The organism is Methylobacterium nodulans ORS 2060, from assembly GCF_000022085.1.
GTDB lineage: Bacteria > Pseudomonadota > Alphaproteobacteria > Rhizobiales > Beijerinckiaceae > Methylobacterium > Methylobacterium nodulans.
The window spans coordinates 2,197,501-2,253,564 of the sequence record NC_011894.1 but is presented as its reverse complement, the minus strand read 5'-3'; the positions used below and the strand labels follow the sequence as shown (position 1 = coordinate 2,253,564).

The 56,064-nt window shown below is 69.1% G+C and carries 50 protein-coding genes, 1 tRNA gene and 2 pseudogenes (2 of these 53 cut by a window edge); 29 read left to right on the top strand and 24 right to left on the bottom strand.

The genetic code is table 11. The features are described from left to right. A protein-coding gene (gene cobU / locus MNOD_RS10345; RefSeq protein ID WP_015928813.1) for a bifunctional adenosylcobinamide kinase/adenosylcobinamide-phosphate guanylyltransferase crosses the window boundary here: on the top strand, nt 1–36 show its 3' end. 498 nt of this gene lie to the left of the window's left edge; only the last 36 of its 534 coding nucleotides appear in the window; the start codon falls outside the window, past its left edge; its stop codon occupies nt 34–36. 2 nt (nt 37–38) lie between these two features. Then, entirely contained in the window at nt 39–647 is a 609-nt protein-coding gene (cobO, locus tag MNOD_RS10340) for a cob(I)yrinic acid a,c-diamide adenosyltransferase (RefSeq protein WP_015928812.1), read from the top strand. A 160-nt stretch (nt 648–807) separates the two neighbouring features. Here cobO and MNOD_RS10335 read toward each other — a convergent pair whose 3' ends face one another. Further along, nucleotides 808–1,662: an outer membrane protein gene (locus MNOD_RS10335; protein WP_015928811.1), complete on the bottom strand. Its 855-nt coding sequence runs from the start codon at nt 1,660–1,662 to the stop codon at nt 808–810. A gap of 292 nt (nt 1,663–1,954) precedes the next feature. On the opposite strand from MNOD_RS10335, the gene MNOD_RS10330 reads away from it, so the two are divergent. The 5 genes from MNOD_RS10330 (at nt 1,955) to MNOD_RS10310 (ending at nt 9,545) form a co-directional block, all read left to right on the top strand. Beyond that, on the top strand, nt 1,955–3,406 hold the full coding sequence (locus MNOD_RS10330) for a cobyric acid synthase (protein ID WP_043750819.1): 1,452 nt from the start codon (nt 1,955–1,957) through the stop codon (nt 3,404–3,406). Between the two features lie 538 nt (nt 3,407–3,944). Then, nucleotides 3,945–4,322 (top strand): hypothetical protein, encoded by a 378-nt coding sequence (locus MNOD_RS10325; RefSeq protein WP_015928809.1) that lies wholly within the window; start codon nt 3,945–3,947, stop codon nt 4,320–4,322. A gap of 155 nt (nt 4,323–4,477) precedes the next feature. Beyond that, complete coding sequence (locus MNOD_RS10320) at nt 4,478–5,851, top strand: efflux RND transporter periplasmic adaptor subunit (RefSeq protein WP_015928808.1); 1,374 nt, start codon at nt 4,478–4,480, stop codon at nt 5,849–5,851. A gap of 11 nt (nt 5,852–5,862) precedes the next feature. Continuing rightward, nucleotides 5,863–9,108 carry an efflux RND transporter permease subunit gene (locus MNOD_RS10315; protein ID WP_015928807.1) on the top strand — a complete coding sequence of 1,082 codons (3,246 nt, stop codon included), beginning with the start codon at nt 5,863–5,865 and terminating at the stop codon, nt 9,106–9,108. Nucleotides 9,109–9,179: 71 nt separating this feature from the next. Continuing rightward, entirely contained in the window at nt 9,180–9,545 is a 366-nt protein-coding gene (locus tag MNOD_RS10310; RefSeq protein WP_244424699.1) for a hypothetical protein, read from the top strand. Between the two features lie 274 nt (nt 9,546–9,819). On the opposite strand, the pseudogene MNOD_RS10305 reads toward MNOD_RS10310, so the two are convergent. After that, nucleotides 9,820–10,801, bottom strand: a pseudogene (locus MNOD_RS10305) (IS110-like element ISMno29 family transposase). 231 nt (nt 10,802–11,032) lie between these two features. Continuing rightward, nucleotides 11,033–11,494 carry an Rrf2 family transcriptional regulator gene (locus MNOD_RS10300; RefSeq protein WP_015928805.1) on the bottom strand — a complete coding sequence of 154 codons (462 nt, stop codon included), beginning with the start codon at nt 11,492–11,494 and terminating at the stop codon, nt 11,033–11,035. Between the two features lie 96 nt (nt 11,495–11,590). Here MNOD_RS10300 and hmpA point away from each other — a divergent pair, with 96 nt between their 5' ends. Together hmpA and MNOD_RS10290 are read left to right on the top strand one after the other, a co-directional pair. After that, nucleotides 11,591–12,835 (top strand): NO-inducible flavohemoprotein, encoded by a 1,245-nt coding sequence (hmpA, locus tag MNOD_RS10295; protein WP_015928804.1) that lies wholly within the window; start codon nt 11,591–11,593, stop codon nt 12,833–12,835. Between the two features lie 49 nt (nt 12,836–12,884). Continuing rightward, nucleotides 12,885–13,310: a PAS domain-containing protein gene (locus MNOD_RS10290; protein ID WP_015928803.1), complete on the top strand. Its 426-nt coding sequence runs from the start codon at nt 12,885–12,887 to the stop codon at nt 13,308–13,310. A 78-nt stretch (nt 13,311–13,388) separates the two neighbouring features. On the opposite strand, the gene MNOD_RS10285 is transcribed toward MNOD_RS10290, so the two are convergent. Beyond that, on the bottom strand, nt 13,389–14,270 hold the full coding sequence (locus MNOD_RS10285) for a helix-turn-helix domain-containing protein (protein WP_015928802.1): 882 nt from the start codon (nt 14,268–14,270) through the stop codon (nt 13,389–13,391). Nucleotides 14,271–14,742: 472 nt separating this feature from the next. Here MNOD_RS10285 and MNOD_RS10280 point away from each other — a divergent pair. Further along, a pseudogene (locus MNOD_RS10280) lies at nt 14,743–16,107 on the top strand (MFS transporter); the annotation flags it as partial. 87 nt (nt 16,108–16,194) lie between these two features. Next, nucleotides 16,195–17,280, top strand: a complete 1,086-nt coding sequence (locus tag MNOD_RS10275; RefSeq protein WP_244424698.1) for an MFS transporter — start codon at nt 16,195–16,197, stop codon at nt 17,278–17,280. Here the strand turns inward: MNOD_RS10275 and MNOD_RS10270 are convergent. Further along, nucleotides 17,211–18,068 (bottom strand): IS5-like element ISMno12 family transposase, encoded by an 858-nt coding sequence (locus MNOD_RS10270; RefSeq protein ID WP_015927380.1) that lies wholly within the window; start codon nt 18,066–18,068, stop codon nt 17,211–17,213. The two genes, MNOD_RS10275 and MNOD_RS10270, sit on opposite strands and share 70 nt — an antisense overlap. Before the next feature lie 52 nt (nt 18,069–18,120). Here MNOD_RS10270 and MNOD_RS10265 point away from each other — a divergent pair, with 52 nt between their 5' ends. The 9 genes from MNOD_RS10265 to mog all read left to right on the top strand — a co-directional run bounded on the left by MNOD_RS10265 (nt 18,121) and on the right by mog (nt 28,676). Then, entirely contained in the window at nt 18,121–18,489 is a 369-nt protein-coding gene (locus MNOD_RS10265) for a hypothetical protein (protein WP_043748458.1), read from the top strand. 256 nt (nt 18,490–18,745) lie between these two features. Beyond that, nucleotides 18,746–22,498 (top strand): nitrate reductase subunit alpha, encoded by a 3,753-nt coding sequence (locus MNOD_RS10260; protein ID WP_015928800.1) that lies wholly within the window; start codon nt 18,746–18,748, stop codon nt 22,496–22,498. 143 nt (nt 22,499–22,641) lie between these two features. Then, nucleotides 22,642–24,171, top strand: a complete 1,530-nt coding sequence (gene narH / locus MNOD_RS10255; RefSeq protein WP_015928799.1) for a nitrate reductase subunit beta — start codon at nt 22,642–22,644, stop codon at nt 24,169–24,171. Nucleotides 24,172–24,189: 18 nt separating this feature from the next. Beyond that, entirely contained in the window at nt 24,190–24,936 is a 747-nt protein-coding gene (gene narJ, locus MNOD_RS10250) for a nitrate reductase molybdenum cofactor assembly chaperone (protein WP_015928798.1), read from the top strand. Between the two features lie 11 nt (nt 24,937–24,947). Continuing rightward, nucleotides 24,948–25,712: a respiratory nitrate reductase subunit gamma gene (gene narI / locus MNOD_RS10245; RefSeq protein WP_015928797.1), complete on the top strand. Its 765-nt coding sequence runs from the start codon at nt 24,948–24,950 to the stop codon at nt 25,710–25,712. Between the two features lie 54 nt (nt 25,713–25,766). Continuing rightward, nucleotides 25,767–26,600: a peptidylprolyl isomerase gene (locus MNOD_RS10240; RefSeq protein ID WP_015928796.1), complete on the top strand. Its 834-nt coding sequence runs from the start codon at nt 25,767–25,769 to the stop codon at nt 26,598–26,600. Nucleotides 26,601–26,611: 11 nt separating this feature from the next. Further along, on the top strand, nt 26,612–26,920 hold the full coding sequence (locus MNOD_RS10235; protein ID WP_015928795.1) for a hypothetical protein: 309 nt from the start codon (nt 26,612–26,614) through the stop codon (nt 26,918–26,920). Between the two features lie 203 nt (nt 26,921–27,123). After that, nucleotides 27,124–28,146: a GTP 3',8-cyclase MoaA gene (moaA, locus tag MNOD_RS10230; RefSeq protein ID WP_015928794.1), complete on the top strand. Its 1,023-nt coding sequence runs from the start codon at nt 27,124–27,126 to the stop codon at nt 28,144–28,146. Between the two features lie 2 nt (nt 28,147–28,148). Next, entirely contained in the window at nt 28,149–28,676 is a 528-nt protein-coding gene (gene mog / locus MNOD_RS10225) for a molybdopterin adenylyltransferase (protein WP_015928793.1), read from the top strand. 250 nt (nt 28,677–28,926) lie between these two features. Here mog and MNOD_RS10220 read toward each other — a convergent pair whose 3' ends face one another. The 9 genes from MNOD_RS10220 to ccoN all read right to left on the bottom strand — a co-directional run bounded on the left by MNOD_RS10220 (nt 28,927) and on the right by ccoN (nt 37,399). After that, nucleotides 28,927–30,186, bottom strand: coding sequence for a molybdopterin molybdotransferase MoeA (locus MNOD_RS10220; protein ID WP_015928791.1), 1,260 nt, complete (start codon nt 30,184–30,186; stop codon nt 28,927–28,929). 59 nt (nt 30,187–30,245) lie between these two features. Beyond that, nucleotides 30,246–30,623, bottom strand: a complete 378-nt coding sequence (locus MNOD_RS10215) for a response regulator (RefSeq protein ID WP_015928790.1) — start codon at nt 30,621–30,623, stop codon at nt 30,246–30,248. Nucleotides 30,624–30,727: 104 nt separating this feature from the next. Beyond that, nucleotides 30,728–31,345 (bottom strand): response regulator FixJ, encoded by a 618-nt coding sequence (fixJ, locus tag MNOD_RS10210; protein WP_015928789.1) that lies wholly within the window; start codon nt 31,343–31,345, stop codon nt 30,728–30,730. Then, entirely contained in the window at nt 31,335–32,909 is a 1,575-nt protein-coding gene (locus MNOD_RS10205; protein WP_015928788.1) for a PAS domain-containing sensor histidine kinase, read from the bottom strand. Before MNOD_RS10205 ends, fixJ begins: the two co-directional genes overlap by 11 nt. 150 nt (nt 32,910–33,059) lie before the next feature. Then, nucleotides 33,060–33,506 carry a CBS domain-containing protein gene (locus tag MNOD_RS10200; protein WP_015928787.1) on the bottom strand — a complete coding sequence of 149 codons (447 nt, stop codon included), beginning with the start codon at nt 33,504–33,506 and terminating at the stop codon, nt 33,060–33,062. Between the two features lie 428 nt (nt 33,507–33,934). Continuing rightward, nucleotides 33,935–34,816 (bottom strand): cytochrome-c oxidase, cbb3-type subunit III, encoded by an 882-nt coding sequence (gene ccoP, locus MNOD_RS10195; RefSeq protein WP_015928786.1) that lies wholly within the window; start codon nt 34,814–34,816, stop codon nt 33,935–33,937. A gap of 5 nt (nt 34,817–34,821) precedes the next feature. Next, nucleotides 34,822–34,971, bottom strand: coding sequence for a cbb3-type cytochrome c oxidase subunit 3 (locus MNOD_RS10190; RefSeq protein WP_015928785.1), 150 nt, complete (start codon nt 34,969–34,971; stop codon nt 34,822–34,824). 4 nt (nt 34,972–34,975) lie between these two features. Beyond that, nucleotides 34,976–35,719: a cytochrome-c oxidase, cbb3-type subunit II gene (ccoO, locus tag MNOD_RS10185; RefSeq protein WP_015928784.1), complete on the bottom strand. Its 744-nt coding sequence runs from the start codon at nt 35,717–35,719 to the stop codon at nt 34,976–34,978. A 27-nt stretch (nt 35,720–35,746) separates the two neighbouring features. After that, nucleotides 35,747–37,399, bottom strand: coding sequence for a cytochrome-c oxidase, cbb3-type subunit I (ccoN, locus tag MNOD_RS10180; RefSeq protein ID WP_015928783.1), 1,653 nt, complete (start codon nt 37,397–37,399; stop codon nt 35,747–35,749). Nucleotides 37,400–37,592: 193 nt separating this feature from the next. On the opposite strand from ccoN, the gene hemN reads away from it, so the two are divergent. Beyond that, nucleotides 37,593–38,963, top strand: a complete 1,371-nt coding sequence (gene hemN, locus MNOD_RS10175; protein ID WP_015928782.1) for an oxygen-independent coproporphyrinogen III oxidase — start codon at nt 37,593–37,595, stop codon at nt 38,961–38,963. Nucleotides 38,964–39,413: 450 nt separating this feature from the next. On the opposite strand, the gene MNOD_RS10170 is transcribed toward hemN, so the two are convergent. The 4 genes from MNOD_RS10170 to MNOD_RS10155 all read right to left on the bottom strand — a co-directional run bounded on the left by MNOD_RS10170 (nt 39,414) and on the right by MNOD_RS10155 (nt 43,126). Then, on the bottom strand, nt 39,414–40,106 hold the full coding sequence (locus tag MNOD_RS10170; RefSeq protein WP_015928781.1) for an NnrU family protein: 693 nt from the start codon (nt 40,104–40,106) through the stop codon (nt 39,414–39,416). Beyond that, nucleotides 40,103–41,236 (bottom strand): hypothetical protein, encoded by a 1,134-nt coding sequence (locus MNOD_RS10165; protein WP_015928780.1) that lies wholly within the window; start codon nt 41,234–41,236, stop codon nt 40,103–40,105. Before MNOD_RS10165 ends, MNOD_RS10170 begins: the two co-directional genes overlap by 4 nt. Beyond that, on the bottom strand, nt 41,236–42,537 hold the full coding sequence (gene hemA / locus MNOD_RS10160; protein WP_015928779.1) for a 5-aminolevulinate synthase: 1,302 nt from the start codon (nt 42,535–42,537) through the stop codon (nt 41,236–41,238). The genes MNOD_RS10165 and hemA overlap by 1 nt, the downstream gene beginning before the upstream one ends. Before the next feature lie 196 nt (nt 42,538–42,733). Then, entirely contained in the window at nt 42,734–43,126 is a 393-nt protein-coding gene (locus MNOD_RS10155) for a metal-sulfur cluster assembly factor (protein WP_244424697.1), read from the bottom strand. Nucleotides 43,127–43,301: 175 nt separating this feature from the next. Here MNOD_RS10155 and MNOD_RS10150 point away from each other — a divergent pair, with 175 nt between their 5' ends. After that, nucleotides 43,302–44,480: an NnrS family protein gene (locus MNOD_RS10150; RefSeq protein WP_015928777.1), complete on the top strand. Its 1,179-nt coding sequence runs from the start codon at nt 43,302–43,304 to the stop codon at nt 44,478–44,480. A gap of 602 nt (nt 44,481–45,082) precedes the next feature. Here the strand turns inward: MNOD_RS10150 and pyk are convergent. Then, nucleotides 45,083–46,495: a pyruvate kinase gene (gene pyk / locus MNOD_RS10145; protein WP_015928776.1), complete on the bottom strand. Its 1,413-nt coding sequence runs from the start codon at nt 46,493–46,495 to the stop codon at nt 45,083–45,085. 437 nt (nt 46,496–46,932) lie between these two features. Between pyk and MNOD_RS10140 the strand changes: the two genes are divergently transcribed. Further along, nucleotides 46,933–47,009: transfer RNA gene (locus MNOD_RS10140), tRNA-Arg, on the top strand. 553 nt (nt 47,010–47,562) lie between these two features. Here MNOD_RS10140 and MNOD_RS10130 read toward each other — a convergent pair. The 3 genes from MNOD_RS10130 to MNOD_RS47965 all read right to left on the bottom strand — a co-directional run bounded on the left by MNOD_RS10130 (nt 47,563) and on the right by MNOD_RS47965 (nt 49,432). Next, the gene (locus MNOD_RS10130; RefSeq protein WP_015928775.1) at nt 47,563–47,895 is read right to left on the bottom strand and encodes a hypothetical protein; all 333 of its coding nucleotides are present in this window, start codon (nt 47,893–47,895) and stop codon (nt 47,563–47,565) included. A 330-nt stretch (nt 47,896–48,225) separates the two neighbouring features. Beyond that, the gene (locus MNOD_RS50295; RefSeq protein ID WP_341874485.1) at nt 48,226–48,792 is read right to left on the bottom strand and encodes a lytic transglycosylase domain-containing protein; all 567 of its coding nucleotides are present in this window, start codon (nt 48,790–48,792) and stop codon (nt 48,226–48,228) included. A gap of 487 nt (nt 48,793–49,279) precedes the next feature. Next, complete coding sequence (locus tag MNOD_RS47965) at nt 49,280–49,432, bottom strand: hypothetical protein (protein ID WP_015928773.1); 153 nt, start codon at nt 49,430–49,432, stop codon at nt 49,280–49,282. A 613-nt stretch (nt 49,433–50,045) separates the two neighbouring features. On the opposite strand from MNOD_RS47965, the gene MNOD_RS10120 reads away from it, so the two are divergent. Then, nucleotides 50,046–50,546, top strand: a complete 501-nt coding sequence (locus tag MNOD_RS10120) for a Ros/MucR family transcriptional regulator (RefSeq protein WP_015928772.1) — start codon at nt 50,046–50,048, stop codon at nt 50,544–50,546. A gap of 213 nt (nt 50,547–50,759) precedes the next feature. Here MNOD_RS10120 and MNOD_RS10115 read toward each other — a convergent pair whose 3' ends face one another. Next, complete coding sequence (locus tag MNOD_RS10115) at nt 50,760–51,038, bottom strand: hypothetical protein (RefSeq protein WP_015928771.1); 279 nt, start codon at nt 51,036–51,038, stop codon at nt 50,760–50,762. Between the two features lie 274 nt (nt 51,039–51,312). Between MNOD_RS10115 and MNOD_RS10110 the strand changes: the two genes are divergently transcribed. The 3 genes from MNOD_RS10110 (at nt 51,313) to MNOD_RS42865 (ending at nt 53,255) form a co-directional block, all read left to right on the top strand. Then, nucleotides 51,313–51,573, top strand: a complete 261-nt coding sequence (locus MNOD_RS10110) for a hypothetical protein (protein ID WP_015928770.1) — start codon at nt 51,313–51,315, stop codon at nt 51,571–51,573. Nucleotides 51,574–52,069: 496 nt separating this feature from the next. Continuing rightward, complete coding sequence (locus tag MNOD_RS46295; protein WP_157091418.1) at nt 52,070–52,471, top strand: hypothetical protein; 402 nt, start codon at nt 52,070–52,072, stop codon at nt 52,469–52,471. 475 nt (nt 52,472–52,946) lie between these two features. After that, on the top strand, nt 52,947–53,255 hold the full coding sequence (locus tag MNOD_RS42865; RefSeq protein WP_015928767.1) for a hypothetical protein: 309 nt from the start codon (nt 52,947–52,949) through the stop codon (nt 53,253–53,255). Between the two features lie 80 nt (nt 53,256–53,335). On the opposite strand, the gene MNOD_RS10105 is transcribed toward MNOD_RS42865, so the two are convergent. Next, a complete protein-coding gene (locus tag MNOD_RS10105) occupies nt 53,336–55,147 on the bottom strand; it encodes a chloride channel protein (RefSeq protein ID WP_015928766.1) in 1,812 nt (603 codons plus the stop codon). Nucleotides 55,148–55,224: 77 nt separating this feature from the next. Here MNOD_RS10105 and MNOD_RS10100 point away from each other — a divergent pair, with 77 nt between their 5' ends. Both MNOD_RS10100 and MNOD_RS10095 read left to right on the top strand, forming a co-directional pair. Continuing rightward, a complete protein-coding gene (locus MNOD_RS10100) occupies nt 55,225–55,671 on the top strand; it encodes a MarR family winged helix-turn-helix transcriptional regulator (RefSeq protein ID WP_015928765.1) in 447 nt (148 codons plus the stop codon). Nucleotides 55,672–55,810: 139 nt separating this feature from the next. After that, a protein-coding gene (locus MNOD_RS10095; RefSeq protein WP_015928764.1) for a pirin family protein crosses the window boundary here: on the top strand, nt 55,811–56,064 show its 5' portion. The gene runs 682 nt beyond the window's last position; 254 of the gene's 936 nt are visible here — the first part of the coding sequence; its start codon is at nt 55,811–55,813; its stop codon lies beyond the right edge, outside the window.

Below are 56,064 nucleotides of genomic sequence, written 5' to 3'. Positions count from 1 at the left end.
GTGGCGGGCCTGCCGCTCGTGGTTAAGGGAGAATGAGGATGGACAGCGACGACGAGGCCGCCCGACACCGCGCCAAGATGATCAAGCGCAAGGCGGTTCAGGACGCGGAGGTGGCGGGCAAGACCATCGAGAAGGGCCTGCTCATCGTCCATACCGGGCCGGGCAAGGGGAAGTCCACGGCGGCCTTCGGGCTGATGCTGCGGGCGCTCGGCCGCGGCTGGCGCGTCGGCGTGGTGCAGTTCATCAAGGGCGCCTGGGAGACCGGCGAGCGCCTCGCCCTCGACCGGTTCGGCGATCAGGTGGCGTGGCACACGATGGGCGAGGGCTTCACCTGGGAGACCCAGGACCGGGCGCGGGACGTGGCGGCCGCCGAGGCCGCCTGGGCCCAGGCCCAGCGACTGATGCAGGACGGCAGCATCCGCCTGCTCATCCTCGACGAGCTCAACATCGCGCTTCGCTACGAGTACCTGCCCCTCGACGAGGTGGTGGCGGTGCTGCGCGAGCGGCGGCCCGACCTCCACGTGGTCGTCACGGGCCGCAATGCCAAGCCCGATCTCGTCGCGGCCGCCGATCTCGTAACCGAGATGGGCCAGGTCAAGCACCACTTCGCCGCGGGGGTGAAGGCGCAGGAGGGGATCGAGTTCTGATCCCCTCCCGGTGACGGCTCATACCACCGGTCATTTTCTTGTGACCGGTGGTTCCGTTCTCGAATTTTCGCCAAGCCGCAGGCTTGGTGTCGACAATTCGAGATGGCTCAACGGCCCGCTGCGTCAGCATCTGCTGCGTCAGCAGCCCGGGCCGTTGGTATCAAAGTCCGCTGAACTTGTAGTTGAACCCGGCCCGCACCAGGTTGCCCTCGGTGCGGAAGCGCGACGTGAAGGAGCCGGGCGAACCGGCGAGGCCGGTGTTGTTGATCAGCACGTTGCGGCTGCCGAGGTCGTAGTGGAGGTACTCGGCCTTGATCGTCACGGCGGCCGACTGGACGCCGATGAGGCTCAGGACGTTGAGCCTCGCGAGGAAGCTGTCGTCGGGGATCGCGTACTCGATGCCGCCGCCATAGGCGAAGCCGGTCCTGAAGTCGGTGATCTGGCCCGTATAGGCGACCACGCCGCCGGGGTTGAAGAAGGTGGCGCCGGTCGTCACGTCGCCATACGCAAGACCACCGAGGCCGTAGACGAAGAAGCGGTCGAAAGCATAGCCGGCGCGCCCGACCAGCGTGCCGAGCCAGCCAAGGCCCTGCCGGTAGGCGCTCCCGAAGACCGGAACCGTCGGGCTCAGATAGCCCCGGTTCTTCTCCAGGTCGGTCCAGGCCCAGTCGGCCTGGACGCCGACGACGACGCCGCTGCCCGGCGTGAACTGGTAGTTGTAGCCGAAGCCGCCGCCGATATTGGCGAAGCCGTCGACCTCGGTGAAGATCCTCGGCGCCCGGACGAGGCCCGCGACGGCGGCCGCATTGACCGCCGTGTTGCCGACCGTGGTGATGCGCGTGCGATCGGTGAAGACGTAGTCGGTATGGAGGCCCGCATAGAAGCCCGTCCAGGTGAAGACCGGGACCGGCGTGAAGACCGGCGGCGGCGGCTCGCGGCGGGGCAGATCGGCCGCGCTAGCCGCGCCGGCGAGGAGCGCCGTGGCGGCGCCGGTCAGGAGAACAGTCTTGAACATCGGCGCACGTCCGGGTTGATTGCACGGATAAGTGCGACATTAGCGCGAAGCGTGGCCGTCACCTATGGCCGGCGGGCCACACTCCCGGGCAAGTGGCGCGCTTCGTGGCGGAGGGCGGGTCTGCTGGAGGATGTCCAGGAGAAGTGGACACCATTTCTCCGTCCGGACATACGACATAGGGAAAGCCGAGCCGCCCCGGGGTCCCATGGGCGGGGCCCGCCTGCGCGCAAGCGCCTGCCCGGCGAGGGACGCGGATCCGCGAAAAAAACTGCCGATGACCGCCCGAACCCTGATGATCCAAGGCACCGGCTCGGATGTCGGCAAATCCCTGATCGTGGCCGGCCTTTCGCGAGCCTTCGCGCGGCGGGGCCTGCGAGTGCGACCCTTCAAGCCGCAGAACATGTCGAACAACGCCGCGGTGACGGCGGAGGGGGGCGAGATCGGGCGGGCGCAGGCCCTTCAGGCCCGGGCCGCTTGCGTGGCGCCCTCCGTCCACATGAATCCCGTTCTGCTCAAGCCGCAGAGCGAGACCGGGTCGCAGGTGGTGGTCCAGGGCCGCCGGGTCGGCACCGCGAAGGCGCGGGAATACCAGGCCTGGAAGCCGCGCCTGCTCTCGGCCGTGCTCGACAGCTTCGACCACCTGCGGGCGGAGGCCGACCTCGTCCTCGTCGAGGGGGCGGGCTCGGCCTCCGAGGTCAATCTGCGGGCCGGCGACATCGCCAATATGGGCTTTGCCCGCGCGAGCGGGACGCCCGTGGTGCTCCTCGGCGACATCGACCGCGGCGGCGTGATCGCGAGCCTCGTCGGCACGAAGGCGGTGCTCGATCCGGACGATGCCGCGATGATCCGCGGCTTCCTGGTCAATCGCTTCCGGGGCGATCCGAGCCTGTTCGCCGATGGCATGGCACTGATCGCGGCCCGCACCGGCTGGGCCGCCCTCGGGCTGATCCCGCATTTCCCCGAGGCCGCGCGGCTTCCCGCCGAGGACGTGCTCGGGCTGAAGGGCTCGGTGCGCCCGTCGGCGCGCCCGGGGGCCCGGGTGATCGCGGTGCCGGTGCTCCCCCGCATCGCCAATTTCGACGACCTCGATCCGTTGCGGGCGGAGCCGGGGGTGAGCGTCGTCCTGGTGGAGCCCGGGCGCCCGCTGCCGGCGGAGGCCGACCTCGTCCTCCTGCCGGGCTCCAAGACCACGATCGCGGACCTCATCGCCTTCCGGGCTGAAGGATGGGACATCGACCTCGCGGCGCATGTCCGGCGGGGCGGCCGGGTGCTCGGCCTCTGCGGCGGCTACCAGATGCTCGGCCGGCGGATCGAGGATCCGCACGGGATCGAGGGCGAGGTGCGGGCCGTGGACGGGCTCGGTCTCCTCGACGTCGTGACCGTGATGACGCCGGACAAGCGCCTCGCCGCCGTGACCGGCGCGAGCCTGCCCGACGAAACCCCCTTCTGCGGCTACGAGATGCATCTCGGCGAGACGCGGGGGCCCGACGCCGCGCGCCCGCTCCTGCGCTTCGCGGATGGTCGCCCGGACGGGGCGGTATCGGCGGATGGCCGGGTCTGCGGCACCTACGTCCACGGTCTCTTCGCGGATGACCGCCAGCGCGCCCTCTGGCTCGAGCGGCTCGGCACGTCCTCCGCGGGAGAGGCGTACGAGGCCGGGATCGACGCGGTTCTCGACCGCTTGGCCGAGCATCTCGAACGGCACGTCGCCTGCGATGCGCTCCTCGCCCTCGCGGCGGGGTGACAGGGCATGCGAATCGGTCGTGGGACGGCGAGGGACGGATGACACCGGCTGAATGAACGCCCCCTATGGCAGCCCCACCGGCCTTCAATCGACCCTGAGGTGCGTGGAAGCGGCTCCGCTCCTCATGCTGAGGCGTGAGCGAAGCGAGCCTCGAAGCACGGCTGACCGATGTTCCCAGCCACCCGGATCTTGGATGAACGTTCAGGGGTGCTTCGAGGCAGCCTGCGCGATCTTCGATCGCCAGTGCGATCTGCGATCGCCTGCACCTCAGCATGAGGAGCGGAGCCGCTTCCACCCACGTCAGTTTCGATCGAGGCATCTGTGGGGCCGCAGGGCCGCCTTTGAGGCTCGTCGTGCCGGCGGCAACGAGCAGAAGACCGTCGAACTTGAGGCCTTCCGGCGACAGCCGGCTTTCGGCTAAGTTGGGCTTCCCCGTCGACGGAAAGCTGCAGGCGACCCATGTCGCTCAAGCCCCCGGCCGGCGAGGCCGGGAAGGGCCGCCACAGCCTCGAATCCGGCCGCTAGGATCGGAGCACCCGTGACCCTCGCCGTGACCAGCCCGCTGCCTGAGAGCGCCCGCCGCGATGCGGGCCCCTGGTGGCGCGCGGTCATGCGGGCCGTCGCGCTCGTCCTCGTCCTGCTGCTCGCCCTCCCCGCCCCGGAACCCTCGGCTCGCGAGGCGCCAAGCCACGCGGCCATCCACCCGGCCCTCGTGGTCGAAGGCGCGAGCCCTGACGCGCCGAATCCCGGCCTCCTCGCCCATTGCGTCCACTGCGCCTGCCATCTTCAGGCCGTAGCGCCCGGGATGTGCCCCCTCGCCGGCAGGCCGCAGGCAGGCAGCATCGCCTACGCCCGGACCGACGACAGGGCTTACGCCCGCACCACCGCCCCGCCCCACAAGCCACCCCGCGCCTGACGCGCCATCGGGCCGGCCGAGCACCGGCCTGCCTAGAGGAGGCTGCCTTCGCGCAAGGGCCGCATCCTCCATCCTGGCTGTCGAGGCCCCCTGCAGGGGGTGGTGACCCCGACCGTCCGCGAACGGTCGCATGGGGATTTTTTGGGGATTTCACGATGTTCCGTTTCCTGTTGGCTCCTGCCGCGCTGGCGGCGGGCGTCGCCGTGGGCGCTCTCGTGCCCGACGTGTCGAGAGGTGTCCGATCACTCGTCGCGGCGACCGGCTTGTCCGCCCCCATGCCGTCCGGGCCGGATAACGGCGACGGTCATGGCCATGGCGACCAGGGCCATAGTGGTCATGGCCATGCTGGCCAAGGCCACGCGGGCCACGATCACGGCGGGTCCGGCGAAGGCGGGAAGGAAGGGCCCGAGGGGGCCATCCCGCTCACGCCCGAGCAGATCGCCGCCGCGAAGATCGAAGTGGCCCCGGTCGGCAAGGGCGTCCTGACGCGCACCCTCAGCGTGCCCGGCACGGTCGTGCCCGATGCCGACCGGGTCGCGCGCGTCGCCGCCAAGGTGGTCGGCACCGTAGCCGAACTCCGCAAGCGCATCGGCGACTCTGTCGCGAAGGGCGAGGTTCTGGCGGTGCTCGACAGCCGCGAGGTCGCCGACGCCAAGAACGATTTCATCGCCGCCGTGGTCGGCCTGGAGCTGCAGGAGACGCTGTTCGCGCGCGATCACGAGCTCTGGGACAAGCGCGTCTCGGCGGAGCAGCAATTCCTGCGCGCCCGCACCGCCCTGGTCGAGGCGCAGCTCAAGGTCGATCTCGCCCGCCAAAAACTCTCGGCACTCGGCGTCCCGGACGACGAGGTGACCGCACTCGCCATCAAGCCGGCCGCCAGGCCCGCAGCGGGCGAGGATGAGCACATGGCCGGCCTGCGCCGCATGCCGATCCTCGGGCTGCAGCGCTATGCCTTGCGGGCGCCGATCTCGGGCCGGGTGATCGAGCGGCGGGTCGATGCCGGCTCACCCGTGAACGGCGAGGGCCAGGAAAAAGAGATCTACACCATCGCCGACCTGTCGCGGGTCTGGGTCGAACTCGCGGTGCCGACCGGCGATCTCCCCGCCGTCAGGGAGGGCCAGTCCATCACCCTCGCGGAGGGTCCGGACGGAGCGCCCGCCTCGGGCAGGATCGTCTTCGTCAGCCCGATGCTGAACCAGGAGACCCGCTCGGCGAAGGTCGTTGCAGCGATCGACAACCCCGACCTCGCCTGGCGGCCCGGCTCCTACGCCACGGTGCGGGTCGCGGTCGCGGAGCAGCCGGTCGCGCTGCGCCTGCCGCGCAGCGCCCTGCAGAGCATCGGGGGCGAGCAGGTCGTCTTCGTGCGCACCGGGAGCGGCTTCGAGAAGCGCGAGGTCGTGCTCGGCAAGGGCGACGCGGAGGCGGTCGAGGTCGTGTTCGGGCTCGATGCCGGCGAGGCCGTCGCCACCGTGAACTCCTTCATCCTCAAGGCCGAGCTCGGCAAGGCCGAAGCCGAGCACGTGCACTGAGAGGCGCCGCCATGATCGCACGCATCCTCGCCTTCTCGGTGCAGCAGCGCTGGCTCGTCCTGCTGCTGTCGCTGCTCGCCGCGGCGCTCGGCCTCTCGTCCCTGACGCGCCTGCCCATCGACGCGGTTCCCGACATCACCAACAATCAGGTGCAGGTGAACACCGTGGTGCCGCAGCTCTCGCCCTTCGACGTCGAGAAGCAGGTCACCTACCCGGTCGAGACCGCGCTCGCCGGCATCCCGGGCCTCGACTACACGCGCTCGCTGTCGCGCAACGGCTTCTCGCAGGTCACCGCCGTGTTCAGCGAGGCAACCGACATCTATTTCGCGCGCCAGCAGGTCAACGAGCGCCTCGGGCAGGTCAAGGCCGACCTCCCGGCCGGGGCCGAGCTGCGCATGGGCCCGATCTCGACGGGTCTCGGCGAGATCACCATGTGGACATTGCGCTTCGCCCGGCCGGCAGCGGTCAGGGACGGGGAGCCGGGCTTCCAGTCGGACGGGAGCTATCTCACGCCGGAGGGCCAGCGCCTGAGACCGGGCTTCGAGCAGGCCGCCTACTTACGCACGGTGCAGGACTGGATCATCGGCCCGCAGCTGCGGACGGTGGCCGGAGTTGCCGGCGTCGACGTCATCGGCGGCTTCGAGAAGCAGTACCATGTCCAGCCCGACCCGGCGAAGCTGATCGGCTTCGGGCTCTCGTTCCGGGACCTCGCCGAGGCCATCGAGCAGAACAACCAGAATCGTGGCGCGGGCTATCTGGAGCGCAACGGCGAAGGCTATGTCGTGCGCTCGGCCGGGCGCATCGAGAGCATGGAGGAGATCGGCCGCATCGTGGTGGCGACCCGCGGCGGCGTGCCGGTCCGGGTCGCGGACGTCGCCGAGGTGCGCATCGGGCGCGAGCTGCGGACCGGCTCGGCGAGCGCGAACGGCGAGGAGGCGGTGGTCGGCACCGCGCTCATGCTGATCGGCGGCAACAGCCGCACCGTCGCGGCGGCGGTCGAGGCCCGCCTCAAGGAGATCGCCCGCGCCCTGCCGCCTCAGATCGAGGTCCGCACCGTCCTCAACCGCACCGTGCTGGTCGACGCCACCATCCGCACCGTGGCCAAGAACCTGCTGGAGGGGGCGGGCCTCGTCATCGCGGTGCTGTTCCTGCTCCTCGGCAACATCCGGGCGGCCGTCATCACGGCGCTGGTCATCCCAGTCGCCATGCTGATGACCATGACCGGCATGGTGCAGGGCCGGATCAGCGCCAACCTGATGTCGCTCGGCGCCCTCGATTTCGGCCTGATCGTCGACGGCGCCGTCATCATCGCCGAGAACTCGCTGCGTCACCTCGCCGAGCGGCAGCACGCCCTGGGACGGGTGCTCACCCGCGAGGAGCGGCTCGCGACGGTGCAGGTCTCCGCCGAGGAGATGATCAAGCCCTCCGTCTACGGGCAGGCCATCATCCTGCTCGTCTACGTGCCGCTCCTGACCTTCTCGGGTGTCGAGGGGAAGATGTTCGCGCCGATGGCGCTCACCGTCATCATCGCGCTCGTCTGCGCCTTCATCCTCTCGCTCACCTTCGTGCCGGCGCTCATCGCCATCGTCATCACCGGGCGGGTGCGGGAGACGGAGAACCCCGTCATCCGCGGCCTGAAGGCGGTCTACCGGCCGGTCCTCGCCGCGGCGTTGCGCTTTCCCCTGGCGGTGACAGGCCTGGCGGTGCTGCTGGTCCTGGCGAGCGGGCTCCTGTTCCTGCGGCTCGGTCAGGAGTTCATCCCGCAGCTCGACGAGAAGAACATCGCCATGCACGCGATGCGCATCCCCTCGACCGCGCTCGGCCAGTCGCAGGAGATGCAGCTCGCCGTCGAGAAGGTGGTCACTGCCTTCCCGCAGGTCGCCCTGGTGTTCAGCAAGACCGGCACGGCGGAGGTCGCCTCGGACCCGATGCCGCCGAACGTCTCGGACACCTTCATCATGCTCAAACCCCAGGCGGAGTGGCCCGACCCGAATCTGCCCAAGGAAGAGCTGATCGAGCAAATCCAGGCCGCCGTGAACAAGCTGCCGGGCCACAGCTACGAGTTCACCCAGCCGATCCAGATGCGCTTCAACGAGCTCCTGGCCGGCACCCGCGGCGACCTCGCCGTGAAGGTGTTCGGCGAGGATTTTTCCGGGCTGCTGCCGGCGGCCAACCGCATCGCCGGAATCCTGCGCGGCACGGAAGGGGCGCAGGACGTCAAGGTCGAGCAGGTCTCGGGCCTGCCGGTGCTGGAGATCAGGGTCGACAAGGCCGAGATCGCCCGGCTCGGCCTGAGCCACGCCGCCGTGCAGGACGTGATCGGGGCGGCCATCGGCGGGCGCGAGGCCGGAATGGTGTTCGAGGGCGACCGCCGCTTCGCCATCGTGGTCCGCCTGCCCGACCGGGTGCGCGACGACCTCGACGCGCTCAAGGCCCTGCCGGTGCCGCTGCCCGGCTCCGGCAAGGCGGTCTCAGTGCCGCAGCGGCAGGTCGCCTCGTTCCACATCTCGGAAGGGCCGAACCAGATCTCGCGCGAGAACGGCAAGCGCCGGATCGTCGTCACCGCCAATGTGCGCGGGCGCGACATCGCCTCGGTCGTGGCCGAGGCGCGCGGCAAGGTCGAGGCCGAGGTCAGGCTGCCGCCCGGCGCCTGGGTGACCTGGGGCGGCCAGTTCGAGAACCTGGCGGCGGCCCGCCAGCGCCTGATGGTGGTGGTGCCGGGCTGCTTCGTGCTGATCTTCCTGCTGCTCTATTCGGCGCTGGGCTCGCCGCGGGATGCCCTCCTGGTGTTCAGCGCTGTGCCGCTCGCGCTGACCGGCGGGATCGCCGCGCTCTGGCTGCGCGCCATGCCGTTCTCGGTGCCGGCCGCGGTCGGGTTCATCGCCCTTTCGGGCGTCGCGGTGCTGAACGGCCTCGTGATGCTGACCTTCATCAAGCACCTGATGCAGGGCGGGATGGAGAAGCGCGCGGCCATCATCGAGGGCGCCCTCACCCGCCTGCGGCCGGTGGCGATGACGACGCTCGTCGCCTCGCTCGGCTTCGTGCCGATGGCGCTTGCGACCGATACCGGTGCCGAGGTGCAGCGGCCGCTCGCCACCGTCGTCATCGGCGGGCTGATCAGCGCGACGCTGCTGACCCTGGTCGTGTTGCCGGCGCTCTACGCCCGATTCGGCACGGCGCAGGCCGCGCCCCATGTCTCCGAGGCGGATGCCTCGGGGCGCCCGGCCGACGCGCCCTTGCGGCAGGCGGCCGAATAGGGCTCTGCCGGAGCGCCGAGGCGCTCCGGCAGAGCCCCTCTCAGATCCATGCTTGTCCCGGGTTGATCATCATGCTCGTCGCCGTCCCGACCCTTCTCGTCCGGCAGCGGATCCGCCGCCTCCAGACGCCCCGCGCTTCGGGCGCAGGGCATCCGATGAACCGCAGGGCGGCCATGCGGCGGCGCCTGCTTCTCGCGCTCGCAGCCCTTCTCGCCACGGCGCCCGCGCAGGCCGACCATCATCTCCTGAAGCGTGCCCTGCAACAGGCGGGCTGCATCCCGCGCGCGACCACACAGGTCCTGCGCGACGGAGCGCGGGCGATCTACGACGTGACCTGCCTCGGTCCGGATCCCGACCGTGTGACGATCGTCTGCACCGGCCGCGTCTGCCTGCCCGACAACCCGGACCACCACGACCTCCTCGACGAGATCCCCTGATGCGGCCCCGATGGCAAAGCCATCGACCGGATGTCGGATGAGACTGTCGCCTCACCCGGCTTCCTCTCGCCCGGCCATCGCCCGCTCTCCCTGTCCCGGGCGCATGCGGCGCCAGCGGAATGCGACCCGGGATCCAGCACAAGACGTCGCGCAGCGACCGCTCGTCAGCCACGCTGGAGGCAACCGGAGCCGCTTTGCGGCGAGTCCTCGTGCTGGTTCCCGGATCTCCTTCCGCTGGCGCTGCAGACGTCCGGGAAAGCATCTGTGTTTGGCGTCAAGCCTGTTGGGGCTGATTTGGCGTCCAGAGGCGGTCCTGAGCGATGAGGCTGTTGGCCAGCACGGCGAGCTTGCGGGCCACGGCGATGATGGCGCACTTTGGCTTCTTGCCGTTGGCGATCAGGCGTTCGTGGAAGGCTTTCAGGCCGGCGTTGTGGCGGGCGGCCGAGAGCGCCGCGAGGTAGAGGACGCGGCGCACGGGCGGGCGGCCGCCCCAGATGACCCGCACGCCCTGGCGCGCGCCGGAATCGTCGGCGACCGGCGCCAGGCCCGCCAGCAGGCCGATCTGCCGGCTGCTGCAGGTGCCCAGCTCGGCCAGGCTGGCCACCAGGGTGGCCGCGATCGTGTCCCCGATCGAGGGGATCGAGACCAGGATGGCATGCCGCCGGGCCAGTCCGGGATCGGCCGCGATGAGCCGGCGGATCTCGCCGGCAAGGGCCTCGATGTCCGCGGCGATCCTGGCCAGACGGTCCCTGGAACTGGCGGATCAGGAACGGGCTTGCGGCCGCGGCCAGCTGGTTCTTGAGGGCGGTTTGTTCGGCCACGGCGCTGTCGCGGGCCGCGACCAGTTCCTGGAGCGCTTCGAGCGCGTCCGAGGCCGGCGGGCGCTGCGGGGGGGCCATCACCGCGGCAAACTGCGCCAGCACGCGGGCATCGAGCCGATCGGTCTTGGCCCAGATGCCTTGCGCCTTGGCGAACATGCGCACCCGAAACGGATCGACGACGGCGACCGGCAGGCCCGAGGCATGCAGGCTGCGGCGGGTCTGGCGGTGCCACTTGCCGGTGGCCTCGACCACGACCAGCCCCAGAGCAAAGCGCCCAAGCCAGCGCTTGAGCTGCCGGATGCCGACCTCGGTATTGGCGAACCGCTGGGCTTGGCCGGAGGGGAGGACGTGGACGTCGAGCCAGCTCTTGCTGACGTCGATCCCCACGCTAGACTTGCCCGCGGTCTCTTGTTTGGACACTTCCTTGCCTTGCATACGGGACTTGCTCCCCAGCATCTGTTCAGGACAAGAGCCAGAGGGCGGCCGGATCCTGCTTTCCCACGGTGCCAATCCTAGAGGGAGATCGATCCCGGCCGCCCGCGTCGCGGCCGGTGGCCACCGGCCGCGACGCACCTCACAGCTTGGTGCGCTGGTCGGCCCGTCAAACATGCAAGAGGGAGCGCGAAGGGGCGGAGTATCCAGAAGGGCAACGGGGCGTGCCCGGCATCAGGCCGAGGCGTCGACCGGCTGCGGCGGCTCGAGGCCGAGCAGGCCCGCGAGATCCCGGCCCGCATGCGGCTCCAGCAGGTCGGCCAGCGTGTAACGGTCGAGCACGGCGAAGAAGGCGGCAAGCGCCTCGCCCAGCACATTCCTCAGGCGGCAGGCGGGCGTGATGGCGCAGGACCCGCCCGCGAAGCACTGGACGAGCGCGAGATCCTCCTCCGTCGCGCGCACGACCTCCCCGATGCGGATTTCCGCCGCAGCCTTGCCCAGCCGCAGGCCGCCGCCCCTCCCCCGCGTCGTGCGGACCAGCCCCAGCCGCCCGAGCTGGTGCACGACCTTCACGAGGTGGTTCTCCGAGATGCCGTAGGCCCGGGCGACCTCGGCGATGGAACTCTGCCGCGGCTCGGCGGTGCCCAGATAGATCAGCGTGCGCAGGGCGTAGTCCGTGAAGCAGGTGAGCCGCATGTCAACTCCGTAGCATCCCTTAAGATATATGCCGATTGCACCTTTTGGAAGGCCAGATTAGACGGTCCGCCGTCGAAACACCTTTAAGAGGTACCCATGCCCGCTCCGCTCAGCCCCAGCACCATCGCCCTCGTGAAGGCCACCGTCCCGGCGCTCGAGGCACACGGGCTCGACATCACCCTGCGCATGTACGAGCGCCTCTTCCAGAACGCGGACATCCGGGACCTCTTCAACCAGTCGCATCATGGCGAGACCGGCTCGCAGCCCAAGGCGCTCGCCCAGGCCGTGCTGGCCTATGCGCGCAACATCGACAATCTCGGCGTGCTCGGGGGGGCGGTGGAGCGCATCGCGCAGAAGCACGTGGCCCTGAACATCCTGCCGGAGCACTACCCTTTCGTGGCCGATGCGCTGCTCGGGGCGATCGGGGACGTGCTCGGCGAGGCGGCGACGCCCGAGATCTGCGCCGCCTGGGGCGAGGCCTACTGGTTCCTGGCCGAGCTGCTGATCGGGCGGGAAGCGGCGATCTACCGTGAGCTGGCGGCCAAGCCCGGCGGCTGGAACGGCTGGCGCGACTTCGTCGTCGAGAGCGTCACGCCCGAGAGCGCGGTGATCACGTCCTTCGTCCTCGTGCCGGCCGATGGCGGCCCCGTCCTGCGCCACGAGCCGGGCCAGTATCTGGGCTTCCTGTTCGATCTCCCCGGGCACGGGGTGCTGAAGCGCAACTACTCGATCTCCTGCGCGCCGAACGACCGGGCCTACCGCATCACCGTCAAGCGGGAGACCAGCCCGGGCGTGCCGGCCGGCATCGTCTCGAACTGGCTGCACGACCATGCGGTGCCTGGCACGGTCCTGAAGGCGGCGCCCCCGGCCGGCGACTTCTTCCTCGACCGGACGACGGATACGCCGGTCGTGCTGGTGAGCGGCGGCGTTGGGCTCACGCCCGTGATGAGCATGCTGGAGACCATCACGGCGAAGGCGCCCGAACGCCCGATCTGGTACGTTCACGGCGCCCTGAACGGGCGGGTGCACGCGATGCGCGGCAACGTCTCCGCTCTGGCTGCGGGCAATCCCAACCTGCGATCGCAGATCTTCTACGCCGAGCCGGACGCGCAGGACCGGCAGGGCGAGCACTACCACGAGGAAGGTCTCATCACGGCGGACTGGCTCGTCGCGAACACGCCTCACGCGGACGCGACCTACTATCTGTGCGGCCCGAAGCCGTTCCTGGCCTCCCTCGTCAACGGGCTGCGGCGCAAGGGCGTGTCGGACGAGCGCGTGCGGTTCGAGTTCTTCGGGCCCGCGGACGAGCTGCAGGACGAGGGCGAGCAGCTCGCTGCCTGACGCCAGACGCGCCGTCCCGCCCCGGGACGGCGCCAACCCCGGAGACCGCATGAACCTGTCCCGTCTCGTCGCCGACGCCATCCTGGCCGCCTCGGCGGACGCCGTGGTCGCCTCCGACAGCGACGGCATCATCCGCCTCTGGAACCCGGGTGCGGAGCGCATCTTCGGCTTCTCGGCAGCGGAGGCGGTCGGGCAATCGCTCGACATCATCACGCCCGAACGCCTGAGAGCCCGCCATTGGGAGGGCTACCGGCGCACGATGGCGACCGGGGAGAGCCGCTACGGCGAGGGAGCGCTCCTGTCGGTTCCAGCCCTCCACAAGGATGGGCGTCAGCTCTCCGTGGAATTCACCATCGTGCCACTCAAGGATGAGGACGGCCGGATGACCGGGATCGTCGCGGTGATGCGCGATGCCACGGTGCGCTTCGCCGAGATCAAGGCGCTCCGGGCTCAGGTCGCACAGCTCTCCCGCTGAGGGCCGGTGCCCGTCGCGCCGGGGGGCAGCCCGCGTTGCCGTGGTCCCCTTCCGTCAGAGGACACTCGCGCAAGCGCATCAGTCGGGCGCGCGGCGATGCCTGCGACCATCGCGCTGCCGGGTCCCGGCCTGCGGGAGGATGACCGGGTCGGGGCGCCTCGCTGCCGGCGGCCTCGTCGTCCTTCCGGCCCGGCGCGGCCCTGCTTCGGGCTCCGGCGGCCCCGCGGGACGGCTCGGGCGGTCCTCCATCCGCTCTGCCGCATCCTCGGCGAGGTCGAGGTCGATGAGCGGATCGGGCATCGCCATTTCGGCGAGCCGGTCTCGATCCAGGATCCCGATGGTCTGGCCGTCGACCCTGATCGCGGCCCCTTCCAGGCTCGCGAGCGCGCGGGAGAACGACTCCCTGGTCATCCCGAGCTCCGATGCGATCACGTTCTTCTCGTAGGGGAGGAGGACGCGCCCCGGCGTCCCCTGTCGCTCCGACAGGGTGAGCAGATAGCACCCCACGCGCTGCACCGACGACCTGAGCTTCAGGTTCTTGGTCTGCCGGACCATCCGGCGGAACTGGCGCGACAACGTCCCGATCACGGCCTGCGCGAGGGCGGCATCCGTAGCGACGGCATCACGGAAGGTCTCGGCCTGGATCAGGAGGAAGCGCGAGGCCTCCGGCACGCGCGCCTGCATCAGGTAGGGCGACGCGGACATCACGGCTGCCGGGATGAGGAGGTCGGGCGCGCGGACGACCTCGATCAGGACCTCCCGCCCCTCGTTGGACCGGCCGAACAGGTGGACGGTTCCGGACAGCAGGACGAACTGGAAGTTCGGCACCTCACCCTGGTCGAACAGCACCGTGCCGGGTCCCACGCGATGCTCGACGGAGTGCCGGAGCAGGATAGTCCGGCAAGCGGCCGAGAGCCCCCGGAACAGCGGAAGTTCCTCCTGCGACGGGTCCGCGTGCATGTCTGGTCCAGGTCCCCGCGATCGGAGGCCGATTCGGCCTCTGGATAAGGAAGACAGGATGTTGATCGACGGTGCGCCTGTCGTTGAGCTGGATCAAGGCCGGTTGCCGGGCAAGTCCCCGTCTCGCGCGCGCCCGGCGACGACCGCCTCCCGCAGCAGCCCGACGCCCCCGCGCCGGCCTGCGATCTCCTAACCGTCGAGGATCCCTGGAGCCTGCTCTCGGCCTGGATGGCGGAGGCCGAGCGCTCGGAGCCCGGTTGCCCGAACGCCCGGCATCATCGTTCGGGGCAACCGGGCGGTTTGAGCATCGGCGAGCAACTCCGGGATTTCACTGAGGATGATCACAGGATTTGCATGCGGCTGTCCTGTGGTTGACTCCACTCAAGATCGGCCTTGATCTGCATCAATTACGGCAAGTGCAGGCTCGGCAAGCTGCCGGTCCGGGCGGGAGAACCGCCCGAGAGGCCTTGCCATGCACGAAACAGCCACCCCCGCGAGCCGCGACCAGGGCCGCGCCCTTTGGCTTTCGACGCTCGCGTTCACGATCTGCTTCGCAGCCTGGACGATCTTCTCGATCATCGGGGTGCAGATAAAGAAGGACCTCGGCCTGAGCGACGCCCAGTTCGGGCTGCTCGTCGGGACGCCGATCCTGACGGGTTCGCTCATCCGTCTCATCCTCGGCATCTGGGCCGACCAGTATGGCGGGCGCGTCGTCACCGTGGCGGTGATGCTGCTCGCCGCGCTCGCCACCTATCTCCTCACCTATGCCTACGACTACCCGACCTTCCTGCTCGCCGCCCTCGGCGTCGGCCTGGCTGGCGGCGTCTTCTCGGTCGGGGTCGCCTACGTCTCCAAGTGGTTCCCGAAGGAGAAGCAGGGCACCGCGCTCGGCATCTTCGGCGCGGGCAATATCGGCGCGGCGGTCACGAAGTTCCTGGCGCCCCTCGTCATGGTCGCCCTCGGCTGGAAGGCAGTGGCGCAGATCTGGGCGCTCGGCCTCGTCGTCATGGCGCTCGTCTTCTACCTCGGCACCAAGGACGACCCGGACCTCGCCGCCCGCCGCCGCGTCGGCCTGAAGCCCGAGCCGCTCTCGGCCATGCTGGCGCCGCTCGCCAACCTGCAGGTCTGGCGCTTCTCGCTCTACTACTTCTTCGTGTTCGGCGGCTTCGTGGCGCTCGCGCTCTGGCTGCCCCGCTACTACACGGGCGTCTACGGGCTCGACATCGTCACCGCCGGCTGGCTGGCCGCCGCCTACTCGATCCCGGGCTCGCTCTTCCGCGTCCTCGGCGGCAGCCTGTCCGACCGCTACGGCGCCCGGAAGGTCATGTACTGGACCTTCCTCGGCTCCTGCGCCTGCACCTTCCTGCTGTCCTACCCAGCCACCCACTACGTGGTCAGCGGCATCCGGGGCCCGATCAGCTTCGACCTCGCGCTCGGCCCGGTGGCGTTCACGGCCCTGACCTTCGGCCTCGGCTTCTTCATGAGCCTCGGCAAGGCGGCCGTGTTCAAGCACATCCCCGTCTACTACCCGGACCGGGTCGGCGCGGTCGGCGGCGTGGTCGGCCTGATCGGCGGTCTCGGCGGTTTCGTCCTGCCCATCGCCTTCGGGTTCATGAACGACCTCGTGGGCGTCTGGACCTCCTGCTTCATGCTCCTGTTCGTGGTGGTCGCGGGCAGCACCGCATGGATGCACGCCGCCGTCCGCGCCATGGAGAAGCGCGCGCATCCCGAATTGCGGCAGCCGAAGGACCTCCCCGAACTCGAGGCCCTGCGCGCGGAGGTCGAGCGTCTCCGAGCGCTGCGCGGGCGCCCTCCCGTTCCCGCCTCGCCCCTGACCGGCGTCCCGGCCGAGTGACCGACCCCTCCCGGCCGATCGCGACCCGCACCCGGCCGGCCCTCGCCCCCGTGTTGAAAGGCAACAGCCATGACTGCTGGCACGCAAACCTTGACGGCCGGCCGCCCCGCGGGCGGCACCTGGCTCGCCTACTGGGAGCCCGAGAACGCCGCGTTCTGGGCCAAGCAAGGCAGCCGCCTTGCCTGGCGGACCCTGGCGGCGACGACGCTCAACCTGACCATGGCATTCATCGTCTGGTTCATGGTCTCGGCCCTGGTGGTCGCCCTGCCTGCGGTGGGATTCAGGCTCACCACCGGCCAGCTGTTCTGGCTCGCGGCCATGCCGGGCCTTGCGGGCGGCACGCTCCGCCTCGCCCACATGTTCCTGACGCCGATGTTCGGCACCCGGCACGTGGTGACCTTCGCCAGCCTGTCGCTGCTCGTCCCGGCCATCGGCTGGTTCTACGCGGTCCAGGACCCGGCCACGCCCTACTGGGTGCTCCTCGTCCTGGCCTTCCTGGCCGGGCTGGGCGGCGGGAACTTCTCGTCCTTCATGCCCTCGACGAGCCTGTTCTTCCCCAAGCGGCTGCAGGGCACGGCCCTGGCGATCCAGGCCGGCATCGGCAATTTCGGGGTCTCGGTCGTCCAGTTCCTCACGCCCTGGGTGATCGGCTTTGCGCTGGTGGGCGGCACGCTGATGGGCGAGTCGCAGACCATGACCAAGGGCGCGCTGGTCCGTCAGGTCTGGCTGCACAACGCCGCGGCCGTCTACATCCCCTTCATCGTCCTGTTCAGCCTGGCTGCCTGGCTCGCGCTGCGCAGCGTCCCGGTCAAGGCGAATGTCCGCGAGCAGATGGACATCTTCGGCTCGCGCCACACCTGGGCGATGACCTCGCTCTACATCATGACCTTCGGCGCGTTCTCGGGGCTGGCCGGCACCTTCCCGCTGCTGATCAAGCAGTGCTACGGACCGCTGCCCGGCGCGCCCGACCCCCTGGCCTATGCCTTCCTCGGACCGTTCATCGGCTCGCTCCTGCGCGTCGTCGCGGGCCCGCTCTCGGACAAGCTCGGCGGCGCCAAGGTCACTCAGAGTCCGTTGGGAAAGGGTCATTTCATAGTGATTGACGCGAGAAGCCGAGTTATAGAGGCGAAAAGCATAGCCGCCGCCGAGATGTGAAGCAGCGTATCGTAATCCAGCTTGAGACGGCGCGACACCGTGAGAGCGCCGATGCTTTGCTCAATCCGCCATCGTTTCGGCAGAAGCACAAAGCCCTTCCCAAATTGCGGCCGTACGACCACTTCCACGACACGGCTCGTGCCAGCCTGAACCGCCTCAATGAAACGGGCCTTGTACCCACCGTCCACCACGATTGTCTTGATCCAGGGACAGAGACGAACCAAGCGCTTGACGAGCGGGATCCCGCCCTCTTGATCCTGAACGTTGGCCGGAGTGATCATCACCGCAAGCAGGCGTCCGTCGCTGTCGACCGCCAGATGCCGCTTGCGCCCCAGCACTTGTTTCGCCGCATCGTACCCGCGCTCGCCTTGCGGGGCGTCACACTTCACCGCCTGGGCATCCACAATCGCCAGCGTTGGACTGGCTTCTTTCCCGGACTTCTCACGATCCCTCATCACGAGATGATGGTTGATCCGGTCCATGTGGCCGCCATCGGTGAGCAACCGCCAGTAATCGTAGCAGAGACTGGCGGGCGGCAGATCCTTTGGCATGGCATCCCAGGGAATGCCGTACCGCTGCACGTAGCGGATGCCGTTCATGATGTCCCGAATAGGATAGGTCCGGGGCCGCCCGATCCCCTCCGCGACAGGAAGCAGTGGCTCCAGGGTGAGCCACTCGTCGTTCGTCATATCACTCGGGTATCTCTGGCTGCGACGATCATAGCGCGGCCGATTTGCAGCGGTCCAGACCAAGGAGGGGCCATTCATCCATTCGAGACGAGCAGACATGCTCTATCATCCCGCATTTTCTCTTGGCCACCCTTTCCCAACGGACTCTCAGGTGGCGGGCATCGGCATGACCGCCTGCGCGCTCACCGTGCCTTTCTTCACCGCGCCCACCTCCATGGAGACCTTCCCGTACTTCGTCGGCGCGATGCTCGGCCTGTTCGCCTTCGCGGGCATCGGCAACGCCTCCACGTTCAAGCAGATGCCGATGATCTTCCCACCCCGGCAGGCCGGGGGCGTCATCGGCTTCACCGGCGCGGTCGCCGCCTACGGGCCCTTCGCCTTCGGCATGCTGTTCGGCTGGGCCTTCGGCGCCTTCGGCGGCCCGAACGTCATCTTCTACGGGCTGGCGGCCTTCTTCGCGCTCAACGTCGCCATGAACTGGTGGATGTACGCCCGCAGCGGTGCCGCCACCCCCTGCTGATCCGCATCCCGGAGGTGCGCCCGGCGCACCTCCGGCCCCCGGGGGATGGACCATCCCCCGCCCCGGCCATGACGCGCATCAACGGCACGGTTGATCCAGATCAAGGCTCGCGCTCACCGCTCCCGGCACTGTTCTCTGGAAGAATTCGAAAACACCCGCGGGCCGGACCACGGGCCTGGAACGCCACGGAATGCGCCCGGCACCTCACGGCCCCATCCACCCCGCTTCGGCGAAGTCCAATCAAAGGTACCGCGCAATGTCGCACTTCCTCGACAGACTGACCTTCTTCCGCAAGAACGTCGGTACCTTCTCGGACGGTCACGGCATCGTGACGGCCGAGGACCGCTCCTGGGAGGACGGCTACCGGAAGCGCTGGCAGCACGACAAGATCGTGCGCTCGACGCATGGCGTGAACTGCACCGGCTCCTGCTCGTGGAAGGTCTATGTCAAGGGTGGCATCGTCACCTGGGAGACCCAGCAGACCGACTACCCGCGCACCCGGCCCGAATTGCCGAACCACGAGCCCCGCGGCTGCGCCCGCGGCGCCAGCTATTCCTGGTACCTCTACTCGGCCAACCGGGTGAAATACCCGCTGATCCGCTCGCGCCTGATCAAGCTGTGGCGCGAGGCCCGCGTGATGATGACCCCGGTCGCCGCCTGGGCGCACATCGTCGAGAACCCGGAGCGGCGCAAGGCCTACACCTCCAAGCGCGGCCATGGCGGCTTCGTGCGCGCGACCTGGGACGAGGTCAACGAGATCATCGCGGCGGCCAATGCCTACACGGTGAAGACCCACGGGCCCGACCGCGTCTTCGGCTTCTCGCCGATCCCGGCCATGTCGATGGTCTCCTACGCGGCCGGCGCGCGCTACCTGTCGCTGCTCGGCGGCGTCTGCATGTCGTTCTACGACTGGTACTGCGACCTGCCGCCCTCCTCGCCCCAGACCTGGGGCGAGCAGACCGACGTGCCCGAGAGCGCCGACTGGTACAATGCCGGCTTCCTGATCCTCTGGGGCTCGAACGTGCCCCAGACCCGCACGCCCGACGCGCATTTCTACACCGAAGTGCGCTACCGCGGCGCCAAGAGCGTCGTGATCTGCCCCGACTACTCGGAAGCCTCCAAGTTCGCCGACATGTGGGTGTCGGTGAAGCAGGGCACCGACGCGGCGCTCGGCATGGCCATGGGCCACGTGATCCTGCGCGAGTTCCACGTCGACCGGCAGGTCCCCTACTTCGTCGACTACGCCAAGCGCTACACCGACATGCCGATGCTGGTGCGCCTCGTGCGCCAGGACGGCAGGCTCGTGCCCGAGCGCTTCCTGCGCGCCTCGGACCTCGACGGCGCGCTCGGCGAGGCGAATAATCCTGAGTGGAAGACCCTCGCGTATGACGCAGGCTCGGGCGAGCTCGTGGCGCCCCTCGGCTCGGTCGGCTTCCGCTGGGGCGAGACCGGCAAGTGGAACCTGGAGGCCAAGCGCTCAGACGGAAAGGATGTCGACCTGCGCCTGTCGCTCGCCGGCGCCGAGGATGGCTTCGAGGAGGTCGCCTTCCCGTATTTCGGCAATATCGCGCACGAGCATTTCGCGGGCAGCGACCATGACAGCGTGATCGAGCGGCGCGTGCCGGTGCGGCGGCTCGCCACCACCGAGGGCGAGACGCTCGTCGCGACGGTCTACGACCTGTTCCTGGCCAATTACGGCATCGACCGCGGCTTCGGCGGCGGCAACGTCGCCGCCTCCTACGACACGGACGAGCCCTACACGCCGGCCTGGGCCGAAAAAATCACCGGCGTGCCGCGCGACCAGATCATCACGGTGGCGCGCGAATTCGCCAAGAACGCAGAAAAAACCAATGGCCGGTCGATGATCATCATCGGTGCTGCGATGAACCATTGGTACCACATGGACATGAACTACCGCAGCGCGATCAACATGCTGGTCATGTGCGGCTGCGTGGGGCAGTCCGGCGGCGGTTGGTCGCATTATGTCGGCCAGGAGAAGCTGCGCCCGCAGACCGGCTGGGCGCCGCTCGCCTTCGCCCTCGACTGGGGGCGTCCGTCGCGCCAGCAGAACTCCACCTCGGCCTTCTACGCGCATACCGACCAGTGGCGCTACGAGACGCTCGACGTGAAGGAGATCCTTTCGCCGACCGCACCGGCGGGGCCCTGGGACGGCGCCATCATCGACTACAACGTCCGCGCCGAGCGGATGGGCTGGCTGCCCTCCGCGCCGCAGCTGGAGCAGAACCCTCTCGGCATCGCCGCCAAGGCCGCCGCGGCGGGGCTGGAGCCGAAGGACTACGTCGCCAAGGCGCTCAAGTCCGGCGAGCTCAAGATGTCCTGCGAGGACCCGGACAACCCGAAGAACTGGCCGCGCAACCTGTTCGTCTGGCGCTCGAACCTGCTCGGCTCATCGGGCAAGGGGCACGAATACTTCCTCAAGCACCTGCTCGGCACCACGAACGGCGTGCTGGGCAAGGACCTCGGCGAGGAGGGCCGCCGCAAGCCCGACGAGGTCGTCTGGCGCGACGAGGCCCCGGAAGGAAAGCTCGACCTCCTGGTCACCCTCGACTTCCGCATGTCGACGACCTGCGTCTATTCCGACATCGTCCTGCCGACCGCGACCTGGTACGAGAAGGACGACCTCAACACCTCCGACATGCACCCCTTCATCCACCCGCTCTCGGCGGCGGTGGATCCGGTCTGGGAGGCGCGCTCCGACTGGGACATCTACAAGGGCATCGCCGAAGCCTTCTCCCGGGTCGCCCCCGAGGTACTCAGGGTCGAGAAGGACGTCGTGCTGACGCCGATCCTGCACGACACCCCGGGCGAGATCGCCCAGCCCTACGACGTGAAGGACTGGAAGCGCGGCGAGGTCGATCCCATCCCCGGCAGGACCATGCCGGCGGTGACGGTGGTCGAGCGCGACTACCCGAACCTGTTCAAGCGCTTCACCTCGCTCGGCCCGCTGATGACCACGATCGGCAACGGCGGCAAGGGCATGGCCTGGAACACCGAGCACGAGGTCGCGCTCCTGAAGGGGCTCAACGGGGTCGTGACCGAGGACGGGCCGACCAAGGGCCTGCCGCGCATCGACAGCGCCATCGACGCCTGCGAGGTGCTCCTCATGCTGGCGCCGGAGACCAACGGCGAGGTCGCGGTCAAGGCCTGGGAGAGCCTCGGCAAGGCCACGGGGCGCGAGCATGCCCATCTCGCCCTGCCGAAGGAGGACGAGAAGATCCGCTTCCGCGACGTCGTTTCCCAGCCGCGCAAGATCATCTCCTCGCCGATCTGGTCGGGGCTCGAATCCGAGAAGGTCTGCTACAACGCCTGCTACACGAACGTCCACGAGCTGATCCCGTGGCGGACGCTGACCGGGCGCCAGCAGCTCTACCAGGATCACCTCTGGATGCGCGCCTTCGGCGAGGGCTTCTGCGTCTACCGTCCTCCGGTCGACCTCAAGACCATCAAGCCGATCCAGGGCCGCGTCGACAACGGCAACCCCGAGCTGGTGCTGAACTTCATCACGCCGCACCAGAAGTGGGGCATCCACTCCACCTATTCGGACAACCTGCTGATGCTGACCCTGAACCGCGGCGGGCCCGTGATCTGGATCAGCGAGAACGACGCGCGCAAGGCCGGCATCGCCGACAACGACTGGATCGACGTCTACAACGTCAACGGCGCGATCTCGGCGCGGGCTGTTGTCTCCCAGCGCGTCAAGGACGGCATGTGCATGATGTACCATGCGCAGGAGAAGATCGTGAACACGCCCGGCTCCGGCATCACCGGCCAGCGCGGCGGCATCCATAACTCGGTGACCCGGGCGGTGCTGAAGCCGACCCACATGATCGGCGGCTACGCGCAGCTCTCCTACGGTTTCAACTACTACGGCACGGTGGGTGCCAACCGCGACGAGTTCGTGGTGGTGCGCAAGATGGCCAAGGTCGACTGGCTCGACCGCCCCGGCGAGGCCGGCCCGGGCGGTCCCGCGCTCCAGGCCGCCGAGTAGCGGCCCCAACCCCAAGGCTCCGGAGGTCCTCCGCGCACCTCCGGGATGCCCCTTAGAGACCGCCCCGAATGTCCCGCGGCTCTTCCCGCGGGTATCTCGACCAAGACGAGCGGCGCCGCCTGCGGTGCCCAGAGGACCCTGCCATGAAAGTCCGCGCGCAGATCGCGATGGTTCTCAACCTCGACAAGTGCATCGGCTGCCATACCTGCTCCGTCACCTGCAAGAACGTCTGGACCAATCGCGAGGGCGTCGAGTACGCTTGGTTCAACAACGTCGAGACCAAGCCCGGCATCGGCTACCCCAAGGACTGGGAGAACCAGGACCGCTGGAACGGCGGCTGGCGCCGCCGCCGCGACGGCAAGATCGAGCCGCGCATCGGCTCGAAGTGGCGCATCCTCGCCAATATCTTCGCCAATCCGGACCTGCCGGAGATCGACGACTATTACGAGCCGTTCGATTTCGACTACGCGCACCTGCAGAAGGCGCCCGAGATGCAGGCTTTCCCGACAGCGCGGCCGCGTTCGAAGATCAGCGGCGAGCGCATGGAAAAAATCGAGTGGGGTCCGAACTGGGAGGAAATCCTGGGCGGCGAGTTCGCCAAGCGCCGGCAGGACAAAAACTTCGAAGGGGTCGAGGAGGAGATCTACGGCCAGTTCGAAAATACCTTCATGATGTACCTGCCGCGGTTGTGCGAGCACTGCCTCAACCCGGCCTGCGTCGCCTCCTGCCCGTCCGGCGCGATCTACAAGCGCGAGGAGGACGGCGTCGTCCTGATCGACCAGGACAAGTGCCGCGGCTGGCGCATGTGCGTGTCCGGCTGCCCCTACAAGAAGATTTATTACAATTGGTCGTCGGGAAAATCCGAAAAATGCACGCTCTGCTATCCGCGCCTGGAGGCCGGCATGCCGACCGTGTGCTCGGAAACCTGCGTCGGCCGCATCCGCTACCTCGGCGTGGTGCTCTACGACGCGGACCGGATCGAGGAGGCCGCCTCGGCTTATGACGAGCGCGACCTCTACGAGGCGCAGCTCAAGGTCTTCCTCGACCCCTCCGACCCCCGCGTCGTCGCGGAGGCCCGCCGGGAGGGCATTCCCGAGGCGTGGCTGGAGGCGGCGCGCCGCTCGCCCGTCTACAAGATGGCCATGGAGTGGAAGATCGCCTTCCCGCTCCACCCCGAGTACCGGACGCTGCCGATGGTCTGGTACGTGCCGCCGCTCTCGCCGATCCAGTCCGCGGCCTCGGCCGGCAAGATCGGCCTCGACGGCGAGATGCCGGACGTGAAGAGCCTGCGCATCCCGGTCCGCTACCTCGCCAATCTCCTCACCGGCGGCAACGAGGCGCCGGTGATCACGGGCCTGGACCGCATGCTCGCCATGCGGGCCTACATGCGGGCCAAGACCTTCGACGGCGTGGTGGACGAGGCCCTCACGGCCCGGGTCGGCCTGACCGGCGCCCAGGTCGAGGAGATGTACCGGGTGATGGCCATCGCGAACTACGAGGACCGGTTCGTGATCCCGACCAGCCACCGCGAGATGGGCATCGAGGATGCCTACGACCTGCGCGGCTCGTGCGGCTTCTCGTTCGGCAATGGCTGCTCGGGGGGTCTCACCGAAACGAACCTGTTCGGCGCCCCCAAACCGGTCCGATCCAAGACCCCGATGGAAGTCGCCTGAGGACGCCGGACAACCGCCATGAAGACGCTGAAGGCCCTCTCGGCCCTTCTCACCTATCCGTCGCCCGACCTCGCGCGGGCGATCCCGGCGATCCGCGACGTCCTGCACGTTGAGGGCGTCCTCGGCACAGCGCAACTCGACGCGCTGGAGCCGCTCCTCACCGGCCTCGCCACCGAGGACGCCTACGACCTGCAGGAGCGCTACGGGATGCTGTTCGACCGCACCCGCTCGCTCTCCCTGCACCTGTTCGAGCACGTGCACGGCGAGAGCCGCGACCGCGGGCAGGCCATGGTCGACCTGCGCTCGGTCTACGAGGCGGCCGGCTTCGCGATCGATGGTGGCGAGCTGCCGGACTTCGTCCCGCTGTTCCTGGAATATTGCTCGCTGCGGCCGGAGGCCGAGGCTCGCCAGCTCCTCTCCGAGCCCGCGCATGTGCTGGCCGCCATCGGCGAGCGCCTTCGCAAGCGGGACTCCTCCTACGGCGCCGTGTTCGAGGCGCTGGTCGCCATCGCGGCATCCGCGCCGACCGCCGAGGCGCTCGGCGCCGTCGTGCCCGATGCGGGCGAGGACCCGGCCGACCTGCGGGCGCTCGACGCCGCCTGGGAAGAGGAGGAGGTCCGCTTCGGGCTCGGCTCCAGTTCGGATTGTGGCGTCGAGAGCCTCGCCGCCAAGCTCCGCCAGGCCCGCCGTCCGGCACCCGGCGTCGAGGTGCCCGGCGCCCGCCCGCCCCGCACCGTCTTCACCCACATGTCCTCCCGCGCCTGAGGAGCAGGGCCATGACCGTCGACCTCAACCATGTCCTGTTCGGCTGGTATCCCTATCTGTGCCTGACCACGTTCCTGGTCGGCTCGCTCCTGCGCTTCGACCGCGAGCAGTACACCTGGAAGACCGGATCGAGCCAGCTCCTGCGCCGCAAGCAGCTGATGCTCGGCTCCGTACTGTTCCATGTCGGCGTGCTGGCGATCTTCGCCGGCCACACGGTCGGCCTGCTGACCCCGATCTCGGTGTTCGACGCGCTCGGCGTGAGCCACGGCTTCAAGCAGGGCCTCGCCATCGTGGCGGGGGGCCTCGCGGGCGCGGCCTGCTTCGTCGGCCTCACCCTGCTGGTCCATCGCCGGCTGTCCGACCCGCGCATCCGGGCGACCTCGTCCTTCGCGGACACCGCGATCCTGCTGATGCTCTACGCCCAGCTGATCCTCGGGCTGTCGACCATCCCGGTCTCGCTCGGCCACATGGACGGGCACGAGATGGTCAAGTTCATGAATTGGGCCCAGGGCGTGCTGACGCTCCAGCCCGGAATCGCCGACCTCGTCGCCGACGTGCATCCAGTGTTCAAGCTGCACCTCATGCTCGGCATGACGATCTTCCTCGTCTTCCCGTTCACCCGACTGGTCCACGTCTGGTCGGCGCCGATCTGGTATCTCGGCCGCAGCGGCTATCAGGTCGTGCGCACGAAGAAGCCGCGGCCGGCCCGGCAGGCTGCGACGCTGCCCGCGCCCTACGGCATCCGTCCCGCCCGGGCACCGCAGCCCGCCGAGTGAGCCCGCTCCGGGTTTCGCCCCGCCCCCTCCTGCCATCCGTCCGGAGCCCGAACGATGTCCGCCTGCTCCATCCGCACCGTCCCGACCGCGCCCAAGGTGCCGATCCGGGTCAACGGCGTGACCATCTCCCGCGCGGTGATCTCGCGCGAGGTCCAGAACCACCCGGCCCCGACCCCGGTGGCGGCCTGGAGGGCGGCGGCGCTCGCCCTCGTGCTGCGCGAGGCGCTGGCCCAGGAGGCGCGGCGCCTCGGCATCCGGGCGGAGCCCGCGACGGATGCCGAAGGGCGGCGCGAGACCGAGGAGGAGGCTGGCATGCGGGCGCTCGTCGAGCGCGAGGCCGTCGTGCCCGAGCCGACCGAGGAGGAGTGCCGGCGCTACTACGAGCGCAACCGCGCCCGTTTCCGGGCGCCGGACCTCGTCGAGGCCTCCCACATCCTGTTCGCTGCCCGGAAGGACGACGCGACCGGATACGAGCTGGCGCGGCTCAATGCCCGGACGGTCGTCGCCATGCTGAAGGCTGATCCCGATACGTTCGAGGAGCTGGCGCGCGTGCATTCGGCCTGCCCCTCGGCCGAGCTCGGCGGGAGCCTCGGCCAGGTCACGACCGGACAGACCACGCCGGAATTCGAGGCGGCGCTCCTCGGCATGCGGCCCGGCGAGACCTCGTCCGAGCCCGTCGAGACCCGCTACGGGTTCCACGTCATCCGGCTCGGCCGCCGCATCGACGGCTGCACCCTGCCGTTCGAGGCCGTGCGGCAGCGCATCGCCGAGTACCTGTCCGAGGCCGTCCGGCGCCGGGCCCAGGCGCAATACGTCGCGAGACTGCTCGCGCAGGCCAGGATCGAGGGCATCGAGATCCCCGCCCCCGGCGCGCTCAACGTCCATTGAGGAGAGGCGCCATGCTGCTCGGCGACATCATCGCACATCTCGACGACGAGGCCGTGGCCACCGAGACCCTCGTCCGCCTCGACGACCTCGTGCTGCTCGGCCGGGTTCAGGAGAGTGCGGCCGACGAGGGCCTGACGCCCGGCGAATTCGCGGCGCGCGCGGTTCGGCAGTTCTCCGACACCGCCTCGGACGAGGACTGGGTCACCATGCTCGGCATCATGGGGCAGACGCCGGAGCCCGGGCTCGCCTGCCTGCGCCGGATGGTCGAGTACGCGCTCCGGCCGCCCGGGGCGCTCCATGCCTGCGGACACGGGCCTTGATACCAACGGCCCCTAGATGCTGCCGCATCGGGCCGTTGACCCACTCGAATTTTCGATGCCAAGCCAAAGGCTTGACGAAAATTCGAGAACCGAACCAACGGTCATTTCCAATGACCGTCGGTATGACCCGTCCGAACCCAGATGGCCCGCCCTGCCCTCCGCATCGCGCAACGCGACGCGCCCCTTCGCAAGGAGATGACCCCGTGACCTGCCCGGCGCTCGCCCGAAGCGGCCCCCCGCTGGTCGACGGCCACGGCCGCCGCGTCAGCTACCTGCGCGTCTCGGTCACGGATCGCTGCGACCTGCGCTGCACCTACTGCATGGCCGAGCGGATGACCTTCCTGCCCCGGCGGGACCTTCTGACCCTGGAGGAACTCGACCGGCTCTGCTCGGCCTTCGTCGAGCGTGGCGTGCGCAGGATCAGGCTGACCGGCGGCGAGCCTCTCGTGCGCCGCGACGTGATGCGCTTGCTCGGCTCCCTCTCCCGGCACCTCGACACGGGGGCGCTCGACGAGCTGACGCTGACGACCAACGGCACCCTGCTGGCGAGCCGGGCACGCGACCTCGCCGCCTGCGGGGTGCGCCGCATCAACGTCTCCCTCGACACTCTCGACCCCGACCGATACCGCGCCATCACCCGCCGCGGCGACCTCTCCCAGGTGCTCGACGGACTCGACGCGGCACAGGCCGCGGGCCTGTCCGTGAAGCTCAACGTGGTGGCCCTCCGGGATTGCAACGAGGACGAGTTCGAGGACCTGATCCGGTTCGCGCATGGGCGCGGGATGGACCTGACCCTGATCGAGGTCATGCCGCTCGGCGATGTCGGTGCCGAGCGGGCGGACCAGTATCTTCCCCTCGACGTGGTGCGACGGCGCCTGGCGCGCCGGTTCACGCTCGAACCGCTGGCCTACCGCTCCGCCGGCCCCGCCCGCTACGTGCGCGTCGCCGAGACCGGCGGACGGCTGGGCTTCATCGCGCCGCTGACGCATTCGTTCTGCGAGGGGTGCAACCGGGTCCGGGTGACCTGCACCGGCCTACTCTATACCTGCCTCGGGCACGAGCAGGGGCGGGATCTGCGCGCCGCGCTGCGGGGCTCCGAGGCCGACGTGCCGCTGCAGGCGGCCATCGACGACGCCATCGCCAACAAGCCGCGGGGCCACGATTTCATCATCGGCCGGAGCGGCGGCTCCGCCGTCGCGCGTCACATGAGCGTCACCGGGGGCTAGGCATGCGCGTCGCCCGCATCGGCATCCTGACCGTGTCGGACCGCGCCGCGGCCGGCCTCTATGCCGACGAGGGCGGCCCGGCGATCCGGGACGAGCTCGGCCGGATGCTCACCTCGCCGTGGGAGCCCGTGACGCGGCTCGTGCCCGACGGACTGGACAGCGTGCGCGACGCCATCGTCGGGCTCGTCGACCGGGAGGGCTGTGATCTCGTCCTCACGACCGGGGGGACCGGCCCTGCGCCCCGCGACCTCACCCCCGAGGGCACGCAGGCGGCCTGCGAGCGGATGATGCCGGGCTTCGGCGAGCTGCTTCGCGCGAGAAGCCTGGAGCAGGTTCCGACCGCCATCCTGTCGCGGCAGGTTGCGGGCATCCGGGGCCGGGCGCTGGTCGTCAACCTGCCGGGACGCCCCTCCTCGATCCGCGTCTCGCTGCTCGCGATCATGCCGGCCGTACCCTACTGCCTCGACCTGATCGGGGCGGCGCGCATCGAGACCGATCCTGCCGTGGTGCGTGCCTTCCGGCCCGCCTAGAGCCGCGCCCGTTTCGGTTGAAACGGCCACTTCTCCCAAGTCTTTGATTTTTCGCGCTCCCTTACGCCGAACCGGCATCCACTTCGGCGGGGAGCGCTCTAGGCGCATCCTGAGGCTTCATCCGTCAGGGTTGGCTCCGCCGGCGCCGAACGAAGAAGGCCGCCCTCCGAGGTCCCTGAGGACTATCATGGAGACCGGAACGGCCCTCATGCTGAGGTGCTGGGCGACCTCCACGCAGGTCGGTTTCCAGTCAGGGGACCAGGAGGCACCCGAACGGATGGAAGGCGACGCGCTGGCCGGGCATGCCTGAGACGAAGGTCGCCGGCACCTCGGCGAATCCGTCCGCCTCGACGAGCGGCGTGAGCCGCGCCGAGGTGCTTCCGAGGGGCTCCAGTGCGGGACCATGCGGGCCGGACACGAGGCGCGCCGGGATGAACTCGGTCCGGCCCGGCTTGCGCAGGAGCCGGCTCGCGAGCGGCAGCGGAACACCCTCCGGCTTCGCGAACGGCCGCCCTTCCAGCCGCGCCAGCATCGCGCGTCCGAGCAGCGACCACGACACGAGCGCGGAGACGGGATTGCCGGGCAGGCCGAGATAGGCCGCCTCCCCGATCCGCCCGACCACGGCTGGCTTGCCCGGCTTCAGGTCGAGCTTGAGCGTCTCGCCCGTCCCGCCCGCCAGCCCAAGCGACCGCTCGGCATGGTCCTCCTCGCCGACCGAGGCCCCGCCCGTCGTCAGCACGAGGTCGGCGGACCCGGACAGGTCGCCCAGCGCCGCCGCCAGTGCCGCCGGATCGTCCCGCACCTGCCCTCCGTCGACGACCTCCAGGCCCGCCGCCATGAGGAGTGCGATCAGCATCGGCCGGTTCGTGTCGAAGGTGCCGGTCCCGTCGCCGGTCTCGTCACCCGGCGCGCGCAGTTCGTCGCCGGTCGACAGGACGGCGACGCGGACCCGCCGGCGCACCGTGACCGACCCGATGCCTTGCGCCGCCAGCAGGGCGATGCGACGAGCGTCGAGCCGCATCCCCGCCTCGCCGAGCAGGTCCCCGACCATCACGTCCTCACCCTGGCGGCGCACGTGATCGCCGGGCGCGACGGGCCGGGCCAGCAGGATGCCGTCGCCCCAGGGCCTCGCCTGCTCCTGCATCACGACGGTATCGGCGCCGGGCGGAAGCGGCGCCCCCGTGAAGATGCGCGCGGCGAAGCCCGGCGCGACGGCGTCACCCTCGTGGCCCGCCGCGATGCGTCCGCACACCCGCAGGCGCGTATCGGCTGCAACACCCTGCCCGGCCGCCAGCGCGTAGCCGTCCATCGCGGAGCGGTCGGACGGAGGGCAGGCACGGACGGCGCGGATGTCCTCGGCCAGGACCCGGCCGGAGGACGAGGCCAGCGGCACGGTCTCGGCGCCGGACACGGTGCGGCACTGGGCTGCCGCCCTGGCGCAGGCCTCGCCGATGGGCAGCAGGCCACCCGCCGCGCGAGCCGTGTCGCAGCCGAACGCGAGACTCTGCATGGCTTGCTCCCTCCCTCCTCGCCGCCACGTCCCGGTCGCAGGGCTCTTCAGGTTCGGCCTCACGCGGATGCGGCCAGCGCATCACGGATTCCGTCGAGGAGCGATCCGTCCTCGAACGGCTTCTCGACGAGCCTCCGGAAGCCTGCGCGGGCGGCCCGTCGCCGAAGATCCTCGGTCGACCGGCCGGTGATCAGGATGGCGGGCAAGGCGACCTGACGGTCGCGGAGGCGGTTGACGAGCTCGACCCCGTCCATGCCCGGCAGGTGGTAGTCGACGACCAGGCATCCGGTTCCCGGCAATCCGGCCTCCCGGAGGAGTTGGGTGGCGTCCTCGTACAGCCGCACGTCGAGCCCTTCGAGCTCCAGGACGAATTTGAGGGAGTGGCGGACAGCCTCGTCGTCGTCGACGACGAGGACAGGTCCCGTAGGTGCTGGCATGGCGGGCCTGGATCCTCGATTGATCCGACCCTAGGCCGCGGGCCGCGGGGGTGCCTTGATTTGCCTCAACCGGTTCGCCGGAGGAGTGCCGGGCCCGGCGGGGCTCACCCGTCGCGGTGACGCTCTGCCGCGAGGGCCATTCGCACCAGCTCGGACAGGCTGCCGGCCTGCATCTTCGCCATGAGGTTGGCGCGATGGATCTCCACCGTCCGCGGGCTGATGCCGAGATCGCGGCCGATCACCTTGTTGGCCTTGCCGGCGACGAGCTCGTCCATCACCTGGCGCTCCCGCTGCGAGAGCGACGCGATGCGCCGAACGATGGCCGAGACGACCTCGTCATGCACCGCGCTGCGCCGCGAGCGATCCAGGGCGGACCGCACGGCCGCGAGGAAGGCGTCGTCGTCGAAGGGCTTCTCGATGAAATCGACGGCGCCCTGCTTCATGGCCTCCACCGCGAGCGGCACGTCCGCGTGGCCGGTCATCACGATGACGGGAGGCGGGCTGTCCCACTGCTTGAGGCGCCGGAGGAGCTCGATGCCGTCCACGCCGGGCATGCGGATGTCGGTGACGATGCAGCCCGTCACCTCGGCCATGCTGTCCAGGAACGCGGTGGCTGATTCGTGCAGGCGCACGGGCAGGCCGTCCGAGGCGAGCAGGAAGGCGAGGGACTGCCGGACCGCCAGGTCATCGTCGACCACGTGCACGACCGCCTCACCTGACATCGTCCAGCTCCTTCCTGTCGACCGCGCGCAGCGTGAACCGGAAGTCGGCCCCCTGCCCCGGCCTCGACTCGACCCAGATCTTCCCCCCGTGGGATTCGACGATGGTGCGGCAGATGGAGAGGCCGACCCCCATCCCGCGCGCCTTCGTGGTCACGAACGGCTGGAAGAGCTGCGAGGCGATCTCGGGCGCGATGCCGGTCCCGGTATCCGATACGACGATCTCGACCAAGCCCTCGGCCGGGCGAGCCCGCGTCCTCACCACGAGCTCCCGCCGAGGCGTCTCCTGCATCGCCTCGATGGCGTTGCGGATCAGGTTCAGCAGGACCTGCTGCACCTGGATCCGGTCCGCGAGCACGAGCGGCGCGTCCGGGTCGAACGCGAAGGTGACGCGCACCCCCCGCTCCTTGGCGCCCACCAGGGCGAGCGCGCTCGCCTCCTCGATCAGCTTGGGCAGCCCCTCAATGTGGCGCTCGCTCTCGCCCCGGGCGACGAACTCGCGCAGATGCCGGATCACCTGCCCGGCCCGCAGCGCCTGGTCGGCGGCCTGTCCGACGGCATCGGCGAGCAGCGGCACCTCGGGCCCCTGCATCCGCTGCAGCAGGCGCCGGCAGCCCTTGAGGTAGCTGGCGATGGCCGTCAGGGGCTGGTTGATCTCGTGAGCCAGCGTCGAGGCCATCTCGCCGAGCGCCGTGAAGCGGGACATGTGGACAAGCTCGGATTGCAGCTCCTGCAGGCGGGTCTCGGTGCGCTGGCGCTCGGTGAGGTCGCGGATGAAGCCGGTGAAGTAGCGCACGCCGCCCGAGCGCATCTCGCCGACGGCGAGTTCCATCGGGAAGGTCGAGCCGTCCTTTCGCTGCCCCACCACGACGCGCCCGATGCCGATGATGCGCCGCTCCCCGGTGGCGAGGTAGCGGGCCATGTAGCCGTCGTGCTGGCTCCGGTAGGGCTCCGGCATCAGCAGGCTCACGTTCCGGCCGATGACCTCGTCCGGCTCGTAGCCGAACTGGCGCACCGCCGTGGCGCTGAAGGACTGGATGCGGGCCTGCTCGTCGATGACGATCATCGCATCGGGGATGGTCTCCAGGATGGAGCGCAGATGCGCCTCGCGGGTGCGCAGTGCCTCCTCGGCAGCAACCCTCTCCGTCACGCTCCAGATCACCTTGGTGAAGCCCAGGACCTCGCCCGACGCATCTCGCAACGGCATGACCAGGACCTTGCCGAGGTAGGGCTGGCCCCGGGCGCCCAGACGCACGCCCTGCTCCTCGTAGCGGCCGGTCTCCCGCGCGATGGCGAGGACCCGTTCCGGCTTGCCCGCGGCCACGTCCTCCTCGGGGAAGAACACCGACAGGTGCCGCCCGACGAGCGCACCCTCGTGCCATCCGCTGACGTGCTCGGGGCCGGGATACCAGCCCGTCACCCGCCCGTCCCGGTCGAGCGTGACGACCGCGACCTCCGTCACGGTATCGAACTGACGCTCGGCGGCGCCGGCAAGCCGGCCTGCTTCGGCCGCGGCGGTTGGGTGATCCAAGCACTCCTCCAGCCCGGGGACTTCCCCGAGCAGCATAGATCGAGCGCGCCTCGTCCTCCAAGCCGCCCGGGAGGCTCGCGCGGCAGGCCGGTCCGGAGGATGCGGGCGGGGAGAGGAGCGTCGGGCAGCGCTTCGGCTGCGGCCCCCTGGCGAGCCCGTCGGAGGGGAAGCTCCCCGCCCCTCACCTCATCCGAGCGCCAGGACCGGGTCGAGGGCCTCGTGCGAGAGCGGCGCCATGTCGCCCCTCATCGAAATGTCGCCCCTCACCGGGATATCGCAAAGCGAGATCATTCCGATGACCTCCTGGCCCCGCATCACGGGCAGGTGCCTGAAGCCCCCGGTCAGCATGCGCCGGTATGCCTCCGCCAAGCTCGCCTCCGCCGCGATGGTCTCCGGGTCGCGGGTCATCACCTCACGCACGAGCGTGAGCATGGGGTCGCGATGGCCGGCGATAACACGCGTCGCGACGTCCCGCTCGCTGATGATGCCGACGAGCCGCCGCTCTTCCAGGACGACGAGGGCTCCCACGCCGTATTCCCGCAGGCGCAGGCAGACCCGCGCGACCGTGAAATTCCCGGTCACGCTGCGCAAGGGACGTCCGGCGAGGAACTCGGTGACGCTGCGATCGGGCATGAGAGGGCTCCGACGGGACTGGGCGGCTTGCCGATGGGCCGCGGAGGCTTTTCGCCCTGCGGGGACCGGCCCGCATGGCCCTCCGGCACGGGGCCCGGGCATCGGCAGTCTTCTCGTACCGATCGCCGGCCCTGTCGGGCCTTGATCCAGATCAAGGCCCGACAGGGCTGGGCCTAAGCAGACTTGCGTTGGCAGGCCAACGCTTCGTTCGCTTATCTTTTCTTTCCCGGACGATTGGAGCGACAGCGGAAGGAGATCCGGGAACCAGCAGACGAAGTCGCGAAGCGCCCGTTCGTCAGCACCGCTGCTGAAAGGCTGAGCCGCTCCGCGGCGAGCTCTCGTGCTGGGTCCCGGGTCGCATTCCGCTGGCGCTGCATGCGCCCGGGACAGGGGCGGATACCAACGGTCATGTCCAATGACCGGTGGTGTTATTTCCCGCCGCCGAGGCTGTGCAGGTAGACGGCGAGGGACTTGATGGTGGCGGTGTCGAGCCGGCCCTCCCAGCTCGGCATCACCCCCGCGCGGCCGCCGCTGATCGTCGCCGTCACCTGCGGGGGCGCAGCGCCGTACAGCCAGACCGCATCGGTCAGGTTCGGCGCGCCGAGCTCCGGATTGCCCCGGCCCTGCTCGCCGTGGCAGGCCGCGCAGTTCTGGGCGAAGAGCTCGGCGCCCGTGGCCAGGCTCAGATCCGCGGCGAAGGCCCGGCCCGACCAGGACAGCACGTAGTTGGCCACCGTCGCGATCTCCGCCCGCGTCAAGAGCCCGTCCCGCCCGAAGGCCGGCATCTCGCCCGCGCGGGTCTCGGCATGGCCCGAGCGGATCCCCACCCGGATCGTCCGGGCGATCTCCTCCAGCGTCCCGCCCCAGAGCCAGTCGTCGTCCTGCAGGTTCGGATAGCCCAGCCGGCCCGTGGCCGCGCTGCCGTGGCAGCCCGCGCAATTGTCCCCGAACGCCGCCTGGCCGGTGGCCTGCGCCAGCGCCCGCAGCCCCGGATCCGCCGCGATCGCGCCCAGCTCCGCCGCCGCCAGCCGGTCCTGGCCCAGCAGCGCCCGCGCCTGCCGGGTCTGCGCCAGCTCCGCCAGCACCGCCGCCCGGCTCGAATAGCCCAGCAGCCCGCGGCTGTGATCGGCCACGAGCGGCCAGGCCGGATAGGCGATCCAGTACCCCACCGCCCAGACGATCGTCGCGTACAGCCCGTACAGCCACCAGCGCGGCAGCGGGTTGTTGTATTCCCGGATCCCGTCCCACTCGTGCCCCGTGGTGGCGGGGGCGCCGGGCCGGTCCGCGGAGGAAGGGGATGCGTCGGCCATGGGGCTCACTCCTCATCCAGCGGCAGGCGGGCGGCGGCGTCGAACCGGCCCTGGTGGCGCGGCCACAGCGCGTACAGGAGGGCGCCGGCAAACAGCCCCACGAAGTAGAGAAGGCCGCTGGTCTGCGCGAAGCGGGCGGCGAGATCGTAGCTCACGGCATCACCTCAGGTTCTGCTGCGCGTCGTAGAGCTTGAAATCCACCATGGTGCCCAGCACCTGCAGGTAGGCGACCAGGGCATCGAGCTCGCTCACCGGGCCGCGCCCGCCGGGCCGGTGCAGCCCCGCCCCGGGATAGCGCTGCTGCAGCCCGGCGGCGCCCGGGCCGTCCGGATCGAGCTGGGCGTGCAGGTCGGCGCGGGCCCGGGCGATCATCGCCGGGCTGTAGGGCACGCCCAGCCGCCGCTGGGCCACGAGGTCGTCCGCGATGGCCTCGGCCTCGAGCGGCCGCTCCAGGAAGGCATAGGCCGGCATGATCGAGCCGGGCACCACCGCGCGCGGATCCCGCAGATGCTCGCGGTGCCACTCGTCCGAATACTTGCCCCCGACCCGGGCGAGATCCGGCCCGGTGCGCTTCGAGCCCCACTGGAAGGGATGGTCGTACAGGCTCTCGGCGGCGAGCGAGAAATGGCCGTAGCGCTCGACCTCGTCGCGCAGCGGCCGGATCATCTGGCTGTGGCAGAGATAGCAGCCCTCGCGCACGTAGATGTTGCGGCCGGCCAGTTCGAGCGGCGTGTAGGGCCGCACGCCCTCGACCGTCTCGATGGTGCTCTTGAGGTAGAACAGCGGCACGATCTCGATCAGGCCGCCGAGCGCCACCACGAGCAGGGTGCCGAGCAGCAGCAGGATGGAGTTGGTCTCGAAGAGCTCGTGCCTCTTCCAGAGGCCGGGCGGGGCGAGGGCCATGGCCGGGGTCTTTCGTGTGCGAGGGGATCAGGCGGCCGGCGCGAGGGCGGCGCCGGGGACGGGGGCGGGGGCTTCCCGGCCGCGGATGGTCATGGCGAGGTTGTAGGCCATGATCAGCGCGCCGATCAGGAACAGCGTGCCGCCGAGCGCCCGCACCAGATAGTAGGGCTGCATCGCCGCGACCGTCTCGACGAAGGAGTATTCGAGGAAGCCGAAGCTGTTGTAGGCCCGCCACATCAGGCCCTGCATGATGCCGGCGACCCACATCGAGCAGATGTAGAGCACGATGCCCAGCGTCGAGAGCCAGAAGTGCCACTCGACCAGGCGCAGGGAATAGACCTCGCGGCGGTTCCACAGCCAGGGCACCAGGCAGTAGAGGGCGCCAAACGAGATGTAGGCGACCCAGCCGAGCGCGCCGGCATGCACGTGGCCGATGGTCCAGTCGGTGTAGTGGCTGAGCGCGTTGACGGCTTTGACCGACATCAGCGGGCCCTCGAAGGTCGCCATGCCGTAGAAGGCCAGCGACACCACCATCAGGCGCAGGATGGGGTCGGTGCGCAAGCGGTCCCAGGCGCCCGAGAGGGTCATCAGGCCGTTGATCATGCCGCCCCAGGAGGGCATCCACAGCATGACCGAGAAGGTCATGCCGAGCGTCTGGGCCCAGTCGGGCAGCGCGGTGTAGTGCAGGTGGTGCGGCCCGGCCCAGATGTACATGAAGATCAGGGCCCAGAAGTGGATGATGGAGAGCCGGTAGGAATAGATCGGCCGCGCGGCCCGCTTCGGGATGAAGTAGTACATGATGGCGAGGAAGCCGGCGGTGAGGAAGAAGCCGACGGCGTTGTGGCCGTACCACCACTGGATCAGCGCGTCCTGGACGCCGGAGAAGATCGGGTAGGACTTGGAGCCGAACGGCGAGACCGGGAGCGCGAGGTTGTTGACGATGTGGAGCATCGCGATGGTGACGATGAAGGCGAGATAGAACCAGTTGGCCACGAAGATGTGGGGCTCCTTGCGCTTGCGCAGGGTGGCCAGGAAGACGAGGAGATAGACGACCCAGACGAGGGTGAGCCAGAGATCGGCGTACCATTCGGGCTCGGCGTATTCCTTGGACTGGGTGACGCCCATCAGGTAGCCGGTGGCGGCCATCACGATGAACAGGTTGTAGCCGAGCACGACGAACCAGGGGCTGAGGTCGCCGGCGAGCCGGACCCGGCAGGTGCGCTGCACGACGTAGAGGGAGGTGGCGATGAGCACGTTGCCGCCGAAGGCGAAGATCACCGCGGAGGTGTGCAGCGGGCGCAGGCGGCCGAAGGTGGTGGCGTCGAGGCCGAGATTGAGGGCGGGGGCCCAGAGCTGGAAGGCGATCAGGCAGCCGACCAGGAAGCCGGCGAGGCCCCAGCCGAGGGCGGCGAGGGCGGCGACCTTGATGGGGCCGAGCGCGTAGTTGGGCTTGCCGGCGATCTCCTGCGGGATGGGATCGGGCCCGCGGGCGGCGTAGCGGCGCAGGATGGCGAGGAGGCCGGCGGCGCTGGCGGCGGCAAACAGCAGGGCGTGGGCGGCGAAGGGGGCGTCGACGGCCTTGGCGGCGGCGACCAGGCTGAGGAGGAAGCCGAGGGCGAGGGCCGCGCTGAGGCCGGCCTCGCCCTCGGTCATGTATTTGCTGGCAGGGGCTGAGGCCATGGCTCGCTCGCGGGAAGGCGCGGATCGCCGCGCGGACCAGCGCTTATCCGGCACGCCCCGCCCCCCGGCCTTGATGTGGATCAAGCGGACGCCCGACGAGCCGGCGCCCCGGGCGGATGCAGGATCGGCATCGCCGGCCGGCGGCTTGATTTAGCTCAAGGCGCCCTCCCCGCTCGCGGCGCAGCCTGCGCCCATGACCCCCGAGCCCATGACCCCCGACCTGATCGACCGCCTCGGCGGCGAGCGCGTCCCGCGCTACACCAGCTATCCCACCGCCCCGCACTTCACGTCCGATGTCGGCCCCGACAGCGTCGGCGCGTGGCTGGGGAGCCTGCGCGACGGCGAGGAATTCTCCGCCTATATCCACGTGCCGTTCTGCGCGGAGCTCTGCCTCTATTGCGGCTGCCACACCAAGGTGGTGCGCCGCTACGGCCCGGTCGAGGCTTACGTCGCGGCGCTGGAGCGCGAGATCGACCTGGTATCGGACCGGCTCGCGGGCCGGCCGACCCTCCGGCACCTTCACTGGGGTGGCGGCACCCCGACCATGCTGCGCGGCTCCGACATGCGCCGCCTGGTCGAGCGCCTGCGCGGTCGCTTCGCCTTCGCCCCGGACATCGAGATCGCGGTCGAGATCGACCCCCGCACGCTGACGCCGGCCCATGTCGAGACCCTCGCGGCTATTGGCGTCACCCGGGCGAGCCTGGGGGTGCAGAGTCTGGACCCGGAGGTCCAGCGCACGATCCGGCGCATCCAGTCCGTGGCAGAGACCGCCCGGGTCGTCGAATGGCTGCGCTTCTCCGGCATCGACGCGGTGAATGTCGACCTGATGTACGGGCTGCCGCACCAGACGGTGGAGAACGTCGTCGCCACGGTCGACCACGTGGTCGGCCTCGCCCCGGACCGGGTCGCGGTATTCGGCTATGGCCACGTCCCCTGGATGAAGCCGCACCAGCGCGCCCTTCCGGAGGCGGCGATGCCCGGCACCCGCGAGCGCCTCGCGCAATTCGAGGCAGCCGCCTTGCAGCTCGGCCGGGCAGGGTATGTGCGCGTCGGGCTCGACCACTTCGCGCGGCCGGACGACCCGCTGGCCCTGGCGATGGCGGCCGGTCGGCTGCGCCGGAACTTCCAGGGCTATACGACGGACGCGACCGGGACACTGATCGGGTTCGGGGCATCGGCCATCTCCAGCCTGCCCCAGGGCTATGCGCAGAACCTGGCGGACATCGCAGCCTACGAGGATGCGGTGCGGCAGGGCCGCCTCGCGACGGCGCGCGGCCTCGTGATGACGCCGGAGGACCGCCTGCGCCGGGAGGTGATCGAGCGCCTGATGTGCGACTTCGCCGCCGATCTCGATGCGATCTGCGACCGTCACGGCGTCGCGGCCGCAGCGGTGTTCGAGCGGGAGCTCGCCATGCTCGACGACCTGGCCTGCACGGGCGTCGTGCATCGGGTGGGCAACCGCATCGAGGTTCCCGACGCCATGCGCACCCTCGTCCGGTCCGCGAGCGCGGTGTTCGACGCACGGCTATCCCGGGGACCGGGCCGGCACTCGGCCAGCATCTGACGACGGGTCCGTCCTGCCGGGGCCCCGCCCCTGGAGGCCGGCTGGATGCGCGCGGCGGCGGATGGATGCGAGGAGACCGGCGAGCTTCGGAGGGCCCGAATGCCTGACCTGCGTGGCAGCCAACCCCGCTCCTCATGCTGAGGTGCTGCGTAGCAGCCTCGAAGCACCCCGGACCGGTGCTCCCACCCACCACAGCCTCGGACCAGCGTTCAGGCGTGCTTCGAGGCTTGCTGCGCAAGCACCTCAGCATGAGGGCCGGGGTTGGCTGCCACAGAAAGGAGCGCTCATTCCGCCGGTTCATCCGTCGGGATCGGCCCAGCTGGTGGCGAACTCATGGGCCTTCTCGATGACCGTTGGTTCTGGTCTCGAATGGTCGCCCGGCCGGAGGCTTGGCATCGACCTTTCGCGATGGGTCGACGGCCGATGCGTCGGCAGCTCGGGCTGTTGGGATCAATCCAGCGCCCGGAGCATCGCGAGCGGGTCGGGGCCGATCAGGAGTGCGTGGCCCTGCACCAGGAACCAGGCGTAGACGGCCATCGCCAGGACCGCCGCGGCCACCAGCGCGCGAGCCGGGCCGATGGTCGCGCGTCCGGTCAGCAAGGCGGCGAAGGGGACGACCGAGGTAGCTTGGCTCATCGCCCGCCAGCGCTCCGCACCGAGCCGCCGCTTCGCCTTCGCATCGAGCAGGACGAGGCCGGCCAGCGAGAATGCCGCCAAGCCTCCGAACAGCACGACCGAGACGAGATCGCCGTTCGGCGGGATATGGGCGACGGCCCAGACCAGGAAGCCCCAGATCAGGGGATGGCGGGTGATGGCGACGATCGCGCCCGGCTTCGCACCGGAGCGGAGCGACACGGATAGCGGATTCGCCGCGAACAGGCCGGAAGTCAGGAAGAACAGGGCGAACGGCATGAGGGCGAGGGTCACGCACCATTGCCATCGCGCCGGCTCCCACAGCGTGACCGTGTCGGCACGCCGCGCGGCATCGACCAGCCATGCGAGCAGGACGAGCGACAGGACGGAATATGCGGCGAGGTATGGAACCCGTCCCAGGAGCGCGACGAGCCGGCCTCGCACGCTCGGAAGGGCCGGAATCGAATGGGCCGCCAGGAAGGCGGCCAGGGCCACGGCGAACTCGATCATGCGGCCGCCCCCGAGGCTTCGCGACCCCGCGGCCTCGCCGCGGCCGCTGCGATGACGGCGAGGACGAAGCCCAGGAGGGCCAGGCCGGTGATCACCCCGCTCCAGCGACGACCGGAACCCCATGCGAAGAGGTCTGCGCCGACCCGGAGCGCCACCGAGGCATGCAGCAGGACCAGCGGAATGTAGAGGACGGGGGCGTAACGGACCCGGATTCGGGCCACCGCCGGCAGGATGATCAAGGCGTGCCCGAACACCATCGACAGCACGAACCCGATCAGGACCGCGTGCAGGGCCATGTCGTACCCGAAGATGGCCTCGCCCGGCGGTTGCGCGACGAGAAGCAGGCCCGCAGCGCCGAGCCAGACATAGCCGGCGAGCATGCAGGCGGCCATGAAGCGGGCCTGCCCCCGGCCCCGGATGCTTCGGGTGGCGACGTCGTGCCGAGCGAGCCATGTCGTGAGCGCGACGAGGCCGAGGCCCGAGAGCCGGGCGCCCGTGGCGACGATCAGGCTCTGGGCGACGCCAGCCAGGAGGAGGCCGGCCGCGAGCAGATAGAGCGGGAGGCTGCCGCGCCTGCGCGGCAGGAGCCGGCTGAGTTCCAGGCGCTCCCCCGCAATGGTCAGGACCAGGAAGGCGAGCCACCATCCCGCCAGATCGGGGATCGCGGCGCCGCGAGCCCAGAGCAGGCTGCCGACAAGCCATGCCGCGGCGCCTGCCGCGAGCGAGCCGGTGAACGCGGCGGGCTGCTGGCGCAGGGCCAGGAGCGAAGCGGCCGTGAGGACGGAGGCTGCCGCGACATAGGTCCAGCCGCCGGCCGTGGCCGGTGCGCCGGCGAGAAGCGCGACCGTCCCGGCCCCGGACAGGATGGGTCCCGCATAGGCCCAGGCGCGTCCGAGCGCGACGGCCCGCTCCAGCCCGACCAGGGTGCCGAACACGCCGGAGATCAGGAGCGGGCCGTGGAGTTCGGCGAGGGACGCTCCATGGGGCAGGTCCCAGCCCAGGCGCCACAGACCCGCGCAGAGCCCGGCGAGCAAGGCCGCCGCAGCCGATGCGAGGATGGGCAGGCGGGACAGCGCGAACTCGGCCGGGCGCGCAGGAGCGCGGGAGTCCGCGCCCGGATGCGGGACCATCACGCGGCGGCTTCGACGACGGGGGTGCCGGCGCGGGGGAGGTCGAGGGCCTGCCACACCTCGAGCAGCGCCTCGGTCAGGCGGGCGATCTGCGCCTCGTCATGGAACGGGGTCGGCGTGATGCGCAGGCGCTCGGTGCCGCGCGGCACGGTCGGATAGTTGATCGGCTGGATGTAGATGCCGTGCCGCTCCAGCAGCCGGTCCGCCGCCGCCTTGCAGCGCTCGGCATCGCCCACCATCACCGGCACGATATGCGTCTCGGTCGCCCGCACCGGCAGCCCCGCCGCCGCCAGCGCCGCCTTGGTGCGCGCCGCCTGCCGCTGATGCGCCTCGCGCTCCGCGCCCGACCGCTTCAGGTGCCGGATCGAGGCACTCGCCGCCGCCGCGATGGCCGGCGGCAGCGCGGTGGTGAAGATGAAGCCCGGCGCATGGCTGCGCACCGCGTCGCACATCGCCGCCGTGCCGCTGATGTAGCCGCCCACCACCCCGAAGCCCTTGGCCAGCGTGCCCTCGATCACGTCGAGGCGGTGCATCACCCCGTCCCGCTCGGCGATGCCGGCCCCGCGCGGCCCGTACAGCCCGACCGCGTGCACCTCGTCGATATAGGTCAGCGCCCCGTAGCGCTCGGCCAGGTCGCAGATCGCGCCGATCGGCGCCACGTCGCCGTCCATCGAGTAGACGCTCTCGAACACGATCAGCTTGGGCCGCGCGCCCGCCTCGCGCAGCAGCGCCTCGAGATGGCCGAGGTCGTTGTGGCGAAAGATCTTCTTCTCGCAGCCGGACTGGCGCACGCCCTCGATCATCGAGTTGTGGTTGTAGGCGTCCGACAGGATCAGGCAGTGCGGGATCAGCCGGGCCAGGGTGGCGATGCCGGTCTGGTTGGAGACGTAGCCCGAGGTGAAGACCAGGGCCGCCTCCTTGCCGTGCAGGTCGGCCAGCTCGCGCTCCAGATCGACCAGCGGCGAGGTGGTGCCCGCGATGTTGCGGGTGCCGCCCGCGCCGACCCCGCAGCGCCGGGCGGTCTCGGTGAGGGCCTGCACCACCGCCGGGTGCTGGCCCATGCCCAGATAGTCGTTCGAGCACCACACCGTGATCTCGCGGCTCGAGCCGTCCGGCTGGCGCCAGCGCGCCGCCGGAAAGCGGCCGGCGATGCGCTCGATATCGGCAAAGACCCGGTAGCGCCGCTCGCCGTGCAGTCGATCAAGCGCGCCCCGGAAAATGGCCTGGTAGTCGGGACCGCTCCTGCCGCCGCACAAGGCGGCGAGGCGGGCCGTCGTGGCAGACGCGCAGGCATGTGTCATGGTGGTGTCCTCGGCTTGGCGTCCCGGCCGCTCGACAGGAGCGGAATTCCCGGCAAGGCGGCCGCACCGGCGAGCGCATCCGGCCGGGCAACCCGTCTTGACCCTGCCCGTCGCGAAGCCGGCCAGCGTTGATCTCGATCAACCCACCGATCCATGACACGCGATGCCGCGGGGCGCCTGCCGCCGGCGCCGCCCGTCAGGACAGGTGCCGGGGCGGATGGCCGAGGAGCGCCAGGCCCTGATCGGTGATCCGGTCGGGGGTCCAGGTCGGGCTCCAGACGAGCCTCACGGCGAGGGTCAGGCAATCGTTGAAGCGGTGCCTGAGGTGCTCGCGGGCGCCCTCCACGAGCACCGCGCCGAGCGGGCAGGTCCGCGTCGTCAGCGTCAGGTCGACCTCGATCCGCCCGGGCGTCCGAACGGCCCGGTAGACGAGGCCGAGATGGACCACGCTGACGCCGACCTCCGGGTCGACCAGGTCCATGAGGCAGTCCAGCACCTCGGGATCGAGGGGAGCAGGATCCTCGCTGGCGGCAGCGTCGGCGTTCCCGGCGGCCTGTCCGGGCAGGTGCCGCGCCGCGCGGTCCCTCAACCATGATAGCATCGCCAAGCCCCCGTCCGCTCGTGGACTCTCCCCAGGATGTGACGCGCGCCGGCCCCGGCCTTGATCTGAGTCAAACCCGCCCCGCCATCCCGCCTGTTAGCGTGCAGGCTGCCGCCGGCGCCTCGTGGCGCCATGGCGGCTCACCGCGACGGGGAAGCAGACGATGGCTCCGATCCCGCGGCTTCGTCCCTATGACGGGCCCCCGATCCTGTCCTACGGTTTCCGGCCCTTCTTCCTGCTGGCCTCCCTGTATGCCGGCCTGGCGGTGCTCGCTTGGCTACCGATGTTCAGCGGCGACCTGATGCTGCCGACTGCCTTCGCGGCGCGGGACTGGCACGTCCACGAGATGCTCTACGGCTATGTCGGCGCGGTCGTGGCCGGCTTCCTGCTGACGGCGGTCCCGAACTGGACCGGCCGGCTGCCGCTCCAGGGCCTTCCTCTCCTCGTCCTCGTCGCCACATGGGCGGCCGGGCGGATCGCGGTCGGATCATCGGCCGGAATCGGCTGGCTCCCCGCCGCGCTGACCGACCTGTCGTTCCTCCTGCTCCTGACCGCCGCGGTTGCCCGCGAGATCGTCGCCGGCCGCAACTGGCGGAACCTGAAGGTCCTCGCCGTTCTCGGCGTGCTCCTTTGCGGCAACGCACTCTTCCACGCGGAGGCGCATGTCCGGGGCTTGGCGGAGTACGGCACCCGGATCGGCATCGCCGCGACGCTGGTGCTTGTCATGCTGATCGGCGGCCGCATCGTGCCGAGCTTCACCCGGAATTGGCTGTCCCGCGAGAATCCGGGGCGGCTGCCCGCACCGGTCGGCAGCTTCGACGTGGTCTCGATGGCCTTCGCGATCGCCGCGCTCGCCGCTTGGGTCGCCGCGCCGGACCGAGCCGTGACCGGTGCCGCGCTCGTCGCCTCGGGGCTGCTGCAGGCCGCGCGCCTCGCCCGCTGGGCCGGGGACCGCACCTGGCGCGACCGCCTCGTCCTGATCCTGCACGTCGCCTACGGCTTCGTCCCCCTGGGCTTCATCCTGGTCGGCCTTGCCGCGCTCGGGCTCGTGCCGCCCGGAGCCGGCATCCATGCCTGGTCCGGGGGAGCCATCGGGGTCATGACGCTCGCCGTCATGTCGCGCGCGAGCCTCGGGCATACCGGCCGCCCCCTGGTCGCGTCACCGGCAATCCAGGCCGTCTACGCCGTCGTCACCGCGTCGGTGCTGGCGCGCATCTGCGCCTCGATCCATCCGGCCTGGTTCGGCGTCCTCCTGCCCGTCGCCGGGGCGCTGTGGGCCGCGGCGTTCCTGGGCTTTGCGGCCGCCTACTGGGGCGTATTGACCGGGCCCAAGGCCAAGTGACGGAAACAGGTGGGTTCACCGTCGGCCTTGCCGACCCTGACGGATGAAACCGCGGCTGAATGAGCGCTTCCTTCTGGGGCAGCGGCGGTTTCATCGGCCAGGGTCGGCAAGGCCGATGGTGAACTCATCCGACATCCGGTTGATGGCTGCGCCATGCGAATGTCGGCTTCGCTTAAGGAGCGCGATGAGGCGGTCTCCGAACGAGCATTCGCAGACCGGATCGCAGGGTCTCCGCCCCTTCCCGCTTCCTCTGTCCCGGACGACTGCAGCGTCAGCGGAATGCGCCCGGGAAAGGGAGAGCGGGCGATGGGAGGCCGGGCGAGGCGATCATCGATCGTCTCCGGACGTGTCAGGCAGACACCCTCGCCTGGGCTGCCGCGGTCTCAATCGAACCTGAGGTCCGTGGAAGCCGCCCCGCTCCTTATGCTGAGCACCTTAATTCCAGAGCGCTATTATAACTATTGCAAGATGCTGGGCGCTCTTCGATTGCCGCCACCTCGGCATGAGGAGCAGGGTGGCCTCCACGCACCTCAGGTTCGATCGAGACGGAGCGAGCGCCTCGGCGTCGCATGCTCCATCTCGCCCGCAGAGCCGGTTTTGATTCAGATCTGGATCACACGGATGTTGTTGGTGTTTCCAGCAGTGTGGAAGGGAATGCCGGCCGTGGTGATGACGAGGTCGTTGGCCTGGGCGAACCCTTCCTGCTGCGCCGCGTGCGCGGCCTTGCTCGTCATCTCCTCGTAGGAATCGACGTCGTCCGTGTGCACGCTGTGCGCCCCCCACATCAGGCACAGCCGCCGCGCCGTCGCCAGGCTCGGGGTCAGCGCCAGGATCGGCACCGCCGGCCGCTTGCGCGCAACCCGCGCCGTGGTCGTGCCGCTGGTCGTGTAGGTCACGATCGCGCTGGCCTGCACCGCCTCGGCCAGCGTCGCCGTGGCCGTCGCCACCGCATGCGGCGGGGTTTCTTCCACGACGGGCTCGGAGGCCGCGACGATCGAGCGGTACAGCTTGTGCCCCTCCACGCTGCGGATGATCCGGTCCATCATCGCCACCGCCTCGACCGGATAGCGCCCGGTGGCCGACTCCGCCGAGAGCATCACCGCATCCGCCCCGTCGTAGATCGCGGTGGCCACGTCCGAGGCCTCGGCCCGGGTCGGGGCCGGCGCCGCCACCATCGAGTCGAGCATCTGGGTTGCCACCACCACCGGTTTGACCGCCAGCCGGCAGGCCCGGATCAGCTCCTTCTGGCGGCCCGGCACCTCCTCGTGCGGGATCTCCACGCCGAGATCGCCGCGCGCCACCATCACGGCATCGGACAGCCGGATGATGTCCTCGAGCCGCTCCAGCGCCTGCGGCTTCTCGATCTTGGCCATGATGCCGGCGCGCTCCCCGATCAGCGCGCGCGCCTCCACCAGGTCGGAGGGCTTCTGCACGAAGGAGAGCGCGACCCAGTCGACGCCCAGCTCCAGCCCGAAGGCGAGATCCGCCCGATCCTTGGGCGTCAGCGGCGAGAGGTCGAGCAGGGTGCCCGGCAGGTTGACGCCCTTGCGGTTGGAGATCGGCCCGCCGGTGATCACCTCCGCGGTGAGCGCGTCGGCTTCGAGACCAACCACCCGCACCCGCACCCGGCCGTCGTCGATCAGCAGATCCTGGCCCGGCGCGGCGGCCGCGAAGATCTCCGGGTGGCGCAGCGGGATGGCCTGCTGGTCGCCCTCGCTGCCCGCGAGCACGAAGCGCACGGTCTCGCCCGCCGCAAGCTCGAGCCGGCCGTCCTTGACGGTGCCGATCCGGATCTTGGGCCCCTGCAGGTCCTGCAGGATGCCGATCGGGCGGCCGACCTCCTGTTCCAGCGCCCGGATGGCGGCATGGACCCGGGCATGGTCCTCCTGCAGGCCATGGCTGAAGTTCAGGCGGAAGGTGTCGACGCCCGCGAGGAACAGGGCCCGCAGCTTATCGGGCGCCGCACTCGCGGGGCCCACGGTGGCGACGATCTTGGCACGGCGGTGACGGCGCATGGTGGGTTCGGCCTTGTCAGGCCGCCTCTGCTGGACCGGGTCGGACGCCCAGGACGGCATCGTTGCGGTTGGTTTGAGTCGGGCCTGTGACGACGGGGTCGCCCAACGCCTCCCCGTGCCCGGCGCTCGAGGCTCTCGGCGAAGGACAGCCCCAGCGCCGCCGTTCGGGACCCGGTGTCCGGGGCGATGATAGCTCCGGCGATCTCCGCCCGGCCATCACCCGGCCGACCTCGCGGGCCAGGGCATGGATGCACCCCGGACCACTTTCGCAGGTCAGGACCAATCACGGTCAATCCTTCAATTCCGATCCGTCCGCCTCGAGGGGCCCACTCCAATCCTGGGTCCCTTTTGAACGCTGATTGACAGAGGGGAAACGCCTGTCGGAAGAGTCTCTTGTGGACGCCCGCGGAGGGGCTTGCTACCAGGGATTCGGCGCCGGCCCCGTAGCTCAGCTGGATAGAGCAGCCGCCTTCTAAGCGGCAGGTCGTAGGTTCGAGCCCTACCGGGGTCGCCACTAAAACGCCCGCTCGGTCAATGACTTAGTGGGCATTTTCATGTCCCTCCCCTGCCCATTCCGTGTTGCAACCGCCTGCAACACGATCCCAGCATTTACAATGGGTTACGGGCAGGCATCGGTTGCTCCGTGCAACACGGATGCAACACGAAACGGGCTCGGGCGGGAATGGCGTTTCGAGCCCTCGTGGACGAGTGGCGCGAGGCCACGTGGAAGGCCCGGCAGAGGGCTGCACCAAGCGGCTCCTGGTCCTCACGGCACGTGCCTGCTGACCGCCGGCCCAGCGCTGCCGCAGGCGCTGCAAGCACCACCGTCCAGAACCCGTTCCGGCGGAGCCAGGAGGCCTCGCCACGCCCCATTCGCGAGGTGGTGGCCGAGCACCTGAAGGCCAAGGGCTACGTGAAGTGAGGCTCGCTCTAGCCTGCGTGCTTGTTCTGCGATCTGAAGCAGTCGCACCGCGTGGCGACCCGTTATGACAAGACAGATGAGAGCTTTGCGTCTTTCATCTATCTCGCCGCCATCAGGAGGGCGCTGCGGTGATTGTCAACGGCCCCTAGAGCGGCCGAGCGATCCCTAGGCTGTGGATCGTCGTACCGTTCCAGAGAATCACAACCTTGTTGTACTTCCTGTGCTTCTCCACCTTCTTGAACTTCACGGCACGAAGCACGGCCGTTTTCTCGTCGATGGCACAGTGAGATCCTTTTAAGCACAACACCAGCGTATCGGTACCAACTTCCGGCAGGACGACCTCGTCGAGGTAGACCCCTTCGTCCTCCTTGGCGGTTTGGACCAGGCCGGAGACTTTGATGAACGGGATGCTGCCAGCGGTACAGTAGTCCATCTCGACGGCTGACCATCCGCTGGTGCACGGGATGAGCGTATTCATGATCGTAAAACCCGGGCCGTATGAGGCCACAGGAAACTAGATGGTGATGGCTCTGATGCTTTGACGTGCCGCAACGCACAGCGTGTCCTGCGACATGTTGAGCGCTCCATGCGTCGTGCCGGCGGCTCATGGAGCTGTGCGGCGTTCGCTGCCGCAACGATGCCGGGGCCCGGGTGGCAACAGCCGTCCGCCTGCCCGAGGGATGCATGCCGGCCTGCGGGCATCGGCCGGAACATCGGCGAGACCGACGCATCGCGGTGATGCGCTCAGGATCGGCATCGCGCGACAGGGAGGATCGAACCCGCATCGATTGCGGCGTGATCCTCACTCTCATGGAGCGTTGCCCCAGCCCGCGAAGGCGAAACCATCCCCGTTGACGCGCCATTCGTCTGCCGTCCGCCCCGTGATCTTCGTCACGTAATCGCGTGTCTCCTTCGGCAGAACCGAGCGACCCTCAAGCCAGTCTCTCACCCGTCGCGGACCCGCATTGTAGGCCGCTGCGGCCAGGCCGAGGCTGCCGAAGCGGGTCCGGTACTCGCGCAGGAGTTCCGCCGATTTCGGGATCGCCTCGAACGGGTCGAAGGGATCGAGCAGCCCGCGCTCGCCGGCGGTTGCCGGCATGAATTGAGCGATGCCCTGTGCCCCTGCGCGGCTGACCGCCTGATGGTTCAAGCCGCTCTCCTGCTTCAGCAGCCGCAGCAGGAACTCGGCCGGGAGGCCGTTGGCCACCGCCGAGCGCTCGATGAACTCCGTCATGCGCTGCTTGTCGCCGAAGAAGGCTGCCGACCACGCATCCTCAACGGTCAGGAGAATCAGTTGCGCGCCCGGTGCCGCGTCGGTGTTCGCCAGAGCCCGGCTCGCATACAGGTGGGCCGGGCCACCCGGCAGGGTGTCCACCACGATGCGCGGGACGACGACCGCAAGAGCGGGCGGATGCGAGACAACAGCGGCATCCGATGAGCCACCTCCGCGATCATCCGGGAGCAGACCCGCCGGGGCCAGCAAGAATGATATTGCCAGGCCTGCCTGGAGGAGAGCATGTCTGCTCACCAGGGCTCCGCAAACTCGCCGCCTCAGCAGGCGCCGCGCCACGCTGGCCCGGTATTCGTGCACACTCCTTGGCCGTAGAGCACGCATGATGAGGTCCAGGCTGCGCCGGTCAGGCGTGGGGGCGGGGAATCGCTGCGAGAGTCCGTCAGGCCTTGAACGATCGGATGTCCGGACGGAAACCGGTTCCGGAGAATAGGGTGTCCACGTCTCCTGGATGTCCTCCAGCCGACACGCTCGCAAACCTAAGCAGGCGAAGTATTGGCACGCCAACGCAAGCCTGCTTGGAGTGACGCCACGAGCAGCCGCGGGCGCGTGAATCAGCCCGCACCCATCATCAGCCGGTCGGGGTGTCCCACGCGATCGGGTGGCCTCGGCGCCGGAGGCGATTGGTCTCTGAACCGCGCGGGTTCAAGAACTTGTAGCCGTGGAAGAGAGGAAGAGCGCCGCCGATCATCATGACGGCGCCAGCGGTCAACAGCAGTTCCATATACCCCCCTGCTTCTCGGCTCCCCGCCCCGGGCTCGGGATACAAGTAGAGGGCAATAGAGGGGCAGACCGCAACCTCCGCGGTCGTTAAAATCTGGTTAAGACTAACGGGAAACGGTACCCATGTGGCGCGCGCGCCACAAAGGCAACGGATCGGTTCCTACCGGCGTGAGCCGATCGGCTTTGTGGCTTGCAGATGGCGGCACCCCACAGCGGCCCGTCTCCGCCGGGCAGGAACACCGCATCGAAGGACTGCGGGTCCACGCTCCGGACAGCGCTGTTCCGCGCTGCACTCACCCTCCTGGCGCGGGACAGCGGGCCGGGTGCAGGGGCCTCGGTAAACACGCGCTCGGTCCGCCCCGTTCTACGGCTCCGGCTGAAAGGCATCGGCTCGGGACGGGGAAGCCCGGTCCGTTACCGGAACACGCCCTCAAGCCGCATTGACAGCGGCTCTTCCCCACTCCCCGTCAGCATTCGCTCTCAGCGGATCCAGATGAACAAACAAGCGAAAGCTGAGCATTTTAGAGATTAAACCGCGTGAACGCCGTCGACTCACGTTGATCAGCTCACATGGCCGCCACAGATAGCTTATGTCTTGCAACCTGGAACTTTCCATGAGCGACGAAGAAAGATCTGCATTCGACGGGATTGCGATGGCCGCAGACATCGTGTCGGCCTACGTCTCTCACAACAACGTCCCCCCGGGCGAACTGACGGCGCTGATCCGAAGCGTGTACGATCAGCTCGGGAAGCTCGGCCGGCCAGCCGAGCCGGAACCCGAGAGGCCCGTCCCGCCGGTCCCAATCAGGAAGTCGGTGACACCAGGCGCGATCATCAGCCTGGAGGACGGCAAGCCCTACAAGTCGCTCAAGCGGCACCTGCGCACGCGCGGGCTCACGCCGCAGCAGTACCGGCAGAAGTGGGACCTTCCCCCCGACTACCCCATGGTCGCGGCCGACTACGCGGCCCGGCGCTCCGAACTCGCCAAGGCGAACGGGTTGGGCCGTTCGCGGCAGAGAGCGGCCGAGAAACGTGCTGCTCCTGGCTCCACGGTGAGCGCCGGCTCGAAGAAGGAGCCCGGGCGCCCGCGCAAGTCTGCCTCGACGCGGCGCTGACCTGCAAAGAATGCCGGCTCGGGTGGCGGAACCTGGCCGGCGTCAGTCGCTGTGCTTGCACAATGCTCCGGATCATCGCAGTCCCTCGGAGCGGTTCCGAGGGCTCAGGATCTCATCCGCGCCGCCCTGAACTGCTCCCGGCCGACCTTGGTCGTGTCGAGACATCGATCATGGCCGCGGTCTTCCGGCAAAAACCTGCGACTACCACAAGCCTCAGCAGGCGAAGCGGTCGCCCGCCGAGAGTCTCTCACCTGCAGCGACACGGGCTTTCAGGTCCTCTGTTGTGACCTCGTCGCCATCCGATGTCGCAATCCGCACCTGGTACCCATCGCTCTGGAGCTGCCCGACCAAGTGCAGAGCGTCGAATGCCGTCTCGACCGTGTTGGTCACGACAGGCCTTTCCGAATTGGAGAGGTTCGACCCAGCAATGATGTAGCGCATGAGCTCTCCCGACTGGCTGCCGATCATGCCGTGGGAGAATGGCGAGGACATGGCCGTGCGCCTGCGGCCCGCAGGCGCGTGCACGGGACGCCGTCACGCCGGTCTCCGGTTGCATCCGAAGCCGGACATGATCCAGGCCGACTGCCGTGCGTGCCGATGCCCTGCCCCTGCCCGGTGCCGGAGGTGCGGGAGGATGGCATGAAGGAGCACTCGTGGACGCTCCGGAAGCACGAGCCGGGACCGTGTCGGGGGGTGCCGGTGTGGGAGGTCAGGCGATAGGCTGCCGTCACTGCTCGACCTGCGTGATCGCCAAGGAGACGCTGCGATGTTCGGACCCATGTGGAAGCTGGGCGTTGACATGACTCTGCTCGGTCTTGAAGCGCAGACGGTGATCGGCTTGCGCCTCGCCAAGATCGCGCTCGGCGGACCCGCGGCGGTCGCAGAGGCGCAGCTCATGGTGACCGAGAAAGTGGCTGCAGCCGGAGAGGCAGCGGTGCAGGTCGCGACTGGCGGCTCGGCGCACAAGGTTGTGCGCGGCTATCGCAAGAAGGTCCGCGCAAACAAGCGGCGCCTGCACAAGAGGTAAGGCACTCCGAAGCCTTCCGGCTGCCGATCGGCGTTGCCGCTCGTCATGGGGACGAGATGCTGCAGCCCTTCTGACCCCGGCGTGACCTGGAACGGGCACGCCCCGGCTGGCATGCTGGCGGGGCTCGGCGCCCGTCCACAGACCGACCGCAGGGCTCCGTCCGTCCGCCGCGACAGTTCCACCGGCGGGACGGCTCCGACCAGCGCGCGATGTCAAAGGTGACGATATTGTCGCTTGGCAGAGCGAGTATAACAAATATCAATGATCACCAGATAATTAGCGCACAACGCAACCGCTGCCATTGTTTCTTTTCTCGTAAATAGTACTTTTGCTCAACATCTCCTGATGGCATCATCGCTGCGATCCAAGCTGCGCCACAACGATTGCAGGAGGTTTGGATCATCAACGAGGACGGTTGCGAGGCTTGCACGCGCAAGCGGAGCGTCGTTGCTGCTGCCTTCATACCTGAAACCGTCACCTGGGCACCGATACTGACTTGTCCGGCGACATCTCAAGCGAAGCTGTCGTCCAGCATCAACACTACGGAGGCCAATATCAAGATTCATCTAGAACCAAGAAAGAAGTAAGACGCACTCTGGATTCCAGCATTCTGCTGGCTCGATCGGAAGGATGCTTGATGTTTTCCCACCCAATCGTCCTTGACCATTATGGCGCCCGCAAAATTCGCGATGAAGACATTGATGCTGCGGTCGACGCATACTTTAGGGATCCTTCAACATCCGTCCACCCGATTGGCAATGATATTTTGATAGATATAGCGGCAGCAATCGAGGGGAGCGCCTACGTTCGCCTTGCGCTGGGTAACCAAGGAGTGCCCGACGCCCAGAAGCGTCAGGCCATACGGGCTGCGATCCTCTTGGCAAGGCCATATCAGTAGCGACCACGGCGCCCAATCGACCGGAGCCATCCGCCGGCTCTTGGACAGGTTCGTCTCCCCGAAGAGCCCGCCCGTGTCGGACAGGGGCAACCGGATGCTCTTGAGGCGTCAGGCGTGCATGACGGCGCGGACGGTGGATTGGAGCGCTCCCCGCCGAAGTGGAGTCCGGTTCGGCGCAAGGGAGCGCGTCACATCAAAGCTTGAGAGCCGCCGACCGGATGCAATCAGGTCGGCGGCTCACAGGCGTCAGAGGTGGCGCTTATGCTGGCAATCCAGCAGCTGGAAGCGCCCTGGGCCGCAGGGGAATGAGGGAGAACTCGGAAGTTCCGAGCCAAGGACAGCACATCGACGGCACAGGCAGGATGGACCTTTCGGGTGCGGCCATGCGCGCTTCGAGGGATGGTATTGTTTGGTATTCAGCTAAAGCACTGATTGCCATCCTGTCCCGCACAAATTAAACGACCGCGACTTCTTGATGATCGCCTTGGTTGAGCCGATGGCAACAGAAGCATATTGTCAGGCCGTAACCGTGAATACCGGCATGGGCGGCGAGCACGGAACACTTGTTTTTATTCGTGAGCAGCTGGTTGCCGTTCTGGTGCAAATCGGCGCAAATCAAGATCTTGAGCAAAAGCTTCATGGTAAATGGTTTCTGGAGGCTGGCTTCGGCCCCTGCCAAGACTGGAACAACGGCTTGGTCTTCGCCTCAAGAGACGAGGCAGTTGCGTGGGTGCGCGAGCAGGTCCTGACGGATGGACCGGCTGCGAATTGGGGCGCCTCATAGCTCGCAGCGTTGCGAACGAGGTGGCACGCCTGCCGGATCGATTGATCGGCCTCGCAGCTTTTCATCGCCGCGTCATTCGGTCATGCCATCCGCCGCTGGCTGTTTCTGAAATAGGCCCGCCGCTCCCGCTCCGACCGAACGACCGTCGCCCGAACCTGGAGAAGGTCCTTGCGGGTGAGCAGCCCGACCAGGGCTCCCGTCTTCGGGTCGGTCACCGGAATGCGTCCCTGACCGGTCGACATCATGAGGTCGAGTGCACGGGCCACCACGTCGTCCGGATGAACAACCGCGAGCGAGGCATCGGAGATCCGCTCCTCGAGGCGTTCGCCCTCGTGGCCGCCCTCCACCTTCCAACCGAGTGCATCGCTGCGTGAGACGAGCCCCACCGGCCGGCCGAGCCCATCCACGACCGGATAGCTGTGATGCTGGCCCTGCTCGATCACGGCCACCGCCTCGCGGACGGCCAGGCTGGCGTTCAGAGCCTCGACGCTCCGGGTCATCACCTCCGCGACACGGGTCAGCTCGTAGGGATCCACACCGTACTCGCGGGTGATGTGCTGCCCCCGTCGCGCGATCTTCTCCGTGAGGATCGAGCGCTTGAGGAGCAGGACCGTCACGGCATAAGCCGCCACGGTCGCGGCAAGCAGTGGCGCCAGCATATGCACGTCGCCGGTGAGTTCCACCGCGAAGAGCGCTCCGGTCAGGGGAGCCCGCATGGTCCCACCCAGCATGGCGGCCATGCCGAGCAGAGCCCAGAACCCGGGGGTGCCGGGCAGCATCGAGCCGACCAGCCATCCCATGGCACCGCCCAGGATCAGCAGAGGCGCCAGCACGCCGCCGGAAGTGCCGGACGAGAGGGCCGCGAGCCAGATCACCGCCTTGACCACCAGGATGGCCAGAACGGCCTGTGCGAGAAGATGGCCCGTCAGGAGATCACCGATGACGTCGTACCCGACGCCGAGTGCGCGCGGCTCCACCAGCCCGCCCAGGCCGACGATCAGGCCGCCGAGAGCCGGCCACCACATCCAGTGGATCGGCAGGCGTTCAAACACCTCCTCCAACATGTAGAGAAGCTTGGTCAGCAGCCCCGACTGCAGCCCCGCGAGCACCCCGAGACCCGCGCAGGCGGCCAATCCCCACCAGGGCAGGGCCGGATCGGCGGAGAAGGGGAAGAGCGGGCCGGCCTCGAAGAGCAGGGGGCGCCAGCAGATCGCCGTGACGGCCGCGGTCGCGACCGGAATGAAGCTGCGGGGCCGCCACTCGAACAGCAGCAGTTCCACGGCCAGCAGCACCGCCGCGATCGGCGTCCCGAAGATCGCCGTCATCCCCGCCGCAGCACCTGCGACCAGAAGGGTCTTCCGCTCCGCCGCACTCAGGTGGAAGAACTGGGCGAACAGGGATCCGATGGCGCCGCCGGTCATGATGATCGGCCCCTCCGCACCGAAGGGACCTCCCGTGCCGATCGAGACGGCGGAGGAGACGGGCTTGAGGACAGCGACCTTGGCCGACATGCGGCTGCCGCCGATCAAGATGGCTTCGATCGCCTCTGGAATGCCGTGCCCGCGGATCTTCTCCGAGCCGAAACGGGCCATGAGCCCGATCACGAGGCCGCCCAGCCCAGGAACGAGAACCATCCAGGGCGTCCGCGCCGCGTGAGCGAGCGAGACCGGCTCCGCATCCACCCGGCCGAACCAAGCGAGGTTGGTGACGAGGGCGATGAGCTTGAGCAGACCCCAGGCCGCAACGGCACCGCCGGTGCCGATCACCAACGCCATGGCGATGAGCATCAGGACGCGGGGATCGGTCGTGAAGTCGGCGAGGGATCGCCGATGCGTCGCACCCTGAGAGGCGCCGTGAGCGGTCGTGGAAGCGTCAGATGCGCGCCGGTGCATGGTTCCCCCTCTGCATGCGGCCGCCATATACATCGTATTACGATATAGTCGAGGGCCCCAGGACGGGAACGCATGCGGTGACGGCAGATCGATCGGCGGGGACGAGCTTGGCTCGGGGGCAATATGCCGCCATCGCGGCGTTCCGCTACCAGCTGCGTCGCTTCCTCGCCTTCAGTGAGGCGGCGGCCTTGCGGGCGGGTCTCCCGCCGCAGCAGCACCAGGCCCTTCTCGCCATTGCGGGCCATCCCGCCCGTGAGCCGCCGACGGTGGGCTTCCTGGCCGAGCAGCTGCTGGTGGCGCCTCACACGGCGGCCGAGCTGGTGACGCGGATGGCCGAGGCCGGGCTGCTGACCAAGACGCGCGGGACGCAGGACCGACGGCGCATGGAGCTTGCCCTCACGCCCAAGGCCGAAACCCTGCTGGCCGAGCTGACGGTGGCGCATCTCGAGGAACTCCGCACGATGGGGCCGGCCCTGATCCGCGCTCTGGGACGGCTCAGCCGTACGGGAGCATCGGAGACCTGATCGATTGCTCTTCCCATGAGCGCCCCGGGAAGCTGATCAGCCGTACTCGCGGGCGATCTGCTCCGGCAGGTCGGGCAAGTGGACCGATACCGCCCGCCGGAGCACATTGGCGGCCGTTCGGAACGAGCGAGATCAGCCCATGAGTTGGAACCCTGCCCTGGAGCCTGGCTGCCCTGACGCGGTCGGCATCGATGCCATCGAGACCCTGATCGTGCCGCGCGCCCGAGATCTTGGCGACTTCGAGGTCCGGCGCGCCCTTCCATCACCGAAGCGCCAGATGGTCGGACCCTTCGTGTTCTTCGACCAAGTCGGACCCGCCGAATTCATCACCGGCAAGGGCGTCGATGTGCGCCCGCATCCGCATATCGGGCTCGCCACCGTGACCTATCTGTA

Bases quoted from the DNA above. Each gene is read 5' to 3' on its own strand.
- MNOD_RS10130 (WP_015928775.1), bottom strand. From the start codon at position 47,895: ATGAATACGCTCATCCCGTGCACCAGCGGATGGTCAGCCGTCGAGATG.
- hemA (WP_015928779.1), bottom strand. From the start codon at position 42,537: ATGACACATGCCTGCGCGTCTGCCACGACGGCCCGCCTCGCCGCCTTG.
- narJ (WP_015928798.1), top strand. From the start codon at position 24,190: ATGAAGACGCTGAAGGCCCTCTCGGCCCTTCTCACCTATCCGTCGCCC.
- MNOD_RS10275 (WP_244424698.1), top strand. From the start codon at position 16,195: ATGACTGCTGGCACGCAAACCTTGACGGCCGGCCGCCCCGCGGGCGGC.
- ccoN (WP_015928783.1), bottom strand. From the start codon at position 37,399: ATGGCCTCAGCCCCTGCCAGCAAATACATGACCGAGGGCGAGGCCGGC.
- pyk (WP_015928776.1), bottom strand. From the start codon at position 46,495: ATGCGCCGTCACCGCCGTGCCAAGATCGTCGCCACCGTGGGCCCCGCG.
- MNOD_RS10300 (WP_015928805.1), bottom strand. From the start codon at position 11,494: ATGCGGCTCACCTGCTTCACGGACTACGCCCTGCGCACGCTGATCTAT.
- ccoP (WP_015928786.1), bottom strand. From the start codon at position 34,816: ATGGCCGACGCATCCCCTTCCTCCGCGGACCGGCCCGGCGCCCCCGCC.
- cobO (WP_015928812.1), top strand. From the start codon at position 39: ATGGACAGCGACGACGAGGCCGCCCGACACCGCGCCAAGATGATCAAG.
- ccoO (WP_015928784.1), bottom strand. From the start codon at position 35,719: ATGGCCCTCGCCCCGCCCGGCCTCTGGAAGAGGCACGAGCTCTTCGAG.
- MNOD_RS10235 (WP_015928795.1), top strand. From the start codon at position 26,612: ATGCTGCTCGGCGACATCATCGCACATCTCGACGACGAGGCCGTGGCC.
- MNOD_RS10105 (WP_015928766.1), bottom strand. From the start codon at position 55,147: ATGCACCGGCGCGCATCTGACGCTTCCACGACCGCTCACGGCGCCTCT.
- MNOD_RS10120 (WP_015928772.1), top strand. From the start codon at position 50,046: ATGAGCGACGAAGAAAGATCTGCATTCGACGGGATTGCGATGGCCGCA.
- hemN (WP_015928782.1), top strand. From the start codon at position 37,593: ATGACCCCCGAGCCCATGACCCCCGACCTGATCGACCGCCTCGGCGGC.
- MNOD_RS10200 (WP_015928787.1), bottom strand. From the start codon at position 33,506: ATGCCCGATCGCAGCGTCACCGAGTTCCTCGCCGGACGTCCCTTGCGC.
- narI (WP_015928797.1), top strand. From the start codon at position 24,948: ATGACCGTCGACCTCAACCATGTCCTGTTCGGCTGGTATCCCTATCTG.
- MNOD_RS10260 (WP_015928800.1), top strand. From the start codon at position 18,746: ATGTCGCACTTCCTCGACAGACTGACCTTCTTCCGCAAGAACGTCGGT.
- MNOD_RS10215 (WP_015928790.1), bottom strand. From the start codon at position 30,623: ATGCCAGCACCTACGGGACCTGTCCTCGTCGTCGACGACGACGAGGCT.
- MNOD_RS10285 (WP_015928802.1), bottom strand. From the start codon at position 14,270: ATGCACGCGGACCCGTCGCAGGAGGAACTTCCGCTGTTCCGGGGGCTC.
- MNOD_RS10205 (WP_015928788.1), bottom strand. From the start codon at position 32,909: ATGCTGCTCGGGGAAGTCCCCGGGCTGGAGGAGTGCTTGGATCACCCA.
- MNOD_RS10330 (WP_043750819.1), top strand. From the start codon at position 1,955: ATGATCCAAGGCACCGGCTCGGATGTCGGCAAATCCCTGATCGTGGCC.
- MNOD_RS10110 (WP_015928770.1), top strand. From the start codon at position 51,313: ATGTTCGGACCCATGTGGAAGCTGGGCGTTGACATGACTCTGCTCGGT.
- MNOD_RS42865 (WP_015928767.1), top strand. From the start codon at position 52,947: ATGATCGCCTTGGTTGAGCCGATGGCAACAGAAGCATATTGTCAGGCC.
- MNOD_RS10315 (WP_015928807.1), top strand. From the start codon at position 5,863: ATGATCGCACGCATCCTCGCCTTCTCGGTGCAGCAGCGCTGGCTCGTC.
- MNOD_RS10115 (WP_015928771.1), bottom strand. From the start codon at position 51,038: ATGTCCTCGCCATTCTCCCACGGCATGATCGGCAGCCAGTCGGGAGAG.
- hmpA (WP_015928804.1), top strand. From the start codon at position 11,591: ATGCCCGCTCCGCTCAGCCCCAGCACCATCGCCCTCGTGAAGGCCACC.
- MNOD_RS10220 (WP_015928791.1), bottom strand. From the start codon at position 30,186: ATGCAGAGTCTCGCGTTCGGCTGCGACACGGCTCGCGCGGCGGGTGGC.
- MNOD_RS10165 (WP_015928780.1), bottom strand. From the start codon at position 41,236: ATGGTCCCGCATCCGGGCGCGGACTCCCGCGCTCCTGCGCGCCCGGCC.
- MNOD_RS10320 (WP_015928808.1), top strand. From the start codon at position 4,478: ATGTTCCGTTTCCTGTTGGCTCCTGCCGCGCTGGCGGCGGGCGTCGCC.
- MNOD_RS10240 (WP_015928796.1), top strand. From the start codon at position 25,767: ATGTCCGCCTGCTCCATCCGCACCGTCCCGACCGCGCCCAAGGTGCCG.
- narH (WP_015928799.1), top strand. From the start codon at position 22,642: ATGAAAGTCCGCGCGCAGATCGCGATGGTTCTCAACCTCGACAAGTGC.
- MNOD_RS10150 (WP_015928777.1), top strand. From the start codon at position 43,302: ATGGCTCCGATCCCGCGGCTTCGTCCCTATGACGGGCCCCCGATCCTG.
- fixJ (WP_015928789.1), bottom strand. From the start codon at position 31,345: ATGTCAGGTGAGGCGGTCGTGCACGTGGTCGACGATGACCTGGCGGTC.
- MNOD_RS10290 (WP_015928803.1), top strand. From the start codon at position 12,885: ATGAACCTGTCCCGTCTCGTCGCCGACGCCATCCTGGCCGCCTCGGCG.
- MNOD_RS10170 (WP_015928781.1), bottom strand. From the start codon at position 40,106: ATGATCGAGTTCGCCGTGGCCCTGGCCGCCTTCCTGGCGGCCCATTCG.
- MNOD_RS10310 (WP_244424699.1), top strand. From the start codon at position 9,180: ATGCTCGTCGCCGTCCCGACCCTTCTCGTCCGGCAGCGGATCCGCCGC.
- mog (WP_015928793.1), top strand. From the start codon at position 28,149: ATGCGCGTCGCCCGCATCGGCATCCTGACCGTGTCGGACCGCGCCGCG.
- MNOD_RS10335 (WP_015928811.1), bottom strand. From the start codon at position 1,662: ATGTTCAAGACTGTTCTCCTGACCGGCGCCGCCACGGCGCTCCTCGCC.
- MNOD_RS10270 (WP_015927380.1), bottom strand. From the start codon at position 18,068: ATGTCTGCTCGTCTCGAATGGATGAATGGCCCCTCCTTGGTCTGGACC.
- MNOD_RS47965 (WP_015928773.1), bottom strand. From the start codon at position 49,432: ATGGAACTGCTGTTGACCGCTGGCGCCGTCATGATGATCGGCGGCGCT.